Annotated in this window: 50 protein-coding genes (1 of these 50 running past the window's edge); 18 read left to right on the top strand and 32 right to left on the bottom strand. The window is 58.8% G+C overall.

All coding sequences use genetic code 11. The features are described from left to right. The 13 genes from KHU33_RS06165 to epsL form a co-directional block, all read right to left on the bottom strand. Window positions 1-563: the 5' portion of a lipopolysaccharide biosynthesis protein gene (locus KHU33_RS06165; RefSeq protein ID WP_211461626.1), read on the bottom strand. Its footprint begins 919 nt before the window's first position; only the first 563 of its 1,482 coding nucleotides appear in the window; its start codon is at window positions 561-563; the stop codon falls past the left edge of the window. Between the two features lie 117 nt (window positions 564-680). Then, the gene (locus tag KHU33_RS06160; protein WP_230414090.1) at window positions 681-1,517 is read right to left on the bottom strand and encodes a glycosyltransferase family 2 protein; all 837 of its coding nucleotides are present in this window, start codon (window positions 1,515-1,517) and stop codon (window positions 681-683) included. Between the two features lie 17 nt (window positions 1,518-1,534). Next, window positions 1,535-2,617 carry a glycoside hydrolase family 5 protein gene (locus tag KHU33_RS06155; protein WP_230414089.1) on the bottom strand — a complete coding sequence of 361 codons (1,083 nt, stop codon included), beginning with the start codon at window positions 2,615-2,617 and terminating at the stop codon, window positions 1,535-1,537. Beyond that, the gene (locus tag KHU33_RS06150; RefSeq protein WP_211461625.1) at window positions 2,614-3,714 is read right to left on the bottom strand and encodes an acyltransferase family protein; all 1,101 of its coding nucleotides are present in this window, start codon (window positions 3,712-3,714) and stop codon (window positions 2,614-2,616) included. The genes KHU33_RS06155 and KHU33_RS06150 overlap by 4 nt, the downstream gene beginning before the upstream one ends. Before the next feature lie 33 nt (window positions 3,715-3,747). Further along, window positions 3,748-4,869: a glycosyltransferase family 4 protein gene (locus KHU33_RS06145; protein WP_230414088.1), complete on the bottom strand. Its 1,122-nt coding sequence runs from the start codon at window positions 4,867-4,869 to the stop codon at window positions 3,748-3,750. Window positions 4,870-4,894: 25 nt separating this feature from the next. Next, window positions 4,895-6,175 (bottom strand): polysaccharide polymerase, encoded by a 1,281-nt coding sequence (locus KHU33_RS06140; RefSeq protein WP_230414087.1) that lies wholly within the window; start codon window positions 6,173-6,175, stop codon window positions 4,895-4,897. Between the two features lie 49 nt (window positions 6,176-6,224). After that, on the bottom strand, window positions 6,225-7,106 hold the full coding sequence (gene epsG / locus KHU33_RS06135; protein WP_211461624.1) for a chain length determinant protein tyrosine kinase EpsG: 882 nt from the start codon (window positions 7,104-7,106) through the stop codon (window positions 6,225-6,227). A 29-nt stretch (window positions 7,107-7,135) separates the two neighbouring features. Then, the gene (gene epsF, locus KHU33_RS06130) at window positions 7,136-8,527 is read right to left on the bottom strand and encodes a chain length determinant protein EpsF (RefSeq protein WP_211461623.1); all 1,392 of its coding nucleotides are present in this window, start codon (window positions 8,525-8,527) and stop codon (window positions 7,136-7,138) included. 97 nt (window positions 8,528-8,624) lie between these two features. Continuing rightward, window positions 8,625-9,413, bottom strand: a complete 789-nt coding sequence (gene epsE / locus KHU33_RS06125; protein ID WP_211461646.1) for a polysaccharide export protein EpsE — start codon at window positions 9,411-9,413, stop codon at window positions 8,625-8,627. A 50-nt stretch (window positions 9,414-9,463) separates the two neighbouring features. Continuing rightward, window positions 9,464-10,465 carry an EpsD family peptidyl-prolyl cis-trans isomerase gene (locus KHU33_RS06120; protein ID WP_211461622.1) on the bottom strand — a complete coding sequence of 334 codons (1,002 nt, stop codon included), beginning with the start codon at window positions 10,463-10,465 and terminating at the stop codon, window positions 9,464-9,466. A 95-nt stretch (window positions 10,466-10,560) separates the two neighbouring features. Beyond that, window positions 10,561-11,088, bottom strand: coding sequence for a hypothetical protein (locus KHU33_RS06115; protein ID WP_211461621.1), 528 nt, complete (start codon window positions 11,086-11,088; stop codon window positions 10,561-10,563). Between the two features lie 28 nt (window positions 11,089-11,116). Continuing rightward, window positions 11,117-12,499, bottom strand: coding sequence for an undecaprenyl-phosphate glucose phosphotransferase (locus tag KHU33_RS06110; protein WP_211461620.1), 1,383 nt, complete (start codon window positions 12,497-12,499; stop codon window positions 11,117-11,119). Between the two features lie 11 nt (window positions 12,500-12,510). Continuing rightward, window positions 12,511-13,812, bottom strand: coding sequence for an XrtB/PEP-CTERM-associated polysaccharide biosynthesis outer membrane protein EpsL (gene epsL / locus KHU33_RS06105; RefSeq protein ID WP_230414086.1), 1,302 nt, complete (start codon window positions 13,810-13,812; stop codon window positions 12,511-12,513). 1,353 nt (window positions 13,813-15,165) lie between these two features. Between epsL and KHU33_RS06100 the strand changes: the two genes are divergently transcribed. Beyond that, a complete protein-coding gene (locus KHU33_RS06100) occupies window positions 15,166-15,879 on the top strand; it encodes a phosphatase PAP2 family protein (RefSeq protein WP_211461619.1) in 714 nt (237 codons plus the stop codon). A gap of 317 nt (window positions 15,880-16,196) precedes the next feature. Here the strand turns inward: KHU33_RS06100 and KHU33_RS06095 are convergent, their stop codons facing one another. The 3 genes from KHU33_RS06095 to KHU33_RS06085 are packed head-to-tail and all read right to left on the bottom strand — an operon-like array spanning window position 16,197 to window position 18,701. Next, window positions 16,197-16,418 carry a hypothetical protein gene (locus tag KHU33_RS06095; RefSeq protein WP_211461618.1) on the bottom strand — a complete coding sequence of 74 codons (222 nt, stop codon included), beginning with the start codon at window positions 16,416-16,418 and terminating at the stop codon, window positions 16,197-16,199. A gap of 22 nt (window positions 16,419-16,440) precedes the next feature. Continuing rightward, window positions 16,441-18,069 (bottom strand): gamma-glutamyltransferase family protein, encoded by a 1,629-nt coding sequence (locus tag KHU33_RS06090; protein WP_211461617.1) that lies wholly within the window; start codon window positions 18,067-18,069, stop codon window positions 16,441-16,443. A gap of 14 nt (window positions 18,070-18,083) precedes the next feature. Next, window positions 18,084-18,701 (bottom strand): TetR/AcrR family transcriptional regulator, encoded by a 618-nt coding sequence (locus KHU33_RS06085; RefSeq protein ID WP_211461616.1) that lies wholly within the window; start codon window positions 18,699-18,701, stop codon window positions 18,084-18,086. A gap of 72 nt (window positions 18,702-18,773) precedes the next feature. Between KHU33_RS06085 and KHU33_RS06080 the strand changes: the two genes are divergently transcribed. Beyond that, the gene (locus tag KHU33_RS06080; protein WP_211461615.1) at window positions 18,774-19,391 is read left to right on the top strand and encodes a glutathione binding-like protein; all 618 of its coding nucleotides are present in this window, start codon (window positions 18,774-18,776) and stop codon (window positions 19,389-19,391) included. Between the two features lie 227 nt (window positions 19,392-19,618). Here the strand turns inward: KHU33_RS06080 and KHU33_RS06075 are convergent, their stop codons facing one another. The 6 genes from KHU33_RS06075 to KHU33_RS06050 form a co-directional block, all read right to left on the bottom strand. After that, window positions 19,619-20,950 carry a glucoamylase family protein gene (locus tag KHU33_RS06075; RefSeq protein ID WP_211461614.1) on the bottom strand — a complete coding sequence of 444 codons (1,332 nt, stop codon included), beginning with the start codon at window positions 20,948-20,950 and terminating at the stop codon, window positions 19,619-19,621. After that, a complete protein-coding gene (pgm, locus tag KHU33_RS06070) occupies window positions 20,947-22,638 on the bottom strand; it encodes a phosphoglucomutase (alpha-D-glucose-1,6-bisphosphate-dependent) (RefSeq protein WP_211461644.1) in 1,692 nt (563 codons plus the stop codon). The genes KHU33_RS06075 and pgm overlap by 4 nt, the downstream gene beginning before the upstream one ends. 48 nt (window positions 22,639-22,686) lie before the next feature. Next, window positions 22,687-23,715: a phosphogluconate dehydrogenase (NAD(+)-dependent, decarboxylating) gene (gnd, locus tag KHU33_RS06065; protein ID WP_211461613.1), complete on the bottom strand. Its 1,029-nt coding sequence runs from the start codon at window positions 23,713-23,715 to the stop codon at window positions 22,687-22,689. A gap of 87 nt (window positions 23,716-23,802) precedes the next feature. Continuing rightward, window positions 23,803-24,048: a hypothetical protein gene (locus tag KHU33_RS06060; protein ID WP_211461612.1), complete on the bottom strand. Its 246-nt coding sequence runs from the start codon at window positions 24,046-24,048 to the stop codon at window positions 23,803-23,805. Between the two features lie 270 nt (window positions 24,049-24,318). Next, window positions 24,319-24,621: a DUF883 family protein gene (locus KHU33_RS06055; RefSeq protein ID WP_211461611.1), complete on the bottom strand. Its 303-nt coding sequence runs from the start codon at window positions 24,619-24,621 to the stop codon at window positions 24,319-24,321. A gap of 47 nt (window positions 24,622-24,668) precedes the next feature. Continuing rightward, window positions 24,669-25,139 (bottom strand): RcnB family protein, encoded by a 471-nt coding sequence (locus KHU33_RS06050; RefSeq protein WP_211461610.1) that lies wholly within the window; start codon window positions 25,137-25,139, stop codon window positions 24,669-24,671. Window positions 25,140-25,617: 478 nt separating this feature from the next. Here KHU33_RS06050 and KHU33_RS06045 point away from each other — a divergent pair, with 478 nt between their 5' ends. Genes KHU33_RS06045 through KHU33_RS06030 form a run of 4 tightly spaced genes read left to right on the top strand, consistent with a single transcriptional unit; the run spans window position 25,618 to window position 35,911 of the window. Continuing rightward, window positions 25,618-34,416: a GH36-type glycosyl hydrolase domain-containing protein gene (locus KHU33_RS06045; protein WP_211461643.1), complete on the top strand. Its 8,799-nt coding sequence runs from the start codon at window positions 25,618-25,620 to the stop codon at window positions 34,414-34,416. A gap of 44 nt (window positions 34,417-34,460) precedes the next feature. After that, complete coding sequence (locus KHU33_RS06040; RefSeq protein ID WP_211461609.1) at window positions 34,461-34,814, top strand: ArsR/SmtB family transcription factor; 354 nt, start codon at window positions 34,461-34,463, stop codon at window positions 34,812-34,814. Window positions 34,815-34,824: 10 nt separating this feature from the next. Continuing rightward, entirely contained in the window at window positions 34,825-35,238 is a 414-nt protein-coding gene (locus KHU33_RS06035; RefSeq protein ID WP_211461608.1) for an SRPBCC family protein, read from the top strand. Between the two features lie 28 nt (window positions 35,239-35,266). Beyond that, window positions 35,267-35,911 (top strand): glutathione S-transferase family protein, encoded by a 645-nt coding sequence (locus KHU33_RS06030; protein WP_211461607.1) that lies wholly within the window; start codon window positions 35,267-35,269, stop codon window positions 35,909-35,911. A gap of 103 nt (window positions 35,912-36,014) precedes the next feature. Here the strand turns inward: KHU33_RS06030 and KHU33_RS26665 are convergent, their stop codons facing one another. Beyond that, a complete protein-coding gene (locus tag KHU33_RS26665; protein WP_268907113.1) occupies window positions 36,015-36,140 on the bottom strand; it encodes a hypothetical protein in 126 nt (41 codons plus the stop codon). Between the two features lie 215 nt (window positions 36,141-36,355). On the opposite strand from KHU33_RS26665, the gene KHU33_RS06025 reads away from it, so the two are divergent. Continuing rightward, window positions 36,356-37,261 carry a LysR family transcriptional regulator gene (locus KHU33_RS06025; RefSeq protein WP_211461606.1) on the top strand — a complete coding sequence of 302 codons (906 nt, stop codon included), beginning with the start codon at window positions 36,356-36,358 and terminating at the stop codon, window positions 37,259-37,261. On the opposite strand, the gene KHU33_RS06020 is transcribed toward KHU33_RS06025, so the two are convergent. From KHU33_RS06020 to dctP, 5 genes are read right to left on the bottom strand one after another with little or no spacing between them, the layout of a single operon-like run. Continuing rightward, the gene (locus KHU33_RS06020; protein WP_230414085.1) at window positions 37,163-38,092 is read right to left on the bottom strand and encodes an acyltransferase domain-containing protein; all 930 of its coding nucleotides are present in this window, start codon (window positions 38,090-38,092) and stop codon (window positions 37,163-37,165) included. The two genes, KHU33_RS06025 and KHU33_RS06020, sit on opposite strands and share 99 nt — an antisense overlap. Beyond that, on the bottom strand, window positions 38,050-38,190 hold the full coding sequence (locus KHU33_RS06015) for a hypothetical protein (protein ID WP_211461605.1): 141 nt from the start codon (window positions 38,188-38,190) through the stop codon (window positions 38,050-38,052). The genes KHU33_RS06020 and KHU33_RS06015 overlap by 43 nt, the downstream gene beginning before the upstream one ends. Continuing rightward, entirely contained in the window at window positions 38,190-39,539 is a 1,350-nt protein-coding gene (locus KHU33_RS06010) for a TRAP transporter large permease (protein ID WP_211461604.1), read from the bottom strand. Before KHU33_RS06010 ends, KHU33_RS06015 begins: the two co-directional genes overlap by 1 nt. Further along, window positions 39,539-40,126, bottom strand: a complete 588-nt coding sequence (locus tag KHU33_RS06005; RefSeq protein WP_211461603.1) for a TRAP transporter small permease — start codon at window positions 40,124-40,126, stop codon at window positions 39,539-39,541. The genes KHU33_RS06010 and KHU33_RS06005 overlap by 1 nt, the downstream gene beginning before the upstream one ends. After that, window positions 40,123-41,142 carry a TRAP transporter substrate-binding protein DctP gene (dctP, locus tag KHU33_RS06000; RefSeq protein ID WP_211461602.1) on the bottom strand — a complete coding sequence of 340 codons (1,020 nt, stop codon included), beginning with the start codon at window positions 41,140-41,142 and terminating at the stop codon, window positions 40,123-40,125. The genes KHU33_RS06005 and dctP overlap by 4 nt, the downstream gene beginning before the upstream one ends. A 197-nt stretch (window positions 41,143-41,339) precedes the next feature. On the opposite strand from dctP, the gene KHU33_RS05995 reads away from it, so the two are divergent. The 8 genes from KHU33_RS05995 (at window position 41,340) to KHU33_RS05960 (ending at window position 51,114) form a co-directional block, all read left to right on the top strand. Next, a complete protein-coding gene (locus tag KHU33_RS05995) occupies window positions 41,340-42,020 on the top strand; it encodes a GntR family transcriptional regulator (RefSeq protein WP_211461601.1) in 681 nt (226 codons plus the stop codon). Window positions 42,021-42,239: 219 nt separating this feature from the next. Further along, on the top strand, window positions 42,240-43,019 hold the full coding sequence (locus KHU33_RS05990; RefSeq protein ID WP_230414084.1) for a sterol desaturase family protein: 780 nt from the start codon (window positions 42,240-42,242) through the stop codon (window positions 43,017-43,019). Continuing rightward, window positions 43,009-43,884 carry a fatty acid desaturase gene (locus KHU33_RS05985; RefSeq protein ID WP_230414083.1) on the top strand — a complete coding sequence of 292 codons (876 nt, stop codon included), beginning with the start codon at window positions 43,009-43,011 and terminating at the stop codon, window positions 43,882-43,884. The genes KHU33_RS05990 and KHU33_RS05985 overlap by 11 nt, the downstream gene beginning before the upstream one ends. Further along, window positions 43,874-45,760: an iron-containing redox enzyme family protein gene (locus KHU33_RS05980; protein WP_211461599.1), complete on the top strand. Its 1,887-nt coding sequence runs from the start codon at window positions 43,874-43,876 to the stop codon at window positions 45,758-45,760. The genes KHU33_RS05985 and KHU33_RS05980 overlap by 11 nt, the downstream gene beginning before the upstream one ends. Window positions 45,761-45,776: 16 nt before the next feature. Further along, window positions 45,777-46,664 (top strand): DUF6999 family protein, encoded by an 888-nt coding sequence (locus KHU33_RS05975; RefSeq protein WP_211461598.1) that lies wholly within the window; start codon window positions 45,777-45,779, stop codon window positions 46,662-46,664. Window positions 46,665-46,775: 111 nt separating this feature from the next. Then, a complete protein-coding gene (locus tag KHU33_RS05970; protein ID WP_211461597.1) occupies window positions 46,776-47,162 on the top strand; it encodes a DUF2946 domain-containing protein in 387 nt (128 codons plus the stop codon). Between the two features lie 87 nt (window positions 47,163-47,249). Continuing rightward, window positions 47,250-49,625, top strand: coding sequence for a TonB-dependent receptor (locus KHU33_RS05965; RefSeq protein WP_230414082.1), 2,376 nt, complete (start codon window positions 47,250-47,252; stop codon window positions 49,623-49,625). Between the two features lie 58 nt (window positions 49,626-49,683). After that, window positions 49,684-51,114, top strand: a complete 1,431-nt coding sequence (locus KHU33_RS05960) for a PepSY-associated TM helix domain-containing protein (RefSeq protein ID WP_211461596.1) — start codon at window positions 49,684-49,686, stop codon at window positions 51,112-51,114. A gap of 30 nt (window positions 51,115-51,144) precedes the next feature. Here KHU33_RS05960 and selD read toward each other — a convergent pair whose 3' ends face one another. The 3 genes from selD to KHU33_RS05945 are packed head-to-tail and all read right to left on the bottom strand — an operon-like array spanning window position 51,145 to window position 54,000. Continuing rightward, window positions 51,145-52,203 carry a selenide, water dikinase SelD gene (selD, locus tag KHU33_RS05955; RefSeq protein WP_211461595.1) on the bottom strand — a complete coding sequence of 353 codons (1,059 nt, stop codon included), beginning with the start codon at window positions 52,201-52,203 and terminating at the stop codon, window positions 51,145-51,147. 59 nt (window positions 52,204-52,262) lie between these two features. Next, entirely contained in the window at window positions 52,263-53,324 is a 1,062-nt protein-coding gene (mnmH, locus tag KHU33_RS05950; protein ID WP_211461594.1) for a tRNA 2-selenouridine(34) synthase MnmH, read from the bottom strand. Window positions 53,325-53,382: 58 nt separating this feature from the next. Beyond that, window positions 53,383-54,000, bottom strand: a complete 618-nt coding sequence (locus KHU33_RS05945) for a TetR/AcrR family transcriptional regulator (RefSeq protein WP_230414081.1) — start codon at window positions 53,998-54,000, stop codon at window positions 53,383-53,385. 141 nt (window positions 54,001-54,141) lie between these two features. Here KHU33_RS05945 and KHU33_RS26325 point away from each other — a divergent pair, with 141 nt between their 5' ends. From KHU33_RS26325 to KHU33_RS05935, 3 genes are all read left to right on the top strand, one after another. Next, entirely contained in the window at window positions 54,142-54,348 is a 207-nt protein-coding gene (locus KHU33_RS26325; protein ID WP_230414080.1) for a metal-dependent hydrolase, read from the top strand. Next, complete coding sequence (locus KHU33_RS05940) at window positions 54,317-54,805, top strand: metal-dependent hydrolase (RefSeq protein ID WP_230414079.1); 489 nt, start codon at window positions 54,317-54,319, stop codon at window positions 54,803-54,805. Before KHU33_RS26325 ends, KHU33_RS05940 begins: the two co-directional genes overlap by 32 nt. Window positions 54,806-54,914: 109 nt before the next feature. Next, on the top strand, window positions 54,915-55,532 hold the full coding sequence (locus tag KHU33_RS05935; RefSeq protein ID WP_230414078.1) for a DUF2242 domain-containing protein: 618 nt from the start codon (window positions 54,915-54,917) through the stop codon (window positions 55,530-55,532). 65 nt (window positions 55,533-55,597) lie between these two features. Here KHU33_RS05935 and KHU33_RS05930 read toward each other — a convergent pair whose 3' ends face one another. Next, a complete protein-coding gene (locus KHU33_RS05930) occupies window positions 55,598-57,526 on the bottom strand; it encodes an autotransporter outer membrane beta-barrel domain-containing protein (RefSeq protein ID WP_211461592.1) in 1,929 nt (642 codons plus the stop codon). Window positions 57,527-57,671: the final 145 nt, after the last annotated feature.

Genomic DNA, 57,671 nt, shown 5'->3' with positions numbered 1-57,671 from the left:
ACCAAAGCCAGGCCCGACGCCGTTACCTGCTGCACCACCAGCGACATCGCCCCCCAGCCGCTGGCCGCCAGCACGATGCCGATAGCACCGCCGGCGGTTACCGAAAAAATCGAACGGATTGCAAGCTGCCGGAACATCATGTTGCGCACCAGCCGCGCCTCATAAGCCCGCACCAGGCCGAAAAACAGCACTGAGACGCTCATGCCCTGCAACACCGTTTTCAGTTCCGGCGCGCGAAACAGGGACGAAACCGCGCCTGCCGAAAAAAACATCGCTCCGGCCAGCAGCAAGCCAACTACCGTGCAACACGTAAATACCCAGGAATACAGCCTGTCGTCTGGTATGGCGGTACGCACCACGGGCATGGCGATGGCGTCGAACACCACCAGCCGGGTGAACAAAATGAAGAGATGGGCAATCGTCAGCAAGCCGAAGGCGTCCGGCGTCAGAAAGCGCGCCAGAACCGCAAAGACAGCGAATGACAGGACTTGCTGCGCGAGGTTATCCACGATCGACCAGATCGATCCGGACGCCAGGCCGCCGCCGGGGTTGTTCTGACTCATCGGACTCCCGTTTCTGTAAGAATTTCCAGCATGGATGTTCCTTCCCCCGCTCCTTCCGCCATTCCTTCCGCCGCTCTCTCCATCCGCCTCGATTGGGCGGCGCGCAGCATGCCGGCCCTAACCACGCCAGCCCTGCACGCGCGCCAGCACGCTGACGTATTTGAAGCGCGCCTTCGGGAAATCGCCCCTCGCCATCGCGAATAGCATCCCGCAGCAAGTACGCAGGCAGGTACCCGGGAAATACCAGGGCGGATAATCGTTGATCCGCATCACATGGCCGATCCCGGTCTCATATTTCTTTTGCCGGTCGCAGGCGTTGAGATCGAAATCGCTGGTCTTGACCGGATGGTGCAAGGTCATTTCGACCAGGAATTTCAGCTTGAAGCCATGCCGCAGGCTGCGCAGCAGATAATCGGTGCCCTCCGCTGCCCCCCAAGCCGTGCCGGCGCCGACTCCCAGCGATTCGTTGAACCGGCCGACTGCATCGACCACGCGGCGGCGCAGGAAAATACTGAATTCAATCGCGCCGCGCCACACGTTATAGCGATTCAGCAAGACGCTGCTTTCCAGCCAGCGCCCCTCGGTACGGCCTTCGCCATCGGTGAAACGTCCGGTAATTCCATCCAGTTCAGGATGGCTGTTCAATACGGTGGCCGCCTCTTGCAACAAACCGTCCGGATACCAGCAATCGTCGTCGGGAAAGGTAATCACGTCGCCATCGGCGAACTCCAGGCCGGCATTGCGTGCGCGCGACACGCCACGCACGGCCGAGCGCAGATGCCGGACCGGAAACCTCTCGCGATACGCAGCCAGCATCTGCACCAGCCTGTCGTCGTGGTTTTGATCGACCACGATCAATTCGAAATTCCGATAATCCTGAGCGTCCAGCGATGCTAAAAGCCTGGCGACTTCGTCGGAGCGTCCTACCGTAGCTAACACCAATGAAAATTTCATCTAGATTCCTTTTGCTGTTAAGGCGCCATGTAATTTTTCAGAATTGCCATTTGCGGCCTGTCGCCGTTGCTGTCGGGCTGGAGGCTGAATGGATAAGTCCCCAGCCACTTGCCGGCGGCCCAGTAAGTCCAGCCGCCCCAGGCAGAACTGCCTTGCATGCCATCCAGAATTGCGGTCAGGGCCTTTAAGCACTGGTCGTTGACGGCGACACCGAACTCGCCCAGAAACAGGCGCTGCCGGGTCGAGTTGGCCCATAGCGTGAGGTTTGCCATGATCGCGCTCAGGCGTGCGGGGTCGATGCAGGTGTTGGCGGTTCCAGAGAAATCGGCGTCTGCGTATTGATGTACTTCGATCATGTAATTATTCGCAGGATCGTGAAACGCGCGGAATGCATCGGCGTTCGAGACGCCGTTATCTTTCGCATCCCACGAATGGGCGCCGCTCCAGCCGCCGCCGGGAACCAGAATCAGATGTTTCGAGCCGCGCCGGCGCAAGATGTTAAGCGTCTCCTGCGCAATGGAGGCCCAGGTCGCCACCGGCAGTTTGGCCGGTTCATTCATCAGGCCGAACGCCGTGCTGGCGGAGTCCGGGAACGCCGCCAGCAAGCGCCGCCACAAATCGTAGAAAGCCGCGCGCGGCACCTCGGACGAACCGATAGGATTGCCGCGATACTGGCCGAAATTGTGGACATCGAGAACCACGCAGACTCCCAGCGATTGCGCGGAAGCTACGCTGTCCTTTATCCTCTGCAATTCAGCCGCATCAAGTGCGCCGAATAATTGCGGTTGCAGCCGTTCCCACAGGAACGGCAGGCGAAAAGTATTCATGCCCAGCGATTGGAAATGGCGCATGTCGGCAGCATCGGGATAGACGTAATCCTTGAAGATAGTCCCTGGCAATTTATCCGCAGCGAACTCGGCGCCGCTCAGATTGACGCCGGCCATGCGTTTGCCGTCCAGGCAATTGGCGGCCGCCAGATCGCACAACAGGATCGATCCGAGGGCCAGCGCTATGGCTAACGCCCGGCGCCAGATTGGCGGCGGCGGGCAGGCGCTGCCACGCGCCCGATGCGACAACAGATTCGGCAAGAATTTCATCATCTGGTCTCACTTTCAACGGAGAGGGGTTGAGGTTGGGCGCGGGTCGCCAGCGGAAAGAGCGGAATGAATTTTCGTTTGAAGAGATTGCCCATGGATTTGATCAGCCGTGCTCCGGGCCTTTCCACCAGTTGATAGTTGAGCCATGAGAACAGCAGCAGCAGAACCACAAAGGGGATCAGGAAGGCAATCTGAAACAGGGGTGAAGACGACAGCGGAAAAAATTTATGACAGAGATAAATGATCGGCATGTGCAGCAGATAAATCGAGAAGCTGCACTCACCGCATAAAACAATCGCCCGGTTTTCGAAGAAAAATCCGCCCAGCGCGGATGGAAACGAAAAACCGAAGACCAGGAAGGAACCGAAGACGGCGGTCAATATGCTGCTATAAAACTCCTTGTTGCTGGAAAAAGGAAGGGCTATCCACCCGCTCTCCATCAAGACCATCGCGGCCAGCAACAAGCCATGCAGGATGATGAGCGATGTCCGGCCCTGGTTCTCGGCCTTGATTTTCGAACGGATTATTCCGGCGATCACGCCAAACAGAAAATAATGCAGTTTTGCGCCGACAAAGGTGCCTGGAAAGACATCCCGATACGACAAGAGAATCATGCCGCCAAAGGTCAGGAATGCCAGTCCGAGGATATCGAAGCGCGTCAGGTAGCGGCTGGCAGCGGCCCACACCAGGACGAACAGGAAATAGAATTCGACTTCGGGCGTGATACTCCAGAACACCGACACATTGCCCGAAAACAGAATGTGACGAAGGATGTTCTTGCTCGATATGCCATATACGAAATTCGGATCGATGCCGGTGTAGATGAAATAAGAGAACAGGAGGATGACAAGATAGGCCGGCGCAATTCTTGAAAACCTGGAAAACGCGTAATCGGTCACGCTCAGGACCGAAAATTTCTTTCCAAGATACAGATAGGCCATCAGGAAGCCGCTTAATGAAAAGAAAATCATCACGCCGATTTCGCCGGAAAAATTGACTTTCCAGGGCAGGGAAAACCAGTCCACCGAATGGCCGTACACAACCAGCAGCGCCGCCAGCCCGCGCAAGCCTGTGATTGCATCGATTCTTGTTTTATCCATGGCCGCCATCAGATATCTTCAGTTCAGGTGGGTTTAAGCCACCAGCCTCTTGTAAACATCGACATATTTATCCGCTATCCGCCGCCAGTTATAGCGATCCGCGAACTGCTGCACCTGCACCCGTCTGAGCGCATATTCCGCTTGCGTTTCCGCATGCAATTTCAAGAGGCCGGCGATATTGTCTGCGCCGTTTCCTGGCGCCAGCAGCAGTCCGATCCTTGATTGTTCGATCAGATGGCGAAACGGCGGGATGTCGCTCAACACCGGCGTCAGTCCGGCGCTCATCGCTTCAATCGGCGCGATGCCAAAACCTTCATGCCGCGACAGGCAGATGAAATAGCTGGATTGTCCGATCAGCGCCGCCAGTTCGTGATCGGCCGGATTCGGCACTATCTGCACCAGGCCGCCAAGCTGCTGCTGAGCCACCACGGCGCGCAGTTCCTCGGCCGTGTGATCGTATTCGCGGCCGGCGATGATCAGCTTCCAGCCTGCTTCGCGCGTGGCCAGTTGCTTGAATAAGGCCAGTGTTTCCAGCAAACCTTTGTTGACCGACCAGCGGCCGAAATAGATCAGCGTCTGCTTCGGCGCGGACGCCGCCTGGCCGCTGTATTTTTCGACGTTGACGCCGTTTTCAATCACGGCCAGTTTTGGCGGCTTGACGATTTTTTTAAAGATATCGCCATCGTTATCGCTGGTGGCAATGATCTTGTCGTAAGCCATGGACGAAGCGCGGGTTACCGTATTGAAGTAGATTTTTTTCAGATTCGACGCAAACTTCGTATGAAAAAAGCCGCCGTGCGTCGAAGCAACCAAGGGCCGCCGATGTAAGGACTTGGTCAGCGCCAGATAGTCGAAAAAGAAATCGACGCCATGCACATGAATCACATCGGCGTCCGCCACATGCTCCAGCACCTGAGGACAAAGCGGATATCTGCTGCTGCCGTGGAACGGCAGCCGCACCACGCCAACGCCGTTGACCTGCGCTTCAGGAGCGAGAAATTCGGCAGAGTTTCTGAACAGCCGGTTGAGCGTGACGATCTTGGGAATCTGGCCGTGGTGCTCGCGCTGCTGGCGGGCGATATTCTGGACCACGTCTTCCATGCCGCCTATGGACGGCGCATACTGACGCACGATGTGCACGACTTTAATAGACATTTTTGCTTCCTGTTTTGGTTTCATGTTAGATGGCAGACGGTTGTGAGGCGGTTGCGGTTGCAGGCGACGCCGCCAGAACGTCCTTCGGACGGCCGGCGGCGCAGCCGACCAGGAACCACAGAATGCCGGCGGTTTTCAACGCGAACAGAGAAGTGCCGCTGACGCACAGGATCAGAGACATGTACAGCGTGATGTAGGCGCGGAACCGGTCGCCTCTCTCGTCTGCCATCTTCAGCATCCAGAACACGCCCCATAGAAAAATGCATAGCAGCGCGCCGAGCCGCGTGAGCAAAGAGGGATAGCCCATGTCGCCGAAACTGATATTGAATCCGTCGAGGCCGAATATCATGCCCAGATCCAGATTCGACAATGTCTTGCCGCTCACGAAAAGACGGCCCAGGACGCTGTCGCTGTAGTGGCCGCCAAACACCGTCGCGAGCAGCAATAGCAGCGCCACGCTAAGTAAAGGGAGAACGATCATCCAGGCATAGTTTCGGCCCAGCGGCAGGCAGCGCATCACAAGCAGCGCGGCAACCGTGATCATGCCGTAGCGCGAATCGCTCAAGGCAATCATGGTGACGGCGGCCAGCAGGAAAAAAATCATTTCCTTGATCTCGTCGCGCCGCTTCGACAAGCCCCAGGCGGCGACGATGACCGCAAAATTGCCGAGTGAAACGGGCTCCAGAAAGATCGACGAAATCCGGTGGTTGCCAATCAGCGAAGGCAAGATCGTGCGCCCGATTCCTTCGGGCCGCATGCCGTTCAAGCCCAGCACGCTGTCTTTTGCCCAGTTGGATCCGGCAGCCAGGCCGCCCTGGTTGACGTAATAGGAAAAAATATTGAAGACCCGCGAAAACCAGTCGAGGAAGAACAATTCGAAGAATCCGAAAGCCAGCACCACCAAAACCATCAGCTTCAGCAGGCGATCGGTATAGTTGACATCGCCGATTTCCCGTCCGAGCCCATAGAACAGGATAGGAATCATCACATCCCTGAATCCTTTCGGGTCCAGCTGATTGCGCAAGATCGCCATCAGGAGCAGGTAGGCGGCCACCAAGCTTGCAACGGCAACGAATTCAAGCCGGATGCGCTTGATCAGAATGGCGATGCATGCGATGTAGATGAGGGCTTCGGCGAGTCCCACGCCGGCAACGGAAATGGCATGAACATTCGTATGAACCGCACATAAGACCGCCTGATACACCAGCGCGAACATCAGAATCCAGAACGCCATCCGCCCCGCCGGCAAGGGCGAACCGGCTTGGCCAGGGAAAATGAAATTCTTGATGTTTGAATAAAAATTCATACGCTTATGTCCTGATTTATGTTCTGACTCATATCCGTTCACGCTCTCATCAGAAACTCACCATCACCGAGCCGACGACTTCCGTGCCGCTGCGCCGGAACTGATCGCTCAAAGCGGCGAGATCGGCGATGCGGGTATGATCCTTGCGGACCACCAGCAGCACGCCGCCGGCGCGGGCGGCAATGGTCAAGACATCGGCTGCGCTAGAGAACGCCGGCGTGTCATACAGAATGATGTCGAAACGATCGCACAAGGTTTCATTCATAAGGACGAAGCTGGAGCGATTGATCAGTTCCTGAGGATTGGGCACCAGCGATCCGGCCGGCAATAGCGAGAGGTCGATGAACGATTCGGCCATCGCCAGCATGTCCAGGCCGGCGCGCCCGGCCAGGACATCGGCCAGCCCCAGCCCACTCTCGGCGGCCAGATTGAATATCTTGTGCTGACGTGGATGGCGCAAATTCGCATCGACCAGCAGCGTCTGCTCGCCGAGCTGCGAAAACACGACGGCCAGATTTGCCGCCAGCAGGCTGGCGCCGTCCCCCGAGTTAACGCCGGCAATCGCCAGGGTCTTGCGGCCTGGACGGAACCAGCGCAGCATCAACTCGCTGCGCACCGAGCGCAGCATTTCCACTTCCGCGCTGAACGGCTGATAGGCGGCCATCAGCGTCGACGGATAATTGCCGCTGCCCGCCTGCAGATAGGGGTAATCGAATTGACGCGCCAGCACCTGCTGGATATCAGCCTCGCTAACCAGCCCCAGGCGTTGCGCCGCCTCGCCGAAGCGCAGCCCCTCGGCCTTTTGCAGACGGCGCACGCTTTCCACTTCTTCCAGCGTCATCTTGCCCTGCTCGACCAGCATGCGGCCCATGTTGACGTCCCTGCGGGACGCCGCGGCAGCACTGGCGATAGAACTTACCGGATTGCTCATTTTGTCCAACCTTTCCAGCTTGCGCGCGTTCATTGCGATAAAAATAATTTGGAGAATCCGAATCTTCTCGGCTGCTTGCCCCAGGTGATGCTGCCGAGTACCGGCGCCTTCAGGACGTTGACCAGATCGGCGCTGGAGCGCACGCGCCGGTTCGCCAGTTCAGCCAGCACCGCCAAGGCCAGTCCAAGCATGGCGCCGAGCACTACCGACAGCACCACGTTCAACGCCACATTGGGGCTGACCGGAAACATCGGCGCCGCCGCCGGATTGAGCACCGAGACATCGGATTGATTCGACTGTCCTTCGAGTTCGCTCTGCGTCAGGCGCAGATTGGCGGCGTCGTATGCATGCTGCGCACTTTCGACATCCTTGACCATCACCGACAGCTCATCGCGAGCGCGGTTGAGCTGCAGCACCTTGGCCGTCTGGGCGGCCAGCGCGGCGCGCACCTCCGCCTCGCGCTGGCGCAAGATGCGGCCGTTATTCGCAACGCCGTTGTTGGTTGCACTGATATTGCTGTTGAGCTCGGCGCGCAGCCGGTCGACCTCGGCTTTGGCGGCCTGGTACTGCGGATGATTTACGTCCAGATTCTTGGATAGCTGGGCGAATTTTCCTTCCGCCTGCGCCAATGACGATTTCAGATTTTGAATCAGCGTGTTCGATATCACATCCGGCGAGTCCCTGCCGCCGCTGCCCATCGCCTGATTGCCGCGCGACGACGCTTCCGCTGCCTGCCCCTGCGCCTGCACCAGTTGGCTGGACAAATCGTTCAAGCGCGCCGATTCGACGTCGAGACGGTTGTCGGTACTGACCAGGCCATGCTCTTGCTGGTATTTGGATAGCTTGCTTTGCGCCTGTTCCAGGTCGGCGCGCAAGGTCTTGACCTGTTCGGTGAAATACTTGGCGGCCTGCTGCAAAGGTTCAACCTTGATTTGCAGATTGAGTTGCTGGTAAGCCGTCGCAAAGCCGTTGGCAACCGCTGCGACAAATGCCGGATCGCTGCCCTTGGCGGTGATTTCGATCATGCTGCTTTCGCGCGACGGCGATACCTCCACCATCTTCAGCAAGGAATCGGCCAGCCATTCGCGGATCGAGCCATTGCCGTTCGCGAATTTCTGGAAGCGCTGCTTAAAGCCTGGCTGCTGCGCCAGTCCAAGATTGTCGACCGCCTTCAAGGCGACCCGCCGGCTGGTGACGATATCGATCTGGGTCGCCATGTAGCCGGACACCAGCTGCGCCGGCAGGACATGGCCGGACACCGGGTCGGTGCCCTTGTAATTGAGCAGCAGCGTGGTTGAGGTCTTGTAGATTTTTGGCAGCGCAAGGCTGACGGCCGCGGTGGCAGTTATCGTCACCAGCAATGTCAATAAAATGACCTTGTAGCGAGCCCGCAGAATGATTAGAAGCTGAGAAAAAGTCATGGGAGCTCCTCTCCGGTAATGGCATGGAAAAAAGTCAATGCCAAACGCAATTCAAAACGCAATACAGAACGCAAGGCATCAGCCTCAATGAGATAGATCAAAACAAGCTCTCTTTCACATACACAACGTCGTCCGCCTGCAGCGCTTCGTCCTGTTTCGCATCTATCTCCTGCAGGTTGCCCTTGGCGTCGCGGCGCTTGATGCGCATGCCGCGCTGGGTTCCGCGCGGCGTCAGGCCGCCGCCGACCGACAGCGCCTGGATCACGGTCATATTGCGTTCCAGCTTGTAGCCGCCGGGATGCTGCACTTCACCGTAGATATAAAACCTGGGAGCGCGCTCCACGTAAACCACGTCGCCGTTGCTCAGGTCAAGATTCGATTTCATATCGGCCGACTGAATCATTTCAGCCAGATTGACGACCTGCTTGGTGGTTTTTCCATTGCGGGTGCGGACCACAGTAGCGCTATCGCCGCCTTCGGGGCCGACGCCGCCCGCCACCGCCAGCATGTCGGTCACGCTGCGCTTGCCGCTGACCGGATAGCGGCCCGGATGCAGCACCTGGCCGAGCACCGACACCTGCTGGCTTTGCAGCTCGGTGACCATGATGTTGACTTCCGCCTTGCGCAGGAAGCCGCCGCCTGTCAGCAGGCCGGAGATCTTCTTTTCAGCGTCGGCGGTAGACAGGCCGCCGATACTGACATCGCCGATGAGCGGGAATGTAATGCTTCCCGCTTCGCTGACTTTTGTCTCCAGGCTCAAATCGGGATTCCCGAATACGGAAATTTTCAAGGCGTCGCCCGCCCCTAGCGGCGTATCGGCCGCCGCCGCGGAGATCGCGTAAATTGCCAGCAGCGTCGCCAGCAGGCATGCGTAGACTTGTTTCATCATTATCGTCATCCTGTTAAATTATTTTCCCTGCCACATCTTCATCTTGCTCATTTGACTTCCGCCTTGACTTCCGCCATCTCGCGGCCGCGGTTCCGGTTCTCTGCAGCGGCACTTTGCTTGCCGGGCAAACCGGCTGGCGCCGGCGATTCTTCCGCAGCCAGCCCGGCGCTCTTGTCGACGTATTCAAGTTTCGCCAAAGAACGCAAACGCGCGATTTCTGCGGCGGCAACTTCTTGCATCTTCTTGTTCAGCAGATAGCGCTCGATCTGCGCGCTGGCGATATCTCCCGTGACCGGGCTCTCTCTTAATTCAGTCAGTGCACAGAGCAGAGCCTGTTGGCCGTCTTGCATCACAAATAAATGATTCCTGCCCAGCTTCTTGATTTTTCCGATAATCTCCGCCGACAGGTCGGCGCTGGAGTAGGTAAGCTGGGTTTTCACATACGCGACGTTGTGCTGCTCCAGCCAGGCGGCCATTTGATTCAACGACTTTGCCGTGTCCATCTCCGCTTTGAGCGGCTCGCTGAAATCTTGTGCGGCTATGGCTAATTGTTCGATATCCAGAACCTTGCGATGCGCGAATAATTCCGGGTGATCTTGAAAATAAGCGTCGATCTCCGCTTTGGAAGGCTTGGCCAGGCTCTCTCCCTTGGCTTCCAGATACGCCTGCACAATCGCTTGCGTCTTGAAGCGCTCGATAACTTGAAGCAATTTCGGATCGCGATCGAGCTTTTTGCGCAGCGCCTCCTCCAGCAAAACCTGGCGGTCAATCAACGCTTCCAGGACCTGCTTGCGCGCCGGCCGCTGCGTGCCCTTTTCTTCCGCCGCACCGCTCGCATGCTGCAACTCTGCGTCAAGCTGCTGTGCCGTGATTTCATCGCCATTGACTCTGGCCAGTATCTTGCCGGTCTTTTTTTTCTGGTCGCCGCAAGCCGTCAAGCTGATTGCAGCAAGCAGCATCAGGGCGGCCATGCCTTTTCCGCGCAGCACGCCGCTAAACAGGCCGCCCATGACAGGAGGCATATAGTCGAATCGTTCAGAGCAACTCAAGAGTCGACTCCTATCAGTAAATCGGATTTCATAAAACCACTTTCCATGTTTCGAGCCGGTGAGAACTGCTGCCTGGCGAAGCATCAAGCAAGGCATCAAACACTAAGCTGCCCAATAGGTCTCGACCCGGAAAAGAAACCGATAGAGGTCCGCATGGGACGACGGCGTACCTGATACAGCACGAAGCAGAGCCCGACCAGGAGCAATGCCCAGCGCTCGGGCTTTTGCCGCGGCTGGGCCTGGAAATCCTTGAGGAAATAAAACAGCAAGTCGTCCGGATTGCTCAAACTGGAAGTTATTTTTCTAGGCCGGCCGCCGTCATCGGCACTGCGTGAAAAAGTCACTGCAACGGGAACCGCGCCGCGCCATTCATCGCTCGCTTCTCCGCTTGAGCCCGGAACAAGGGAAACGGTCGAAGCAGATCGCACCGGAGGCGTTGCCAATGTGGCTGGCGTCGCCTCGCCCGGATTGGCGCGCCCGGCGCTGGATGGATAAGCATCGATTGCCAGCAGGCGCTGGACGCCGGCCTCGGGCGTATTGATTTGAAAAACCGGAGTTGCCGCCAGTGCTGCATTGCTGGAAACCACTAGTGCGAAGCTCATCAACAACATGGTTCTTTGCATGATATTTCTCCCAAAAAAATCATCGGATTCAATACGCGCTGTCTTTTTTCAACACTTCCTTGATGGTGCGGAAGATGATCCACAGGTCCAGCGCCAACGACCAGTTACGCAAATACTCCAGATCGAATTCAATCCGCGAACGCATTTTGTCCAAGGTATCGGTCTCGCCGCGGTAGCCGTTCACCTGCGCCCATCCGGTAATTCCCGGTTTCACCTTATGCCGCAACATGTAGCCCTGGATCAGCTTGCGATACATCTCGTTGTGGGCGACAGCGTGCGGACGCGGACCGACGATGCTCATGCGGCCTTGCAATACATTGAAAAACTGCGGCAATTCGTCAAGCGATGTGCGGCGCAGAAAGCCGCCGAATTTGGTCACGCGCGCATCGTTCTTTTTTGCCTGATTGACCACGGCGCCGTCCTCGGTGACGGCCATCGAGCGAAATTTATAGACCACGATTTCTTCTCCGTTCAAGCCGTATCGGCGCTGGGCGAAAATGATCCGGCCCGGCGAAGAAAGTTTTACGCCTATCGCAATCACCAGCATGACCGGCAGCAGGATGATCTGGATCAGCAGCGCCAGGACAATATCGCTGCCACGTTTCACCACGCCGCGCAGACCGGTGAATGGGGTTTCGCAGATGCCGATTACCGGGATGCCGCCGACATGATCGAGGCGCGCCTGTATCAGTCCGAAGGTATAGATGTCGGGCACGAAGTACACCGAAGCCGTGGTATCCCGCAATTCGTCCATCAAGGCCAGCACCCTCGGCTGCGCCGACATTGGCAAGCAGATAAAGATGGTCTTGATCTTGTGTTCGCGTACATACGACCCAACTTCTGCGATGGGGCCGAGATAGGGACCGGTCAAGTCAGACGGCCGGCTGGCTTGATCGCGATCATCGAAGAATCCGCGCAAATCGATGCCAGCGTTGCTGCCTGAGGTCAGGCACTTGTGAATATCGGCGCCGGGCTCGTTGGAGCCGACGATCACTGCCGACCGGACTTCAAGTTTTTTCCCAAATCTGAATACCAGCATATGCGCCGTCGAGCGGCTCAGCAGCAGCGCGAAAGGCGCCAGCGCAAACCAGGTCCAGATGACGCCGTCGGAAAACTCATAGCGCAGCCCTGTCACCTGCCCCATCAACATCAGAACGGCGGCGATAATCAGCCAGCCGAAGAAGATATCGCCGGCATACCCGAGCTGCTTGCCGATATGCAAAGTGCGGTACAGGTCAATCTGTTCGTAGATATACGAGGAAATGAAGAAGGCGATAATCATCAGAACCAGGTAATCGCCGGTGAGCACTTCATCCTTTGCCAGAATGACCAGATACAAGGAGCCAAGAATAATGGCCGGATCGAGCAGGCGTTTGAAGAAGGAAACCAGCGGGATGTCATTCTCGGTCATTTTTCCCTACCTCAATATGCAAAGCGCGTGTTCAGCATTACGCCGTTATTCACATACCCGCCTGGCGTGCTGGTTAAGGCGCGCGTGCTGCGGATGCCCGACAACTGGACCTGCCAGCGTAGTGTCGGGTTGTAAATCATCGTCAGCGCCGTGTTGCGCAGCACGTCGTTTTGATTCGGCGAACCGGGCGTGCCGGACGCCATTGACTGGCTGAAATCCCGCTTCTGATATTTGAATTGCGCAACCATGCGGATCTTTTCGGAGTACTGCCAAGCCGACGCAACGCTGGCGCCGTGATTCAGGGAATACACAGTGGACAGATCATCCACGGCGCCGATCTCGCGCCAGCCGGCGACGGTAAGGTCGATTTTTCCGGTGGGCGACCAGTCGGCGGAGACCCGCGAATTTATGCCGCTGAAATCTCTGACAGAAGATGCGTCTTGCTTTCTGCTGACCCAGCCGCCTAAAAAGTGCAGCTTCGTCTTGCCGCTCAACTGCCAGTCAACCTTGCCCTTTATTTCGTCCTGGTTATAACCGTTGAACACCTGCGTACCGGCGTCTATTTCCGGATTCGGAAAATCAGCGCGTGTGTGGCGCAGCTGAACGCCGACGGTGCTGCCGCTGGCGGCCAGATAGTCGAGCCCCACTTCGGTTTGGTTCTGCGAGTTGTCGGCCGGCTGCTGCGACGCCAGGTCATACGACAATTTGCTGTGTACCAGACCGGCGTGTACCCGCCAGCTCGGATGGAACAGCCAGGAGCCGTCAACATAGGCGCTTTCTTGCGTGCGCAGATTTTTTTCCAGCAAATGGAAATCGATGAAAGGGGTAAGCCCCTGCGAATAAGTGACGCCGGCATTGCCCTCTACATGCGGTCCCGCATGCCAGTTCCAATTGGCGGCTAGATTCTTGTCCAGGTGATCGAGTTGCTGGAACCGGTCGTAATCGACCTTGGCGACATTCAAGTTCGCCGTCAGATGCTGTTGGCTGATGCTCTTGTCGACGGCGAGGCCGAACTGCAGCCGGCGCGTGATATCCGAAAGATCGCTGCCGATCCCCATGGCTTGCGCGGCGGCAGAATTTTGCAATTCCAGCAGATTATCGTCGTAGCTGACGCCATAGCCCGCATACGGCTTGACGGAATCGGGCGCTGCCACGATCACATCCGGCGGCGGCATGGTATCCGTAGGCACCAGGTCGTTAGCGCCGGCCAATGCCGGCACGCAGGAACATATCGGTATCAGGAAAATGGCTTTCCATGACAAGCGGAGAAATTCTGCACGGTGTTCCGCGCGCGGTTTTGATCGTCTGTTCATTACACACCTTTTCCAGTGCATCGCTGCACCAAAAATTTATCGATTCAACTTCACCGATCATTTGATAAAGCTCTTTTCCGGCTCAAAAAAAACGGCGGAAACAGTCGTTTAAAAATCAGTTCAGTTCTGTCGGAAGACTGAGAACGGGCGAAGCATCGCTTGATTACAAAAATTTCAAGCAGGCTGCGATTGCAATACGCAAAGTAAACCAATAGATCGCCGGACTCCGTGCGCAAGCACACACACAACACAAACTATTAGCGCCGTCATTTGTCATGGAGGGATTGAAACCGCGTAAAGGCCGTGCATCTACATCTACCCGGCGTCTATCGCATCTATCTCTACATGCGCCAAAGACAACTACAGAAGCAGGAGAAAAAATAATGGATAGGATGCAGAGAGCATTTGCAGCTTATGCAAGAACCCCTGCGCGATGTTTGTCACACAGGCATCGGTTTCGCACTTGCCTTACAGGCAGCTGCAAGCCTCATTGCTCTGACGGAATTGGAATTGAAGTCTGACGCGTGGCGCATCAGGGAGAGGTTTTTTTGCATGATCTTTCCTTCAACAAAATGCTTATCTCACCAGGTACTGGCGGATATCAGGAATCTGAGCAAAGCCGGAACGGACTCCCATGGCCAGCACTTTTTTTAAAAGCGGGGGACGAGAAATTGCTCCGACTTTTCGACATGAAAAGGCGTTATGCGGAAGCTGTGCAACGCATGGTGCAACACAACATAAGCACACCACGTAGGGACTTCAATTTATGTCGTGAGTTCATTCAAGACCCGTTTTTTTACATCTTGTAGCACATCGGTTTTCACATTAACAACTAAGGTGTTGATCGAAAAAGAATGCGGAAAACCAACATTGCTCGCACGGAAAATCTTGAGATCTGACATGCTCGCAAGTAAAAATGTCGAATGCGAACCTTTGCCAAACCCTTACAGAATGGGCATTTCCGGCTGACCATATAATTAAAATAAAAAAAAACAGAATGCGAAATACTATAGAAATGTATGAGATATTATTTATCCGATTTTCATAGGCCAGCATCACTGCATTTCCATTTGGCAATGCACTATCGCGGTTTGCAAGTGATTTAGAAGATCGCTATTAGCCCTTAGTATCGTTCAGATATTTAATTGTGCAAGGCACAAATTCGTAAAATATTCACCCCCGTCAAAAATGATTATCCAAGGCAACAAAATTACGCGCGAAAGCCGCATCTCGGTGGTAAGTTACCCGCAGCAGATGCTGATGAAGAAAAACGAAGTGAACCAACAAGACGGCATATGCTCCGAGTACTGGCGTCTGCAATTCAAACAGTATTACTAAGGGGAACTGGCTATCATGTGGAACAATTATCTGAATCTTTCTGTGATGAATTGGCTGGGGCAATTCACATCGATGTCGGCGCCCTTCAATCAGATCGTTCACTATATTTCCGGATCCGATCTGTTCAAGGGCATACCCTTCATGGCCATACTTTGGTATTTCTGGTTCAGGGATACGGATCCAAAATCGAACACCAGGGAAATCATTATCGCGACCCTGATCGGCTGCGTGGTTGCCGTCTTCATTGCCAGAGCCGCGAACAATATGGGCGCCTATCAGCCGCGTCCCTTTGCCAACGCGGCACTGCCCTCTCACACGTACATCGGGCTGGCGGCGCCGGAGAGCCAGGCTTTGTATATCTGGAATTCTTTCCCTAGCGATCACGCCACTTTGTTTTTCAGTCTCGCTACCGGGATTTTTCTGATTTCAAGGATGAGCGGATCCCTGCTCTATCTCTATACCCTGATCTTTATTGCGCTGCCGCGGGTGTATCTGGGCTTGCATTACCCTACCGATATTCTCGCGGGCGGACTGTTGGGAATAGCGTGTGTCGCACTCAGCACTCGCGCCAGCGTGGTCAAACTCTATGGCCGGCGCTGCGATATGCTGTTGAATCGCTACCCGGCTGCCTTTCAGGCCGCGCTGTTCATCATCACCTTTGAAATAGCTACGATGTTCAGTGACGTTCGCATGCTGCTCGAAGGAATCATCAAATACTTTCCGCGGTAGTAGCGAGGCTTTGCATGCCGAAGCGATGGCCCAGGCGCCCGGTCCATCTCAGTAAATCAGGAATGTGATGCGAGTGAATTTCGCCCGCCCGATCACAATGTCAAACGCCTGTAATAATTTGGCGCTAAGATCTGTTCCAGATTCGTACCTGACTGGCGCGCGGTTGACTGTCGCGCAGTTGACTATCGCGCAATTGACTACCGATATGTGAGTAGATTCATCAATAGCCCTGTCACTTTGCAGATAGCACTGGACGGCTAGAATCTCCTCACATATCGCTAGTCGGACAGCTATGGTGCTCGCCGCCTGCTTGCCATCTATTCACTTATTACTGCATTTGCACGATCGCTCATTTCCCGTTTGACACGAACCGGCTTTGTCAGCACGAAGACCAGCAGGCTACTGATTGCCGCAAGCAGCGCCGCAAAATACAAGACGCTTGAAAAGCCGCTGACAAAAGCTGCCTTAGCGCTTACCGATGCGATCTGACTTGCGGGCGGCGGCAAATTGGAAAATGCGTCCGCGGCATTGCCCGCCACGATTTTTCCAGTCAGGTTGGATTTACCAAGCCGCCACACAACCGTCGGTGCGCGGCTCGGCGCCGCCGCATAACACGCCGTGCCGATCGCGCCAGATGATCTGGCCGCGGCCGAAACCGAGCTGGTTGGCTGACCACGATGCATCATGTCCAAGGCCGCGCAAGCCGCGGAACAGATGCTCGGGGTTGCCATGCTCGATGCTGACATTATTAGCCCCCTCCCATTCCCAGCGCGGGGCGTCCAGCGAGGATTGCGGATTGAGGCCGAAGTCGATCGTGTTCATGACCATCTGCACATGTCCCTGCGGCTGCATGAAACCGCCCATCACGCCGAACGGGCCGACCGCCTTGCCATCCCTGGTCAAAAAGCCCGGAATGATGGTGTGATACGGTCTTTTCCCCGGGGCCAGGCAATTCGGATGGGCGGCGTCGAGCGTGAAATTGTTGCCGCGATTATGCAGGGCGATGCCGGTTCCCGGCACTACCAGCCCGGAGCCGAAACCCATGTAGTTGCTTTGGATGAAGGACACCATATTGCCCTCGTCGTCGGCGGTGCTCAGGTACACCGTGCCGCCGCGCGACGGCTGGCCGGCCAGCGGCAATGCCGCGCGCTTGCCTATCAATTTGCGCCGCTCATCGGCATAAGCATCGGACAGCAAATCCTCGACCGCGACCCGCATATGCCCGCTGTCGGCGATATGCGCCAGGCCGTCGGCGTAAGCCAGCTTGATCGCTTCGATCTGGCGGTGATAGGTCAACAAGGTATCGCGTTCGCTGAAATCGAAGCCCTTCAATATATTCAGGGCCAGCAAGGCCACCAGGCCGTGGCCGTTGGGCGGCATTTCCCAGACATCGACACCGCGATAATTGCTGCTGATCGGCGTCACCCATTGCGGCTGGTACGCCGCCAGGTCGGCGCTATCCAGATAACCCCCGGCGGCGCGCACGCAAGCGGCAATCTGTTGCGCCAGTGCGCCACGATAGAAGCTAGCGCCATTGTCGGCAGCAATCGCGCGCAAGGTATCGGCATGACCCTGCGCATGCCAGACTTCGCCGGCGTGGGGCGCGCGGCCGCCTATTCCATTTATGCCATCCATGCTGAAAGTAGCGAACCAGGCTTGAAAATGGGCATCCTTGAATTCTTGCCGAAATAATTTGTATGCCTGCTGCCAGGCAAACGCCACCGTCGGCGACACCGGATAACCGTCTTGCGCCAGCGCGATGGCGCCGGCCATGGAACGCTGCAGCGGCAGCTTGCCGAAACGCTCTGCCATGCTGGCCCATGCGCCCGGCGCGCCGGGTACGGTAATGGGCAGCGCACCATACTTCGGCATGCTTTGATGGCCGGCGGCGCGCAGCTTGTCTATCGAGATTGCCAGCGGCGCAGCGCCGCTGGCGTTCAAGCCGTGCAATTCGCCCGCATGCCAGATCAGTGCAAAGGCGTCGCCGCCGATGCCGTTGGCAGTCGGTTCGACCACCGTCAGCGCAGCGGCGGTGGCGATCGCCGCATCGATCGCGTTGCCGCCGGCTTGCAGCACCGCCAGCCCGGCTTGCGCCGCCAGCGGCTGCGAAGTGGCGACCATGCCGCGTTTGGCGTATACCGCAGTGCGGCGGGAGGGGTAAGGATAGTGATTGGGATCGAAGCTGAACATGTTTTCTCTATTCTCTAAGCGCCGCAAATCAGCTTGACGCCAGCCGCTGCAGTCGCCTCCAGCGACGCCCGCGTATCGCCTGCTCTCGAACGCAGCGCCAAGGTATGCAAAATCGCCGAGGCCAGCTTCGCCAGCAGCGCCGGTTCCGCGCCGGCCGCCAGTTCGCCCTGCTCCAGCGCCTGTTGCAAGCGTATCTCAAACGCCTGGTCGAAACTGCGCAAGCCATCCCCCAGCCTGTCGCGCACTTCGATATCCGCCACCGCCGGCGTCGCTGCGGTGCCGATCAGCAGGCAACCGCGCGCATCGTCGCCGGACGGCAGATACATCGCCAGCGCCAGGTCGTACACGCGCTGCAAAGCTTGCGCCAAGGGCAGATCGGCGGCCAGGATCTGATCCATCTTCTGGCGGCTGGCCTCGATATAACGATCCAGCGTTTGCAGGTAAAGCGCGTGTTTGTCGCCGAACGCTGCGTATAAGCTGGGCCGGTTCATGCCGGTGGCCGCGCTCAGGTCATCCAGCGAGCTGCCGGCATAACCGGAGCGCCAGAACACATCCCTTGCGCTAGAGAAGGCTTGCTCCGGATCGTAAGCGCGCGGCCGGCCGCGGGCACGTTTGTTTTCTTTTTGTTCCATATAGTATAAAAATAATTGACGAAGGTATTTTTGTACACTATAGTACAAAAACATAACCTATGGGAGTTCCAGATGAATCTATACTTTTCTCCACTCGCCTGTTCGCTGGCGACCCGGATTGCCTTCTATGAGGCGGATGCAAAAGTCGGCTATATCCAGGTCGATCTCAAACAAAAAAAATTACAGGACGGCTCCGATTTTTACGCCATCAATGCGCTCGGGCAAGTACCGGTATTGCGCACCGGCGACGGCTCGCTGCTGACCGAGAACACCGCTATCCTGCCCTACGTCGCAGAACATTTCCCTGAAGCGCAACTAGCACCGACGGACCGGCTGCAACACGCCAGGATGCAGCAATGGCTGGGTTTCATCAGCACCGAACTGCACAGAGCCGTGTTTTCCCCGCTGCTCGATCCGGACGCCTCTGAACCGGTAAAAGCTTACGCACGTGAACAAGTCGCCTTGCGTCTCGACCACTTGCAAGAGCATTTCACGACACACGAATTCCTGCTCGACCGTTTCAGCGTAGCCGACGCCTACCTGTTCGCCGTGCTCAACTGGACACCGCATTGCGCCATCGATCTGGCGCAATGGCCGCAAGTCAAAGACTATTACGCAAGGCAGTTGCAACGTCCCAGCATAGCCAAGGCGCTGGCAGAAGAACTGGCTCTGTATCGCGCAAAATCCTGAGAGCGGCAACAAGCACGCCATGGCCAAATCCGGATAAGCATCTGCAATTGATTTAGAAAAAATAATTTTTTCTATGTTAGTCAGCGAACAGATAAACCCATGGCGATTAGCTACAGTACCCCCCATCTTCCCTACCCGGCCTCCGAAGCCTGGTAGTGCAAGCTTAGCGATAGTAAATATCGGACTACCGGGGCTGGCGGTCGGGAAACATACCAGCACCACTCTCATCAAACTCCCTTGCCATTCTCCGTTCCCAGCCAGCCGCCGCTGAATCCGGCACGGCGCAAACCGGTGACGATATACGGGCAGTTGCGCATCAAGTCCCATAGCATTTCACTGCGATAGTTCTCTATCATCAAAATGATCGGCCCCTGGTCGATGCCGAAATGCCAGGGCGATACCCAGCCGTATGGGTTGGCGCAATTGCATGGATAGCTGGGGTTGAAGGTCGCCTTGAAGCCATAGGGATTGCCGGTTTTCAGGGCGACCTGATGGACGAAATAGGCGATGGTCGGCAACACGATTTCGGGTGCGAATGGCAGCGAGGCCACCACCACCCACGGTGCGATGGTGCCGTCGTCGGGGCCATGCGGCACGCCGCGCGCCACATAGTCGTAAAACTCGCGCTTGACGCCGTTGACCTCAAGTACCGCCGGACCAGGGCCGTCGCTGGCGGTAATGCCCCAGCAATACTCGCCGTAGCCGGCAAAGCCGCCGGGATTGGCTATCGCGTATTGCTGCTGAACCAAGGTGGCGCGGCGGCTGTTCTCGAAATAATCGATGCCTTTGCTGCGCATGGGGCTGTCCTGTATGCCGCGGAAATCCACCCAGATATGCGATAGCTGATGGGTGAACATGGACCCGGAATAGAAATAATCGTAGCCGTAGCTATGCTGCCACTGATAGGCCGCCGTCCAGTCGCAATAACTATCCGCCGGCAGCGGGTGCGACGGCGAACCAAGTCCAAGCAGGTACAACAGCAACGCTTCGTCGTAGCCGTCCCAGCGGTTAGGCAAGAATCCGGACTCCGGCTTCCATCCCATGGATACCGCCTCGCCGCCATTCTGCGCCCACGGCCAGTCGACCCGCAGATACAGCGCTTCAGCCAGCCGCCGCACTTCCGCTTCATCTGCACTGGCAGCACTGGCTGCATCGAAATAGCTGGCCGCAGTGAGCGCGCCGGCCAGGAGAAAAGTAGTGTCGATGGTCGACAGCTCGCATTGCCAGGCGCGGCGGCCGGTTTGCATATTCAGGAAGTGATAATAAAAACCCTTGTAGCCGCTGGCGTCCGGCTGCGGCCCTTGCGCACTGTTCCAGAAAAATTGCAGGGTCCGCAGCACCCGCTTGAGCGCCGCCGCATGTGAGATGAAGCCACGCTCCACCGCCACCGGATACGCCGCCAGCGCCAGGCCCACGGCGGCAATGCTGGCGGGCCATCCAGGCGCGGTTTTATCGATCACCAGGCCGTTGCAGCGATTGGTCTCGTGCATGAAATAACTGAACGATTCGCGCTGCAGCATATCCAGCTCAGCCGGTATCGTCAGCGCTTTCCGGTTCATGTGCTGACGCCCGATGGCGATTGCGGACTGCCTGCCAGCGCCGCATCGACAATTGCTTGCGCCTCCTGCACGATGCGCTGCAAGTGATCTTCGCCGAGAAAACTTTCGGCGTAGATCTTGTAGATGTCTTCCGTGCCCGACGGCCGCGCCGCAAACCAGCCGCTCGCAGTGACCACTTTGACACCGCCAATCGCAGCGCGGTTGCCCGGCGCCTGGCTGAGGATGTCTTGAATTTTTTCACCGGCCAGATCGCTGCACTGTATCTGTTGCGGCGATAGCGCCGCCAGCATTTTTTTCTGCGCCGGCGTGGCGCTGGCCTCGACTCTGGTGCTGACAGGATCACCCAGCCCGGCGGCCAGTTTGCGATAGATTTCGCCCGGATCCCGGCCGCTGCGCGCCGTGATCTCTGCCGCCAGCAGGGCCGGCGCCAAGCCGTCCTTGTCGCTGGTCCAGACCGCGCCGTCATGCCGCAGAAAGCTTGCGCCTGCGCTTTCTTCGCCGCCAAACCCGAGCGAACCATCGTTCAAGCCATCGGCAAACCATTTGAACCCGGCTGGCACCTCGTACAGCTGGCGCTGCAACCTGGCGCAGACACGATCGATGATCTGGCTGCTGACCACCGTCTTGCCGACCTTTGCCGCCTGCGGCCATAACGGCCGCTGCTGGAACAGATAATCGATGGCAACCGCAAGATAATGGTTGGCCGGCAGCAGGCCGGCGCTTTTGGTGACGATGCCGTGGCGGTCGTGATCGGTATCGCAGGCGAAGGCAATATCGTAACGATCCCTCATTCCAAGCAGGCGCTGCATCGCGTAAGACGATGACGGATCCATGCGGATCCGGCCATCCCAATCCAGCGTCATGAAGCGAAAGGCAGGATCGACCTCCTCGCTGACCACACTCAGGTTCAACCGGTAGCGTTCGCCAATCCGCTGCCAGTAATGGACGCCGGCGCCGCCCAGCGGATCGACGCCGAGATGGATGCCGGCGCTGCGAATCGCCGCCATGTCGATGACCTGCTCAAGCTCATTCACGTAGGTACTCAGATAGTCGTAGCGATGGGTGGTGGCCAGCCGCAGCGCCCTCTCCAGCGGCATGCGTTTGACATCCTTGAGAGCGCTTCTCAGATGCTGATTGGCGGCAGTCTCGATCCAGCCGGTGACATCGGTATCGGCGGCGCCGCCGTTAGGCGGGTTGTACTTGAAACCGCCGTCTTGCGGCGGATTGTGCGAAGGCGTGACCACGATGCCGTCGGCCAAGCCGCTGCTACGGTTGCGGTTGCGGTTGCGGTTGCGGTTGTACTTGAGGATGGCGTGCGAGACCGCCGGCGTCGGCGTGTATTCATCGCCCTGTGCCAGCATCACATCGACGCCGTTGGCGGCCAGCACTTCGAGCGCGCTGGCGCAAGCGGGAGTTGACAGCGCATGCGTGTCGACGCCTAGAAATAAAGGGCCGTTGATGCCTTGCTTGCTGCGGTAGGCGCAAATGGCTTGGGTGATCGCCAGTACATGCGCCTCATTAAAACTATGCTCGAAAGAGCAGCCGCGATGGCCCGAGGTTCCGAAAGCTACCCGCTGTTCGGGAAATTCCGGATCGGGAGTATTCGTGTAGTAGGCGCTGACCAGTTTCGGCACATCCACCAGCAACGCCAAAGGCGCCGGCTTGCCAGCCAGGGGGCTTATTTTCATCATGTTTTTCCTCGGCGGTGGAAAGTAATACTTTTATCGCTGCCGCCATCAATCCCCTTGCGGCTTGGCCGGCTTTTCCACATGCCCGCCGAAGCCTTGCCGCATCGCCGACAATACCTTATCGGCAAAATCGCCCTCGCCGCGTGAACTGAAACGTGTAAAAAGCGCGGCGCTCAAAATCGGCGCCGGCACCGCTTCGTCGATGGCGGCGTTGATCGTCCAGCGCCCTTCGCCCGAATCCGAGACGCGGCCGGCGTAATGCTCCAGCTGCGGATCGTTCAAGAGCGCGCCGGCGGTGAGGTCCAGCAGCCATGATCCGATCACGCTGCCGCGCCGCCAAAGTTCGGCGATCTCGGGCAGATCCAATTCGTATTGATAATATTCCGGATGGCGCAGCGGCGTTGTTTCCGCATCCGTATCGCCGTTACGTTTGCCGGCATTGGCGTTGCGCAGAATGTTCAAGCCTTCGGCATAGGCGCCCATGATGCCGTACTCGATGCCGTTGTGCACCATCTTGACGAAATGCCCCGCACCTTGCGGCCCGCAATGCAGATAACCCTGTTCTGCGCTGCTTTCAAGTTTGCTGCGGCCGGGGGTTGCGCTTGCGGCGCCGGCGCCGGGCGCCAGTGTGGAAAAAATCGGCGCCAGATGCTGCACCGCTTCTTTATCGCCGCCGATCATCAGGCAATAACCGCGCTCGAAACCGGCGACGCCGCCGCTGGTGCCGACGTCGACGTAATGGATGTTGTGCGCTTTGAGTTCGTTGCCACGGCGGATGTCGTCGCGGTAATAAGAATTGCCGCCGTCGATCACGATGTCGCCGGCCTCCAGCAAAGGCGTCAGCAGAGCCAGGTTCTGATCCACCACGGCGGCCGGCAGCATCAGCCACAGCACGCGTGGCTTGCTCAGCTTGCCGACCAGATCCGGCAATGAAGAAGCGCCGGTCACGCCAGGCTGCAAAGCCGCCTGGACCGCAGCCGGATGCAAGTCATACACTACGCATTGATGATCGCCCTTGGCCAGGCGCTTCGCCATATTCGCGCCCATGCGCCCCAATCCAATCATTCCTAGCTGCATTGTGCATCCCCTTGCTGAACAATCCCTATCCGGAACCGGCGAAGCCGAGCTGTCATTGCGCGCTGTCATTACGCTTTAGCGTCATTATCAGATCGGTTTTTTTCTTCCTTTTTCTATCAATGAAAGGGCAAATGCACGCGCCTCTGCCGCCGCCTCCTGTTCGCTGGCAAAGACGGCGTCGACCGCAACCCGTTGCGACGGAAAAATATCGTTTCTATGCATGGGATTGGTGGAAGGGGCGTAAATCACCAGGTTGGCAATCCAGTCCCTGCTGTCGGGTAATTGGATTCCGGAGTATTCGATTTCATACTCGCCAATTGTTTCGGTATGCATTGCAGTCTCCAGACGGTGTGCAGATGGGTATGCCGGCATCTACTGGACTTGATACTCTGTCAAAACCAACGCGGCGCTTCCGATCAGAGCATGTTTTGTTCAATACTACTACTGTAAATATCGGCAGCACAATCATGCGTCCGGCAATCCGTCATGCTGCCGGCCTGGCGGCTTTGAGGGCAGTTCGGCAATCATTCAGCAAGAACCCGGCAGCAAGCAAAGCGTGGCGCGATGTGCGCCACGCCGGTTTCCCGGGAAGCCGGGACAACTCTACTTCTTGGTAAGGATCACCCCCACCAAAAATCCCGCGCTGGCTGCTGTCGCCATTGCCTGCCATGGATTTTCTTTTATATAACTCTCGGTTGAATCCGCCATTTCCTTGCCTGCGACTCTGACACCGGCTTGCGCATCCTGGGCTGCAAGCACCGCTTTGTCGAGCAAGCGCATGCCGCGATTGCGCATTTCCTCGGCCTTCTCTCCGCTCAATTCGGCGGCTGCCTGAAATAAGGCTTGCGCATCCTTGATCAGTTTTTTTACGTCATCGTTGACGGCTTTCAAATTTGACTCCAACAAAATAATCTCCTCGAATTATCAGATGCAAGGCGGCAAACGCAGCTTTATCAGTTATTCAGAAAGAGCTGCAAGATGATGCCGTTGGAAATCGCCACCAGTACGTAGTCGCCGCCGACTTGCACCCAATGATAGCCGCGCGGCGGCGGGTTCAGGTGGTGGCCGCGCCAGTCCTCGACCACATATTGGCGGTTGCGATATTCGGGCGGCAGGCGCTGGCCGCGGTAGAACTGATGCTCGGGGCCGGCGCCACGTTCATCATGCCGTTCATCGTTAAACTGCCCGCGATCCCTGCCGTCGCGGCGATCCTGCGGCCGTCTCTGGTCGTCGCGATGATCCTGTTGCCATCTCTGGTTGTCGCGCCGCTCTCCTCGATCGTTGCGTTGTTGCTGGTCATTGCGCTGGTCATTACGCTGATCATTGCGATCGCCATAGTCTTGAGCAAAGGCAGATCCTCCGGTGAGCAAGAGTATCGCCATGACAGCGGACGCAATTGCTTTCAGTTTCGCGTTCTGTTTCATATCAGACTCCATTTGATGAGAAGTACCCTGTTCGTCGCTTGCACTTGGGCGCGGGTCTTGCAGTTATCCGGGCAAGACCTGTTAGCAAGATAGGCTTGGCAAACGATGAATTCTGTACGCCAGCGCACCTAAGCCGCGCGCAGATACCGATGTCAGCGACAGAAATCAGTGTATGCTGATTTCCGTAGGACGGCCCGCAGGAAATCAGTCCGCGGCACATTCGTCGGTATTCCTACGGCCCCAGTCTCTACCGTCCCCTGTCCTGTGTTTGCTGTTGCCGAGCAAGCTGCTTCTGTTGTCGAAACAATACCAGCAATGCCCGACAGGGCCAGAATCAGATCTCTGACACCAGGTTTATGCTGCGCGATCCGGTTCCCCCTGATTCATTGCATAAAAAGAAACCTCGGAATTGAAATCAGACAATAAATCCTTAGGCGATAATTTGCTCGATATCAAGCATGCTTTGCTGCCCGGCAGCATGCGCAACGGTCCGGCAAATGATGAGTTGCCGCTGCGCGCGGAATTATTCAGCGCCTTGCAAATGGAGCAACACGGCCGGGTCCTGGCGAACGCTCACAGGCTCAGCAGCGAACGCTGGCGCGACCAGTTGCTGACGCGCCTGGCCGACAATGAAAATGTCATCATCGACGCCTGCAGCCAGTTGACCGACGCCATCAAGGCCGGGCGCCAGGTAACGCCGGCGGCGGAATGGCTGCTCGACAATTTCTATCTGATCGAAGAACAGATCCGCACCGCCAAGCGCCATCTGCCCAAGAACTACAGCAAGGAACTGCCGCGTCTGCAGCGCGGCAGCTCGGCCGGCCGGCCGCGGGTGTACGACATCGCGCTGGAAACCATTTCGCACGGCGACGGCCGCGTCGATCCTGAAAGCCTGAGCCGTTTTGTCGCCGCCTACCAGCAAGTCACCCCTCTGAAACTGGGCGAGCTGTGGGCGATTCCTATCATGCTGCGGCTGGCGCTGATCGAAAACCTGCGGCGCGTGGCGGCGCATCTGGCGCTCACCCGCCTCAACCGCAACCTGGCCGATTCCTGGGCCGACGCCATGGCGGAAACCGCCGAAAGCGACCCCAGCAACCTGATCCTGCAGGTTGCCGACATGGCGCGCTCCAATCCGCCGCTGGATAGCGCATTCGTAGCCGAACTGGTGCGTCGCCTGCAAGGGCAAAACCCGGCACTGACACTGCCCTTGACCTGGCTCTCGCAACGCCTGTCGGAATCCGGCCATACCATCGAACAACTGGTGCAGATCGAAACCCAGCAGCAAGCTGCGGATCAGGTATCGATCAGCAACAGCATCGGCAGCCTGCGTTTTCTGAGCGCTATGGATTGGCGCGAGTTCGTCGAAACCATGAGCGTGGTCGACCATACCTTGCGCAAGGATCCGGCCGATGTCTACGCCCGCATGGATTTCGCCACCCGCGATCAGTATCGGCATGTCATCGAAAGAATTGCCAGGCACAGCAACTTGTCGGAGTCTGAAATCGCCGAGCACGCAGTCCGGCTTGCAGCCGGGTCTGCAGCCCAGCCCGCAGGCCAGCAGGCAACGCCGAACGGCGTCGACCAACGTAACCAGCGCAGCGCGCATGTCGGCTACTGCCTGATCAGCCAAGGCCTGCTGCAACTGGAACAGGCGGCGGCATACAAGGCGCCGCCGATAGAGGCGCTAAAACGCGCAGGCAGGGCCGCCCCCTTGAGCGTCTACCTGAGCGGCATACTGCTGATCACGTTGGCCGTCACTGGCGCCATCGTCGCCCAAGCCTATGCCGGCGGCGCTGCCGATTGGCTGCTGGCGCTGATCGCCGCGCCGGCCCTGATCGCCGGCAGCCAGCTGGGGCACGCCATGGTCAATTGGCTGATTACCTTGATCGCCACACCGCGCCCGCTGCCGCGCATGGATTTTTCGAAAGGCATTCCGGCCGCATCGCGGACTCTGGTGGCGGTGCCGACGATACTCTCGGCGCAGCAGAATATCGACAGCCTGACAGAAGCCCTGGAAGTCCGCTACCTTGCCAATCGCGACCTCAATCTGCGCTTTTGCCTGCTCACCGACTTCGCCGACGCAGAGACTGCAGCAATGCCCGCGGACGACGGCTTGCTGCGGCACATCGAACACAACATCCGGGAACTGAACAAGAAATATCAGCAGGATCAAGACGCTGGCTTCCTGCTGCTGCACCGCCCGCGGCGCTGGAACCCGCAAGAGAAAATCTGGATGGGCTACGAGCGCAAGCGCGGTAAACTGGCCGATCTCAACGCCTTCCTGCGCGGCGGCGCGGCGGACGCCTTTTCGCTCATCGTCGGCAGTACGGAGGGGCTGGGCAACGTCCGCTACGTGATCACGCTCGATACCGATACCGAACTGCCGCGCGACGCCGCCAGGCAGTTCGTGGCGACCATGGCCCATCCGCTGAACCGGGCTTTGTATGACGCCGGCCTCCAGCGCGTGGTCGAAGGTTACGGCATCCTGCAACCGCGCGTCGCGGTCAGCCTGCCCAGCGCCGACGCCTCGCGCTATGAACTGCTGTGCGGCGGCGAAGCCGGCATCGATCCCTACACCCGCACCGTATCCGATGTCTACCAGGACCTGTTCGCCGAAGGTTCTTTCGTCGGCAAAGGCATCTACGATGTCGACGTCTTCGAACAGACATTGAAGGACCGCATGCCGGAAAACCGCGTGCTCAGCCATGACTTGCTGGAAGGCTGTTATGCCCGCGCCGGCTTGCTCAGCGATGTCCAGCTGTACGAACAATATCCCTCCAGCTACAGTGCCGACATCAGCCGCCGTCATCGCTGGATACGCGGCGACTGGCAGATAGCTTCCTGGCTGCTGCCCAGCGTGCCCGCCGCACGCGACGCCGCCAGCGGCAAGATCGGCCGCCAGCGCAATCCGCTGTCGACCTTGTCGCGCTGGAAGCTGTTCGACAATCTGCGCCGCAGCCTGGCGCCGCCGGCGTTGACGGCCTTGCTGCTAACCGGCTGGATCGCTCTGCCTGCGGCCTGGTTCTGGACCGGCGCCGCGCTCGGCATCTTGCTGACCCCCTCCATCTGCGCCAGCATCCTGAGCCTGCTGCGCAAGCCGGAAGATGTGCTGTTGCGCCAGCATTTCTCGGCGTCGTTGCGCACCGCTACCCAGCATTTCTCGCATGCGGCGCTGAGCTTGATTTTTCTGCCGTATGAAACTGCGCTCAATCTCGACGCCATCGTCCGCACCCAGTGGCGGATACTGGTCTCGCATCGCAAACTGCTGGAATGGAAACAGTTCAGCGAGGTCAACCGGCAGACCGCCAACGGCTTGCTGTCCTACTACCGCTTGATGTGGATCGCACCGGCTGTTGCGCTGGCGACTACCGCCGGGCTGGCGGTCAAAAATCCGTTTGCCCTGGGCGCGGCTGCGCCGATTCTGCTGCTGTGGTGGTTGTCGCCCTTGATTGCGTATTGGATCAGCCGGCCGATTGCGCGCCGCCCGGCGCAGCTGTCGCATGAGCAGACGCGGTTCCTGAAATCGCTGTCGCGCAAGATGTGGCTGTTTTTCGAAACCTATGTCGGCCCTGAAGATAACTGGCTGCCGCTCGACAATGTGCAGGAACACCCGGTTGCGGTGGTGGCGCGCCGCACCTCGCCCACCAACATCGGCCTGTCTCTGCTGGCCAATCTGGCAGCCTATGATTTCGGCTACATCCCGGCAGGACAATTGCTGGAGCGGACCCAGAACACGTTCCAGAGCATGGCCTCGCTGGAGCGTTACCAGGGGCATTTCTATAACTGGTACGACACCCAGTATCTGAAACCGCTGCACCCGATTTATGTCTCGGCGGTGGATAGCGGCAATCTGGCCGGCCATTTGCTGACGCTGCGGCCGGGCTTGAGCGATCTGCTCGACACGCCGATATTCGGCGCCAAGGTCTTCTCCGGCATCCGCGACACTTATGAAATCCTGCGCGACACGGCCGGCGGCGGGCCGCTGGCGAAACTGATCCAGTTCGAAAAAGACCTGGAAGCCACCTGCGAATCGGCGCCGGCCACCCTGACCGTGGCCCACGATTGCCTGCAAAGCCTCAGCCACTGCGCGGCCGGCTTCGTTGCCGGCCTCGACACCGTACCGGATACCCAGCTCAACGTCTGGGCGCGCGCCCTGGCCAGCCAATGCCGCGAAGCCTTGAACGAACTGAATCTGCTGGCGCCGTGGGTATCCGTGCTGGCGCCGGCAGATTGGGTAAGCAGGTTCCCGCAACTCGACCAAATTCCGACGCTACGCCAGCTGGCGCGCACCCATACCGATCTGGCGCCGCGGCTTGAACCGGACTCAGACAGTCTCGGTCAACCCGACCATCATAGCGATCAGCGCCAGGCCGACGCGCCGTCGGCTCTCAATCAGTTGGTCTCCGAAGGCAGCCGGCGCGCCGCCGAACGCATGCTATTGATCGAACAGCTGGTGACGCAAGCCGCCGAGTTCGGCCGCATGGAATACGGTTTTCTATACGACCCGGCCACCCATCTGCTGGCCATCGGCTACAACGTCAGCGAGCGCCGGCGCGACCTCAGTTTCTACGATCTGCTGGCCTCCGAGGCCAGGCTCGCCACCTTCGTCGCCATCGCCCAGGGCCAGCTGCCGCAGGAAAGCTGGTTCGCACTGGGACGCCAGCTCACCATCGCCGGCGGCGATCCGATTCTGCTGTCGTGGAGCGGCTCGATGTTCGAATACCTGATGCCTTTGCTGGTGATGCCGAACTTTGACAACACCCTGCTTGGCCAGACTTATGCATCGGCGGTAAAACGGCAAATCGAATACGGCGTGCAACGCGGCGTGCCATGGGGCATGTCGGAATCGGGTTATCACACTTTCGACGCCAGCCTGAATTATCAGTATCGTGCCTTCGGCGTGCCCGGGCTCGGCTTCAAGCGCGGTCTCGGCGACGACCTGGTGATCGCCCCCTATGCATCGATGATGGCCCTGATGGTGGCGCCGGAGGAAGCCTGCCGCAATCTGCAGCAATTGTCGGCCGAAGGTTTCGAGGGCGGCTACGGCTTCTTCGAGGCGATCGATTACACGCCGTCGCGCCTGCCGCGCGGCCAAAGCAGCGTTGTCATCCGTTCCTTCATGGCGCACCACCAGGGCATGGGTTTCCTGTCGCTGGCGTATCTGCTGCTTGAGCGCCCGATGCAAAAGCGCTTCGAATCCGACCCCATGTTCCAGGCCACCATGTCGCTGCTGCACGAGCGCGTGCCAAAAGCCAGCGCAACGTATTCCAACACCACCGAACTGGCCGACATACGCACCGCCGGAGCCGACCAGGGCATGCAGATGCGGGTGCTGCAACGCGCCGATCCGCGTACCCCGGAAGTGCAGCTGCTGTCGAATGGCCGCTATCACGTGATGATCACCAGCGCCGGCGGCAGCCGCAGCCGCTGGAACGATCTGGCCGTCAGCCGCTGGCAGGAAGACAGCACGCGCGACAACTGGGGCATGTTCTGTTACGTGCGCGAATTGATCGGCGGCGAACCTGGTAATTTCTGGTCGACCGCATTGCAGCCGACCCTGACACAACCTGACAGCTACGAAGTGATCTTCTCCGAAGGCCGCGCCGAATTCCGCCGGCGCGACAACAATTTCGACATGCACACCGAAATCGTCGTCTCGCAGGAAGACGATATCGAGCTGCGCCGCACCCGCATCGTCAACCGTTCGCGCAGCCGCCGCACCATCGACGTCACCAGCTACGCTGAAGTGGTGCTGGCGCCGGCCGCCGCCGACGCCACCCACCCGGCCTTCAGCAACCTGTTTGTGCAAACCGAAATCGTGGCGCCGCAACGCGCCATCCTGTGCACCCGCCGGCCGCGTTCGATGCATGAAAAAGTGCCATGGATGTTCCATCTGATGGCTCTGCATGGCGCCGATATCGGCGCGGTATCGTATGAAACCGATCGCATGCGGTTCATCGGCCGCGGCAACACCGTCGCCGCGCCGCAAGCGATGCGCGAAGCGGGGCCGCTGGCAGGCACCGCCGGTCCGGTGCTCGATCCGATCGTCGCCATCCGTTACCGGATCACGCTGGATGCAGAGCAAACCGCCACCATCGACATGGTGACCGGCATCGGCGATTCACGCGAAATCTGTCTCGGCCTGATCGAGAAATATCAGGACAGGCATCTGGCCGACCGCGTAGTCGAATTATCCTGGCCGCACAGCCAGGTGGTGCTGCGCCAGCTCAACGCCAGCGAAGCCGACGCCCAGCTATATAGCCGGCTGGCCAATTCGGTGATTTACGTCAATCCGCTGCTGCGCGCCGACGCCAGCATCCTGATCCGCAATCACCGTGGACAATCAGGCTTGTGGGGCTACGCCATTTCCGGCGATCTGCCGATCGTGCTGGTCCGCCTCAAGAGCCAGGAACACATCGAGCTGGTGCGCCAGCTGGTGCAAGCGCACGCCTACTGGCGCTCGAAAGGACTGGCGGTCGATCTGGTGATCTGGAACGAGGATCACGCCGGCTATCGGCAATTACTGCAGGAACAGATCCTGGGATTGATTTCATCGGTCACCGGCGCCCACCAAATCGACCGCCCGGGCGGCATATTCGTGCGGCTGGCGGATCAGATTTCCGACGAAGACCGGGTGCTGTTCCAGTCGGTGGCGCGGGTCATCCTGAGCGATAGCCGCGGCACGCTGGCGGAACAGATCAGCCGGCGCGACCTGATGGAGATCCGCGTGCCGCGCCTGATGCCGGCATTGACGTCCTCATTCACTTCGTCATTCACGTCCTCATTCACGCCGTCGTCAAGACCAGCGTCGCCGGCAATCGCCCAGGAAATCAAGCTGCCCGGCCACGATCTGCAACTGGCCAACGGCATCGGCGGCTTCACGCTGGATGGACGGGAATATGTCATCACCACCTCCAGCGCCCAGCTCACGCCTGCGCCCTGGGTCAATGTCATCGCCAATCCGCAGTTCGGCTGCGTCGTATCGGAAAGCGGGCAAGCCTACACCTGGGGCGAGAACGCCCATGAATTCCGTCTCACGCCATGGGCCAACGATCCGGTCAGCGACCTCGGCGGCGAAGTGTTCTATCTGCGCGACGAAGAAAGCGGTCGCTACTGGTCGCCTGCCCCGCTGCCGCGGCGCGGCAACGGCGACTATGTGACCCGGCACGGCTTCGGCTACAGCGTGTTCGAGCACGTCGAAGATGGCATTGTGTCCGAGCTGACGGTGTACGTGGCGCTGGATGCAGCGGTCAAATATTCGGTGCTGCGGGTGCGCAACGAATCCGACGGCGTGCGCAAATTGTCCGCCACCGGCTATGTCGAATGGGTGCTCGGCGATCTGCGCCCGAAAACCGCCATGCATGTCGTCACAGAAACCGATCCGGCCACCGGCGCGCTGTTTGCGCGCAATCCCTACAACACCGAATTCCCCGAGCGCACCGCGTTCTTCGATGTCGACACCAGCGCCCGCAGCGTCAGCGGCGACCGCAACGAATTCATCGGCCGCAACGGCTCTTTGCAAAAACCTGCGGCGATGGAACGGCTGCGCCTGTCAGGCAAGGTCGGCGCCGGCCTCGACCCCTGCGCCGCGCTCCAGATGCAATTCGAGCTGAACCAGGGCCAGCAACGCGAAATCGTCTTCATCCTCGGCATGGCCGACACCCGCCAGACCAATCCCAGCAACCTGGTGCAGCGCTACCGCGGCGCAGCGGCCGCCCAGGAAGCCCTGCAAGCGGTGCATGCGTACTGGCAGCGCACGCTGGGCGCAGTCCGGGTCGAAACCCCGGACCAGGAATTGAATCTGCTCGCCAACGGCTGGCTGATGTACCAGGTTCTCGCTTGCCGCATGTGGGCTCGCAGCGGCTATTACCAGTCCGGCGGCGCTTTCGGTTTCCGCGACCAGTTGCAAGATGCGATGGCGATGGTGCACTGCCAGCCGCAGTTGCTGCGCGCCCATCTGCTGCTGTGCGCTGCGCATCAGTTCGTGGAAGGCGATGTCCAGCATTGGTGGCATCCGCCTAGCGATCGCGGCGTGCGCACCCATTGCTCCGACGATTACCTGTGGCTGCCGCTGGCGGTCCATCGGTATATCAGCAGCACCGGCGACGGCACCGTGCTGGATGAGAGCGCGCACTTCCTGGAAGGTCGCGCGCTCAACCCGGACGAGGATTCTTACTACGATCTGCCGAACCGTTCGAACCAGGCGGCGACACTCTACGAACATTGCGTACGCGCCATCGAAAGAGGTTTGCAATTTGGCGTGCACGGCTTGTCGCTGATGGGATCGTGCGACTGGAACGACGGCATGGACAAGGTCGGCGACAAAGGCAAAGGCGAAAGTATCTGGCTCAGCTTTTTCCTGTACGAAGTGCTGACCGGCTTTGCCGAAATCGCCGCCGGCCACAAGGACCAGGTTTTCGCCGGTCGTTGCCGTGCCGAAGCGGATCAGCTGAAACAGAATATCGACAAGAACGGCTGGGACGGCGGCTGGTACCGGCGCGCCTATTTCGACGACGGCACGCCGCTTGGCTCTGCCCAGAACGCCGAATGCCAGATCGATTCGATTTCGCAAAGCTGGGCGGTCTTGTCCGGCGCCGGCGATCCGCAACGGGCACGGACCGCTATGCTGGCGGTCGACCAGCACCTGGTGCGGCGCAACGAGAGCATCATCCAGCTGCTGGACCCGCCGTTCGACAAATCAGATCAAGACCCCGGCTATATCCGCGGCTATGTTCCCGGCGTGCGCGAAAACGGCGGCCAGTACACCCATGCCGCGATCTGGACCGTGATGGCGTTCGCCAAGCTCGGCGACCAGCAGCGAGCCTGGGAATTGATGCGGCTGATCAATCCGGTCAACCATGGCAAGACCGCCAGGAGAATTGCTACTTACAAGGTCGAGCCTTATGTTGTCGCGGCCGACGTTTATGCCGGCGCGCCGCACATCGGCCGCGGCGGCTGGACCTGGTATACCGGATCGGCCGGATGGATGTACCGCCTGATCGTGGAATCGCTGCTGGGCCTGAAACTGGAAGTCGACAAATTGCATGTCACGCCATGCCTGCCGCATTACTGGGATAGCTATCGCATGGATTACCGTTATCGCGACACCCTGTACAAGATCGTGGTGAAACAAAGCGCAGTCGATGGCGCAAACATTCAAGTCGCCGTAGATGGAATCGCACAGGCGGACACGGTGATTGTGCTGCGGGATGACAAGCATGAGCATGCGGTGGAAATATTGCTGCCGAAATCATTAAACCAAATGGTTGACAATTGAATTCGAGCGAACTAATATTCAACATATCAGTTGAATATTACACGATGAGTCAAACACCACCTCAAGAAAACCTCGACAACCTGGACCAGGTTTTCATGGCGCTGGCCGATCCCACGCGGCGCCAGCTGGTGCGCATGCTGGCAGAGCACGATTGCACGGTGAGCCAACTGGCCCAACCGTTCGACATGTCGCTTGCCGCCGTCAGCAAGCACATCAAGGTGCTCGAAGCGGCTGGCGTGGTTGCGCGCCGCGTCGACGGCCGCGTGCACACCCTGACGCTGCGCCCGGAGTCGCTTACCGGCGCGTTGGACTGGATCACGATTTACCGCAACTTCTGGCAACGCCGGCTGGCTGCGCTGGACGATCTTTTCAGTACGGGCGGCAGCCCGGAACCATAAGGAGAGTGAAATGTTCGAACTGACCATGAACAAGCGCTGCAAGGGACCGGTAGAACGGGTTTTTGCGGCGTGGGGAACGGCGGATCAGGTCAAGCGCTGGTTCGCGCCTGGCGACATGAGCGTGTCGCAAGCCGAGATAGATTTCCGTGTCGGCGGCAGTTACCGCATCGTGATTCAGCGGCCGGACGGCCAGACCCACATCGTGGGCGGCATTTACCGCGAAATCGTGACCAATGAGCGCCTGTCTTTCACCTGGTCGTGGGAAGGCAGCGGCGTCACCAGCGAAGTTGAGCTGAGCTTCCGGCCTGTTGGCGCGCAAACCGACCTGACCCTGGTTCATCGCCAGATCCCGACTGCAGAATCGCTCGACTCGCACCAACATGGCTGGGAAAGTTGCCTCGACAAGTTGGTTGCGCTCGATTGATCCGCGTTCATTCATCAAGGAGCATGCCATGAAACTCTACTACAACCCGCTCTCGACTTATTCACAAAAAACGCTGATCGCCTTCTATGAAAAAGAAGTCGCATTCAAACCCGAATTGGTCGATCTGAGCTCGCCGGAAGGCAAGGCGGCATATGCCAAGATCTATCCGATCGGCAAGGTCCCGCTGTTCAAGCCGAGCGACGACCACATGATCCCCGAATCGACCATCATCATCGAATACCTGGAAAGCCATCATGCAAGCGGCACTCGCTTGATCCCCGACGGCGCGGACGCGGCGCGCCAGGTGCGTTTCATGGATCGCATGAGCGACTTGTACCTGAACAATCCGGCCGTCACCTTGCTTTTCGAACGCTTGGGTTTCAGCAAGCATAGCGAAGAGGAGCTGGCCAAGGCCAGCAAATATCTGCATATCACGTTCGACCATTTCAACCAGCGCCTGGCAAATCAGGATTGGCTGTGCGGGGCGTTCTCGATGGCGGATTGCGCAGCCATCCCGGCGCTTTTCTATTGCCAGGTGGTGGCGCCGTTTACCGACTATCCGAACATCGTGCGCTACCACGAGCGCGCCAGGCAGCGTCCAAGCTACGCCAAGGTCATGGCGGAATTCGTGCCGATCTGGGAAGGCAGGCTGGCGCAAGGCAACGTCTCCTGAACTAAGGCCTGCCTTGCGTGCCGATGGGTGTACCGCATCCTCATCACGCGTCCGCGCGATGAGGACGCGGCTTAGACGGAATCGACGTTAACCACCGCGCTAGTCAAGGATCGCGGCGCGTTTCAGCATCCGTAACAGATATACCGCTGCGCCGCGCAAAGACAAACTTGGCGACAATGCTGATCGCCATGCCGATGATAGCAACGATAATTAATAGAAATTCCAACATCACTCCCCCACGAGTTTTCTGCAAACGGTCACGCAGTCGACCCTGCAACTATTTGATTGACCGCAAGAAAAAGCCAAGGTAAAACAGCGTCTGGCAATGCTTGATCCAGCGCTTTCCGGCGCCCTAGCATGCCCCCATGTCAGCACTGTAGCGCTACAGCAGCGGCCAGCGCCAATACCGAATATGGCGCACATCTATCTCGAAACGGCATAGCAATGATTTCACTCAGACAGCTGAAGTATTTCGTCGAAATTGTCGACGCCGGCAACTACACGCGGGCCGCCGAACGCCTGTATATCGCGCAGTCGGCGCTGAGCCGGCAGATGAAGGAACTGGAGAGCGACATGCAGGTATGCCTGCTGCAGCGCGACTCACGGCATATCGAACTGACCCAGGCCGGACAACTGTTTTATGAGAGAAGCAAACGGATTCTGGAAGATCTGGAGGACGCCATCGTGCAGACGCATCAGGTCGGCAAAGGCGAGCAGGGGCGGATTCGCGTACTGCATTCGAGCTCGGTCACCTTATCCTCTGCTATCGGCGCTGTCTTCAATACACTGCTGCTCCGGTTTCCCGGGGTATCGCTGGATTTGTCCATGGCGCCGTCCGAGCATCAAGCGCCGGACGTCGATGAAGGCCGTGCCGATTTCGGCCTGGTGCGCCTGCCGATCCTGCGCAAGTTTCCGAATATCCAGGTGAAAAAGGTGTTTGATGAAAAGCTGGTGGTGGCGGTATCGCGTCAACATCCGCTGGCGCAAAAGAGCGAGATAGAGATTGCCGGATTACGCGACGAACATTTCGTTTCATTCCCGCACAAGGATCGTGGCGGCCTCAGTTACTTGGTGGCGGAACTCTGCATGCGGCATGGCTTTTTTCCGAAGGCGGCGCGCGCCACCTCGCGCAAATCGTCGCAGCTGAATCTGATTGAAGCCAATATGGGGATTGCGATCGTGCCGCAATGCATGCGCGAGGTAGCGCCAGCCGGCGTTCATTTCCTGCGCCTGCCGGAACCGGACGCCCACTCAGTCGTGGCGCTGATTTACCGGCGCGATGCGCCAGCGATGACGGCCAATTTCATCGAAGCGTTTTTGCAGCTGATGCCGGATGCGGAGAAATTCTGACGGCCGCCGAACACAGCATGACCCACATCGCAAGCGGTGCAACCAGCTGTGCACGCCTTGCAGCGAGCGAAACTCGCTCAGCGAGCGGCAAGCGATCTGCGGGTGACGCTCTCGCAGCATGCGCGACAGTGCCGCCCCCGGGCCCAGCTCCAGCGCTGCCGTGACACCCTGCTCGGCGCAGGCGTCCATACATGCGTCCCAGTGGATGGTTTGCACCATCTGCCGGGACAGCACGGTGATCGCTTGTTCTTTTTTTATCAGCGCCTGCCCGTTCAAGCCCGACAGCACCGGCAGTTGTGGGTTTGCTGAAAATTCCCGGCGCAGCTGCTGCGAAAACGGCAGCACGGCGCCATCCATCAAAGGCGTGTGAGAAGCCACCGTCACCGGCAACACGCGGATTCTGCCGCCCAGATGGACGATCTCGCTTGCCGCCAGAACCATGTCTTGAACAAGACCGCCCGCGATGCAGCTATCGGCGTCGGTTTCGATCGCCACATACAGGCGATGCCGCGCGAGCAAGGCGGCTAATGCGCGGACCGCGACGCCGCTCACCGCGAACAAAACCTGCGGCGACGCCGCTTGCAAACAAGCGTCCATCAAGGCCGCGCGCGAGGCTCCAAGCCGGATCGCCTGCGGCGCAGAAATGGCGCCGGCAATATGATAGGCGGCGATCTCGCCTACGCTATAACCGGCCGCCAATACCGGAGTTGGCAACAGCGGCTGCAACGCCGACCAGGCCGCTGCGGTCGCCGCCACGATCAGCGGCTGCGCCAGCCGGTTGGAAAACATCAGGGCATCGTCAGCCAGTATCTGCTGCAGCGGCTGGCCCAAACCAGTTTGCCTTTGCAGGCGCTGCCAAGGATGCCGGCGGCGCGCTGCAAGCGCTGTTCGCGATTGGCGTTGCGCAAATCCCAGCGCCGGCTATCCATCACCTGGCTCCCATCAACATATCGGGCACCCCGGTCACAATGCCGGGGAACAGGCACAGCAGGATGATCGCCAGGAACATCAGCAGCAGGAACGGCAGCGTACCCTTGATCACATCCGATAGAGCAATGTCAGGCGCGATATTCTTGATGACAAACAGGTTCAAGCCCACCGGCGGATGGATCAGGCCCATCTCCATCACCACCGTCATCACCACCCCGAACCAGATCAAGTCAAACCCTGCCTCGCGCAGCGGCGGCAAGATGATAGGCGCGGTCATCAAGATGATCGACACCGGCGGCAGGAAGAAACCAAGCACGATCACCATCAGCAGAATCACCGCCAGCAGCAGCCATTTCGACAGATGCAGCGCCACCACCCATTGCGCCGCCGACTGGCTGATGTGCAAGTAACTCATCACATACGAATACAGCAGCGACATGCCGATGATCAGCAGCAGCATGCAGGATTCCTTGATGGTCGAATTCAGGAACGGCGCCAGGTCGCGCGGCCGCCACATGCGATACACCAGCGCGATCAGCACGATCGCCAGCAATGCGCCCAGGCCGGCGGTTTCGGAGGGCGTCGCAAAACCGCCGTACAAGGCAATCATCACGCCGATCAGCAAAATCAGGAAAGGCAGCACCCGCGGCAGCATCTCGACTTTTTGCGCAAGGGTGAAATGCTCGTCATCCAGATAGGCGGACTTGACGCCGCCCTGGCGATAGATCTCGTGCGCAATCCGGTATTCCTTGCGGGCGCGGTACACCGCGTAGCCGGCAAACAGGATCACCAGCAGCACGCCGGGACCGACTCCCGCCAGGAACAGCCGGCCCAGCGATTGCTCCGACGCCACCGCATACAAGATCATGGTGATCGAAGGCGGCAGCAAGATGCCCAGCGTACCGCCGGCGGCGATGATGCCGGCCGCGAAGCCCGGCGAATAACCGCGCCGCCGCATTTCCGGAATGCCGGCGGAACCGATGGCTGAGCAAGTCGCCGGCGAGGAACCGGCCATCGCTGCAAACAAGGCGCAGGCAAAGACGTTGGCAATGCCGAGGCCGCCCGGCACCCGGTTCAACCAGGCATGGATCGCCGAATACAGATCGCGCCCGGCCGGTGATTTGCCGATGGCCGCCCCTTTCAAAATGAACAGGGGAATCGAGAGCAAGGTGACCGAGGCGATTTCTTCGTAGACGTTTTGCGTGATCGTATCGAGCGAGGACGCCGGCATGAAGAAGTACATGAAGCTGGTTGCGACCACGCCGAGCGCAAACGCAATCGGCATGCCGGAACACATCACGACAATGGTGACGATGCCGTACAAAGCACCCAAGGCAAGCGGACTCATCACTCTCCCGAAACGGTTTGTGGATTAGCAGGCGCGCTGCGGTCCGTCAGGCGCGCCAGCACTTGCACCAGCAACTGCAAAGTCAGCGCCGTCATGCCAAGCGCCATCAGCGCATAGGGAATCCACAATGGCGGCGCAAAAGTGGATGAGGTGGTCTGTCCTTCCGACCATGCTTCATGGAACAGCGCCCACGATTTCCATGAGAAGAAGCCGCAGAATACGAACGAGACCAAATCGACCAGCAGCAAACGCACCGCGTTCACCGCCGCCGGCAAGATCGAAGCCAAGGCTTCGATGCCGATATGGCCGCGATACGACTGGGCGTAACCGGCGCACAGGAAGATCACGCCGACCAGCATGAATACCGTGGCGTCGTCCTGCCAGTCGGTAGGAACATGGAAGAAATAGCGCGCCACCACCGAATAGGTCATGATCAGCGCCGTCGACATCAGCGCCGCCATGGACAGATACAAAGCCAGCTGATTGAAGCGTTCGAGGATGCCGGCCAAGACTGCCACTGCCGGATTGTCCGGGACGGCTGGCAAGACAGGCCCGGCGTTTGGCTTCGCATCGAAGCCGTGGCTCATAGCAGTTTCTCAGCCAGTTTCAATAATTTGGCGCAGTTGTCGTTTTTTGCAGCGTAATCCTTCCACGCTGTAGTACGGGCGATGTCCTGCCACTTCTTGACAGTCGCCGCGTTCAAGTCGACCACCTTGGCGCCGGCTTTCTGATATACCGCAGCCACACCGGAATCGTCGAGCCGCGCCGCGTTCAGGGCAAACTTCTCCATATCGGCGCCGACTGCCATCACCGCTGCCTGCTGTTCCTTGGTGAGGCGGTCGTAAGTCGCCTTGGATATCATCAAGGGTTCCAACATATACCAATAGGCTTTATCGCGGCCGCTGGTCAGGCTCTTCGATACTTCTTCCAGACGGAAGGAAATCAGCGAGGTCGACGAGGTCATGGCGGCGTCCATCGCGCCGGTCTGCATCGCTGCATAGATTTCATTGGAAGGCAGGGTCACCACTGCAGCGCCGGCTTCTTTCAGGATCATATCCATTTCACGCGAACCGCCGCGCACCTTCAGCCCCTTGGCATCGGCCGGATCGACGATCGGCTTGCTGCGCGAGGCGACACCGCCGGCCTGCCAGATCCAGCTGACGATGATGACGCCCTTTTCCAGCAGGATGCGCGACAATTCCTTGCCGACTTCCGCATTCTTCCAGGCCGCGCCTTGCTCATACGAAGTCACCAGCCCGGGCATCAGGCCGATGTTTACCTCCGGCACTTCGCCGCCGGCGTAATTGAGCGGCACCAGGGAGAAATCCAGGGCGCCTTTGCGCAGTGCAGAAAATTGGGAATTGGTCTTCATCAAGGAAGAACCGGGGTAGATTTCGAATTTCAAACTGCCGTTGGTGCGCTTGCTGACTTCAGCGGCGAACATGCGGGTCAGGCGATCACGGAAGTCGCCTTCGCTGATGGTGCCGCCGGGAAATTGGTGGGAAATTTTCAAGGCGCTGGACTGCGCCCAGGCTGACGGCATAGACCAGAACGGTGTGCTTGCGAGCGCGCCCAGCACGGTCCTTCTGCTGATTGAAGACATATCCCCTCTCCTGTTATGGGAAAACTACCGCTTTGGTTTTAGCTACTTTTCAAGCCGTTATTGCCGAAGATAGATGTTATGTATTCTTTTTATGTTTCCTTGTATACACAATATTCCATAAAACATTTTCATGTCAACGAATAAATACGCCTTACAATCAAATCTCGAATACACATAATCCCAGAAACGGACCAATTATGCTCACGACAAAAAATCGCTCGGAATCGCTACGCGAAACCATCGAAGAAATGATCGCAGTTGGTGAGTTCCGCCCGGGCCAGCATCTTGACGAGACCGACTTGGCAATCAAATTCGGCGTATCCCGCACTCCCATACGGGAAGCATTGATTCAGCTGGCTTCGATGGGCATCGTAGTAACCCGGCCGCGACGCGGCACCGTGGTCGCCGAAATCGGCCCGCGCCAGTTGGTGGAGATGTTCGAGGTGATGGCGGAATTCGAAGCCATGTGCGGCCGTCTGGCGGCGCGCAGGATGTCGGGCGAGGAACACGCCGGCCTGCTGGCGGCGCACCAGGCATGCATGGAAGCGCGCGACGCGCACGATCCCGACGCCTATTTCTACAAGAACGAAGCCTTCCATGACGCCATCTATGAAGGCAGCCATAACGCCTTCCTGGCGACCCAGGCTCGGTCGCTGCATCGCCGGCTGCGGCCTTACCGGCGGCTGCAGCTGCGGGTGCGCGACCGCCTGAAAGTGTCATACCAGGAGCACGACGGCGTGGTGCAAGGCATCATCGCCGGCGACAGCGAACTGGCGGCCGACCTGCTGCGCCAGCACGTCACGGTCCAGGGGCAGCGCTTTGTCGACCTGATCGCGTCGCTGCAGCAACTGGAAGCCAGGCCACCGGTCGACATGTAAGGCCAGGCCAGGGCCGCTCCATCCGCTGGCGAAATGCGGTTCCCGGCCAAGCGGCCGGCGCCGGCATTTCGATGAAATTTATTGTTCTTTCCCAACCTTTTTCTATTACCAATATGATATCATCGCAAAATTCTGGCGTGCGTCGAGGCGGCATCGGAAATGCATTCATGAAGACCGGTCAAAGAACCGGCCCGCCACTTTAAAGGCAGCCTCAATCCCATGCGCGATTTCATCCTGACTTGCCAGTGGCACACCATCATGGGCGTTGGCATCGTATTTTTTGCCTGCCTGTATTTTGTTTTCGGAAGCATCAACTGGCTGTTCAGCCGCTGCATCCTGCCCGCTTTCGGCTATGGCCGGGTGCTCGATCCGCGGCCGCTGGCGCCGCGGCAGCTGCGGCGCGAACTGGGCGAATCCGCCGTCACCATATTCCTGTTCGGCACCGGCATGGTATTCCCCTGGGGCTTGCTGCAGCTCGGCTGGGCCAGGCTGGCCGAGCAAGCATCAGGCTGGCAGATCGCGCTGGAAATCCTGTTCATGGTGGTGTGGAATGAAGTGCATTTTTACCTCAGCCACAGGCTGCTGCATGTTTCGTGGCTGAAGCGTTTTCACCTGCCGCATCACCGTTCAGTGGTCACCACGCCATGGACTTGCTACAGCTTCACGCCGCTGGAAGCCATGATGCTGGGCAATGTACTGCTGCTGCCCATGCTGCTGCACGATTTCAGCATTTATTCGCTGGCCTTCGTGCCGGTTTTCAGCATCGTGTTCAACAACATCGGCCATTCCAACTACGATTACCTGCCCGACGCCGACCGCGACCGCTGGTGGCTCAACGGCGCGCGCCGCCATCATTTGCACCACGCCTGCTACCACGGCAATTACGGCTTCATGTTCCCGTTCATGGACCGGCTGTTTGCCACCGAACTGGCGCCCGATGCGGCGGAAGCCAGGATTGCCCGCGGTGCGAAACCGGACGAGAAGCAGAATGCTGCGTAACCGCCGCGACTGGCAAAGCCTGGCGTATCTCATTGCCTTGCCGCTGCTGGCAGCCTATCTTTGGCGCCATCCGGAACTGTCGCTGCTGAACGCGCTGCTGTACGGCTTGCTGCTATTCCTGACCTTAGGCACAGGCGTGATCCATCACAACCACGCCCATTTGCGCATGTGGAACGGGCGGCAACTCAACCGCCTCACCGATTTCTGGATCACCCTGCTGCAAGGCCATCCCACTTTCGTCTTCTATCCGGCGCACAACGGCAACCATCACCGCAACCGCCACGGCCCGCTGGACGTGGCGCGCACTTACCGTTTCGGCGGCGACACCAACCATCTGCTCGGTTACCTGCTGCATCCGGTGCAGGCCGCGCTTGCCCTGTATCCCCTGATATGGCGCTGGCTGCTGCGCATGCGCAGGCGCCATGCCGGCGTATTCCGTTACTTCCTGCGTCAATACCTCGCAGTGGCTTTGCTGTGGATGCTGCTGGCCTGGCTCGACTGGCACAAATTCCTGCTGCTGGTGCTGCTGCCTCAGCTGCACGGCTTGCACTGGCTGCTGGCCACCAACTATCTGCAGCATGCGCATGCGGACGGCGATTCGCCGACCGACTTCGCCCGCAATTTCGAGGGCCTGGTCAATCCGCTGCTATTCAATATCGGCTTGCATACGGCGCACCATCGCCATCCGCGTGCGCACTGGACGCAATTGTCCGCCCTGCACCAGCGCTACCGCCACCTGGTGCATCCGCAACTGAATGCAGGACCGTTACTGCCTTATATGTTCCGTACTTTCATTTTGAGTCTGCTGCTGCCGCACCGGGCCAGCCGCAGCCTTATGCAGCCAGGGAAGAAAAATGCCAACTGAGTTCAACCGCGTATATCTCGCCGCCGCAGGATTCCACCTGCCCGGCGCACCCGTCGGCAACGACGACATGGATCGCTATATCGCTCCGATCAACCGCATCTCTGCCCGCATCAAGCAGCGCATCCTGGCCGAGAATGGCATACGGACGCGACACTATGCCATCGACGCCGATGGCAATACCGGGCAAAGCCACGCCCAGCTGGCGGCCGGCGCCATCCGCGACTGCCTGCGGCAGATCGATACCACGCTAGACCAGGTTTCCTTGCTGAGCGTAGGATCTTCCGGCGGCGACGCCCTGATGCCAGGCTTTGCCAACATGATCCAGGGCGAACTGGGCGCACCGCCCATGCAAACCCTGTCCAGCCAAGGCGTGTGCGCGGCCGGCGTCAGCGCCATAGAATTTGCCGCGCAGGCGATAGAACTCGGCACTCACCAGCTGGCGCTGGCGGTCGCCGCCGAAATGCCGTCGCGCATGTTCAAGCGCAGCCGCTTTGCTCCGCGCGGCTACCAGAGCGATTTCGACGCGCACTTCTTGCGCTGGATGCTATCTGACGGCGCCGGAGCGATGCTGTTCAGCCGCCAGCCGCGGTCGCGCAACGGCCTGCGCATCAAGCTCAAATGGGTGCACCAGAAAAGCTTTTCCGGGGACTATCCGGTCTGCATGCAGCTCGGCCTGACGGAAGACCGCAGCAAATCATTCCTGGACTTTGCCTCTTCTGGCGAAGCTGAAGCCGCAGGCGCACTGTCGCTGCGCCAGGATATCCGCCTGCTGCCGCATCTGTTCGATGTCTGCATCCACGAGTACGTCAAGCTGGTGGAAGCAGGATGGATCAAGTCTGAAGAGGTTGACCATTTCCTGTGTCACTACTCTTCCGCCAAATTCATGCCGGTGGTGGAAGAGTTGCTGGCCAAAGCAGGGCTCACCATCCCGCCTGAACGCTGGTACAGCAACCTGGCTACCCGCGGCAATACCGGCGCGGCGTCGATTTTCATCATGCTGGCGGAATTCCTGCAGGAAAAGACGCTGCACGCCGGCGAAAAGATTTTCTGCTTCATACCGGAATCGGGCCGCATCACTGCCGCCTACATGCTGTTTGAGGTGGAAGATGCGAACGCGCCTGAATCCGTGCAGTCTGCCGCGGCGGCGGGCGACAGTCCCGGCGCCAGCGCCGCCACGCCGGCGATCGCCGCCCCGCATCAGCCCGAGGCTGCGCCGCTGCCGCTGCAGCCTCTGCTGACGCGCCTTGCCAGCCTGTGGCAAGACTACCGTTCGCAAGCCTGGCGCACCCCCGTGATCCATCGCCTGGTCAGCGGCCGTTTCGACGTCGCCGCCTACCGCAACTGGACCGCGCAGTGGGTGCCGCAAGTGAAGGAAGGCAGTTTGTGGATGCGCGAAGCCGTGACCTCGCTCAACGGCGAGTTTGCCGCGCTCGGCCAGCTCATCACTACCCATGCCGGCGAAGAGCAGAACGATTTCCAGATCCTATACCAGGACTACCAGGCGGCCGGCGGTGAACTGCCGCTGGAGGCGCTCAAGCGCAATCCCGGCGGCGAAGCGCTCAACAGCTATCTGCACGCCTTGGCCTCTAACTCCAACCCGGTCGGGCTGCTGGGCGCCATCTACATTATCGAAGGCACCGGACAACGGATCGTGCCGGCGCTGCTGCCCTTGCTGCGCCAGCAGGTGGCATTGCCGCCGCAGGCATTCCGTTTCCTGGAATACCACGGCGCCAACGATGAACATCACCTGGCGCGCTGGCTAACCGCGGTGGAGATCACCCTGGCCCTGGATCCAAAGGCGGCTGAGGCAATCTACGCCACCGCCAAGCGCACCGCGCAGCTGTACCTGATGCAGCTGGAACATATACAAGATTAATTACCGGGCCGAAACCATGCAAAGCGACGATTTCCTGCAGCGCGCGCACGATCCGCGCGATCCCAATCCCTGGCTGGCGCTCTACCTGGATGGCAGCACGCCGCTGCCGGATCCGGTCAAGAGCGCCTGGCTGCACGACCTGGCGTCGCCATCGCGCCAGTACCTGCTGCCGTTCGTACGGCCGCTGGCGCGGCTGATGATCATCCTGATCCAGATCCTGAAGACGATCCTGCCGAAGCGCTGGTCGGCCTCGAAAACACTGCACCGCCTGCTGGTATGGGGCTTGAAAGGATTCGTCTCGCCCGAGGCCAACTGGCTGATACTGCGCCACTTCCACGTTGGCGCGCAGATCATCGAATTCATCGAGCGCAACGCGCCGGTCGGCGTCGCCCTGACGCCGCTGACGCCGTTGACGATCGACGACCTGGGCGACGAGCTGTTTTTGAAACATGACCTGAACCTGTTCAATTTCGTGATCCGGCTCAACCAGCAGCTGCGCTCCGAAGGCAAGGCCCTGGCGGCGGTGCAAGAGGTCGACTTCAGCATGATCAGCGAGCCGCCGCTGGCGCTGGCGGCCATGCCGCAGCGCGCTCTCAACTTCATCGACCTGCAGACCGCGATCGAGATTTTTACGCCGGTCTACCAGCTGTTCCTGACCGATAACGATTTCTGGCGCGCCGCCAATTCGCTGCAACTGGATGAAACCATGGCAGTGTATGCGGCCACCATCCTCAACTCTCCCCAGCACCTGCTGCTGTTGAACAACAAGCATCCGCTGGTGCCGATGTCCACCCTCGGCGCCGGCTACCGCCTTGTATTGCACGGGCTGTCGAGCGAGATGCTGCACTGCCTGCTGAGCGAGATGAAGCAAGCGCAGTTGGCAGCCGGCAAAACGGCCGCATGAAAAATTGACAAAAAAATGCCGTCCGGCGTGACAGGTCTGTGCGGCAATCATCATCTATAATTGGCCCGTTTCATCCTGTCTGCGCAATGCTTGCGTCCCTGTAAGTCATCCATGTCACGTATCCGCCGTCAAAAACTTGTGGTCTGGGCCTGCCTGTTTGCCATCTGGCTGGATATCCTCATGCCGACGGTTTCCCAGTCTCTCAAGGCGGCGGGAACGATACAGATCTACAACGACATCTGCACCTCGGCCGGACTGATCCATGCCGATCCAGCCGACAGCGGCAAGTCTTCTGCGCCGAAGGCCGATCATTGGAATGCATGCGGCTACTGTACGTTGCTGGCCAACAGCCCGCCGCCGCCAGCTTCTTTCGGCGTACTGCAGGCGATTGCTGCGAGTTTCGCGCACGCCAGCCTTGCGCTGTACGACTACATCCCGCCACGCCCGTTTCGCGGGCAGACTCATCCGCTCGACCCGCCTCCCCTGACGCTTTCCTGATTTCCGTTGCCGGCGCCTGAGGCGCCGCCTGTCCCCGATTGCGCCTGCAATCCGGGGACGCTTATCGTTTAAAGTCCAGGGGAATTTATGCTTGCTTTGCTCGCGCAAACCGAGAGTGTTTCAGCGCGCCGCTACTTGTCGTCACCACATTTGTTACGTCAGTCATCCGGATTATCCGCGGTGCTGCTGCCGCTGCCGTTCTTCCTTATGCTCGCCTTGCCCATGCTATCGCAAAGCGCATGGGCGGCAGAAGAGGACACGCACGCGGTGCCGGAAGTGTTAGTCACCGGCGCCAGGGAAAAGCGGGTGCTTGATCCCAACCTGCCCGCCAGCAGCGAACGGATCACGGCTGCGCAACTAGAGAATCTCAACGTCATCAATACTGAAGACGCCTTGAAGTACATGCCCAACATGGCGATTCGTAAACGTTTTATCGGCGATGAAAACGCCACCATATCGGTGCGCGGCAACGGCAACTCCCAGACCGCACGCGGCCTAGTGTATGCCGACGGCCTGTTGCTCAGCAATTTTCTCGGCAATACGTTTAGCTTCCCACCGCGCTGGTCTATGGTTTCCCCGGAAGATATTGCACAGGTGGATGTGATCTACGGCCCCTTTTCCGCGCTATACCCGGGCAATTCGATGGGGGCGACAGTTGCGATCACCACCAAGATGCCGACCAGACTGGAAGCAATGGCCAAGGCGCAGGTATTCAGCCAGCAATTCCGCCTGTTCGGCGTCGAAGGTCATTTCGACGGTAACAAAAGCACCGCGGCCATCGGCAACAAGATCGGCGACCTGTCCTTCCTGCTTGGCATAGACCACCTTAGCAATGCCGGCCAGCCTCTTGTGTATGCCAATCAGCTGCGCTCTACCCAGATTGCAACTGCGGCCGCGATTCCGGTCAGCGGCGCCTACCAATACACCAATCCTAACGGTGCTCCAGCCACCATCTTCGGCGTCAATGCCGAGGGCGCCGAGCGGGCGGTGCAGGATCAGTTCAAGTTCAAGGCCGTCTACGACATAACGCCCGCCGTGCAAGCCGGCTTCACTTTCGGCTACTGGCGCCAGCAGGTGAGCAACAGCACCCAGACTTTCTTGCGCGACGCCAAAGGTAATCCCGTGTATTCGGGCCTGGTCAATATCGGCGGTTATCAGTACAAGCTGCCAGACAATTTCTTTGCGCCGGCGGCCAGCGAAAGCGAGAACCAGCTGTACGGCTTGACGCTGAAAACCCGTCACGCCAGCGGTTGGAACTACGCTGCGATTGCATCGTATTTCGACATTTCAAAGAGCATTGCCAGATCCGCCAGCAGCAGGCTGGCCGGCAATACCAGCGGCGTAGCCACCTATGGCGACGGCTCGGGCTGGAAAACGCTGGACCTGGCGGCAGACTACAAACCGGCAACCATCAACGCCGGCAGCCATTGGCCGACCTTCGGCTATCACTACGATAATTATTTCCTGGAAAATACTACCGTCAACCTGAGCAACTGGCGCAGCGACGGCGGTGGTTTCAACAATGCCTTTGCCGGCAAGACCAAAACCCAGGCGCTGTTTGCGCAGGACGCGTGGCAAGTGAGCCAGCTCTGGAAACTGACCTACGGTGTGCGCTATGAAAACTGGCGCGCCTACGACGGCGCTCGCGCCACAGGCACTTCCGCGCAACGCTATGACAGCCGTTACGACAACCGCAGCCTGTCCTACTGGTCGCCCAAGGCGGCGCTGTCCTATAAGGCTTCCTCTGACCTGACAATCCGCTTTTCCACCGGTCGCGCCTACCGCTTCCCGACCGTCAGCGAACTATTCCAGGGTAGCCTGACCGGTTCCACGCTGGTCAACAACGACCCGAATCTCAAGCCGGAAAACGATCTGGCGAAAGAGCTGAGCGCCGAATGGTCGCAATTGAAGGGCATGCTGCGCATGTCCTTGTTTGAGGATGATGTGAAGAACACCTTATTCAGCCAGACCAACACGACGGTATTTCCCAATGTGACCAATATCCAGAACATAGACCGGGTACGCTCGCGCGGGATAGAACTCAGCTACTCCGCCGAAGACGTCTTCCTGCGCGGGCTGGACCTGAGCGCCAGCGTCGGCTACACCAGATCGATCATCCTGGAAAACAGCAAGAATCCGGCGACCGTCAGCAAGAATTTCTATCGCATCCCTTTGTGGCGCAGCAACCTGGTCGGCAGCTATCGCATCAACGACCAGGTCACCGTGATGCTGGCCGGGCGCTATTCCGGGCGGCAATACAACACGCTGACCAATACCGACAGCAACCCGAATACTTTCGGCGGCACCAGTTCTTTCCTGGTGTTCGACACCAAACTGACGCTCAAGCCGACCAAAAATACCGAGCTGGGAATCGGCATCGACAACCTGACCAATCGGCGCTACTACGTCTACTACCCCTACCCGGGCCGGACTTTCTATCTGGAAGCCAAAGTCAGTCTATGACGGGCTCAAGCAGATTCAGACAGCAAGCCGCGTACAACATTTTTAGCAAGGAACAGTCATGCAGACAGTCTTTCAGCAAGCAGCGCCGGACGAGAGCAGCTCAGTCTCATCGCGCAATTACCGCATCTTGTGGCGCTGGCATTTTTATGCCGGTTTATTCGTGATGCCCTTTTTAATCGTGCTGGCGATTACCGGGTCCATCTATGTATTCAAACCGCAAATAGAAAGCGTTCTTTACGGCGACAAATTATTTGTACCTGTCAGCACGCAGACAAGGCTTGGTTACGACAAGCTGCTCGGCATCGCCGCTGCCGCATTGCCGGCGGATGCAAAAGCAAGCGCGATTGCCGTCAGCCAGGACCCGCGACGCAGCACCGAAGCGGTATTCCGTCTGGCGTCCGGCGACAGCAGCAGCGTGTATGTGAATCCGTACACAGGCCAGGTGCTGGGCACGCTCAGCGTGGAACACAGGTTGATGAAGCAGGTGCGGCAAATCCATCGCGATCTGCTGCTGGGGAAATGGGGCGGCTGGCTGATGGAACTGGCGGCTTGCTGGACCTTGATCATGCTCGGCACCGGCATCGCCTTGTGGTGGCCGCGCAAGCAGTTTTCCGTGTGGGGCACCTTGCTGCCCCGCCTTAACCTGAGCGGGCGGGCTATCTGGCGCGAGCTGCATCTGGTGGTTGGCGTCTGGGTCTCGATCGGCGCGCTGTTTTTCATCATGAGCGGCTTGCCGTGGTCCAGCTTCTGGGGCAAGAATTTCCAGGCTGTCGTGACCTGGGCCGGCTCGCCGCGGCCACAGGCAGCGGCGCAAAGCGAGCACATCCACGGAACAGATGCGCCGGCTGACGCTCATCATTCGATGCCGAATATGCCAATGAAGATGCAGGACCTGCCGCTTGCCGACATCCCGTGGGCAGTCGGCGCAACCACGGTACCGATGTCGCAGGACATGCCGCGCCAATCCCTGAGCATCGATCAGGTGGCGGCGATCGCGGCGCGCAACGGCATGCAAACCTATCAACTCGCGCTGCCTGGCAAAAGTTCGGATGTATTTACCGCAGCCTATGCGCCGGGCGCTGGCGAGTTCTTGCGCTCCGACCTCGATCGGCAACGCACGCTGCATATCGACCAATACAGCGGCAAGATCATGAAAGACCTGCGCTTTACCGACTACAACCCAGTCTCCAAGCTGGTTACGCTGGGAGTTGCCTTGCATATGGGTGAATACTTCGGCTTGACGAACCAGCTGATTTGCGCGGCTATTTCATTAACCTTGCTGGCAATGGCTGTCACCGGCTTCGTGATGTGGTGGCAGCGCCGCCCGCAGAATTCCCTGGGTGCGCCGAAACGCGTGCTGCAAGCGCCGCCGTCGATCAGGCGCTGGAAAAGTTATATGGCGATCCTCGGCATCCTGTTTCCATTGATGGGGGTGTCGATGATTGCGGTATGGCTGGGCGATACGCTGTTTTTCAGAAACCGGGCTTGAGGTTTCTGAATCGTTTGCATCCCAACCTTTTCAGGCCAGAACTTCTGCGGCGATGCTGCCTGCTGTCATTTCACCGATGACAGCAGCTTCGGCAAACCCTTCGCGCCGGAACAATTCAAGTACCTGCGCCACCGCAGCCGCATCGCAGGAAACCAGCAAGCCGCCCGAGGTTTGCGGATCGGTCAGCAAGCTGCGTTGTACCGATGTGATGTTTTCTGCCAAAACCACATCCTGCGCGTAGCCGTTCCAGTTGCGGCCGGAGGCGCCGGTGATGTATCCCTGTTCGGCCAGTGGCTGCACCTGCGGTAACAAGGGGATCAATCCCATTTCAAGCCTGGCCGACAACTTCGCGGCCCGCGCCAGCTCCAGCAGATGTCCCAGCAATCCAAACCCGGTGACATCGGTCAGTGCGTTAACCCCGGCCAGTTCCGACAGCAGACGGCCCGGCGTGTTCAGTTTGGTTGTGTTGCTGATGAGCGCGGCATAACCTGCGCTATCCAGCGCGCCTTTTTTCAGCGCTGCCGACAGAATGCCGACACCGATCGGCTTGCCCAGGATGAGTTTATCGCCTGCCTTGGCGCCGGCATTGCGCTTGACTTTGGAGGGATGGACCAGGCCCAGCACCACCAGGCCATAGATCGGCTCAACCGAATCGATGGTATGGCCGCCGGCAATCGGAATGCCGGCCTCGGCGCAGATGGCCGCGCCGCCTTCGAGGATTTTGCCGATGACTTCCAGCGGCAGTTTATCGATAGGCATGCCAACCAGGGCCAGCGCCATGATCGGCGTGCCGCCCATGGCGTACACATCGGAAATCGCATTGGTGGCGGCGATACGGCCGAAGTCATAGGGATCGTCGACTATGGGCATGAAAAAATCGGTGGTGGCAATCAGCGCCTGTTCGTCGTTCAGCTTGTAGACGGCGGCGTCGTCGGCGGTTTCAATCCCGACCATCAATTCTTTCGGCACAGGAAAGCCACTCGAATTCTTGAGAATTTCCGCCAGCACGCCGGGCGCGATCTTGCAGCCGCAACCGCCGCCGTGCGAAAAGGAAGTCAGTTTGATGTTTGCTTGAGCGAGATCGGGCATACGGGTCCTCGGGTGGATATGGGTAAGAGATAGGATGCAAGCATACGCTCGATCCGGACTTATTTATTTTGATGCAGCAGTCTTGCCGCACGCTGGAAAGTAGCGTCTGAAATATCCGGAAGATCAAGTATCTGCGCCTCGGAAAACTGATCGAAATTTCTCTTGATCGATTGCGCATAAGCCGGATCATAGTGTTTCAGCAATAGCTCATCCACCAGTTCCTCGATGCGGCCGGACAAATTCAGCTGCTGCCAATAGGCGACCTTCTCGCGGCCGTGAACATACGTCAGGCAAGCCAGCTGGGTATTCAGCAAGGCCGGGGCGGCGATGAAATGCGCATAATCTTCCAACAGCAGCCGCACGCGGTCCGGGCGCGCAAGCGCGACCGCAAAACAGGGCGAGCTGCGCATGCGTTCCATCAGCATGTCGGGCACCCGCAGATTGCCGACCTTCTTGCTTTCGGATTCGATGAATACCGGCTGCTGCGGATCGAAATGCCGCAACGCTTCCCAGATACGGCTCTCGAAGGTTTTTTGCGAAGGTTGAGGTTCGGCCGGCAGATTGCCCAGCACCGAGCCGCGATGCGCCGCCATCTGTTCCAGATCCAGCACCTGTGCGCCCTGCTGCGCCAGCACTTGCAGCAGACGGCTCTTGCCGCTGCCGGTAGGGCCGCAAATCACCTTGAAGCTGAAGCGCTGCGGCAGTTCGGCCAGGCTGGCGCTGACGTATCTGCGGTATTCCCGGTAGCCGCCGTCGAGCTGCGCTACCGGCCAGCCGATTTTCGCCATGATGTGCGCCATCGAACCGCTGCGGTTGCCGCCGCGCCAGCAGTAAATCAAGGGTGTCCATTCACGCGGCTTGCTGAGAAACAGGGTCTCGATATGGGATGCAATATTGTGGGCGACCAGCACCGCGCCGAGTTTCTTCGCTTCAAACGCATTGACTTGCTTGTACATGGTGCCGATCTGCACCCGTTGCGCATCGTCCAGCACCGGGCAGTTGATGGCGCCGGGAATGTGGTCTTCGGCAAATTCAGACTGGCTGCGGGCATCGATGATGGCGTCGAATTGCCGGAGTTGCGGAAGGACTTCTTCAAAAGAAAGCAATGCTGGGTATTTCATGCGCGTTTTCTGTCAGGCGGATTGATCATTATAAGCATTTGCCATGTTGCTCTAGCCATCAGAAATCATCCGGCTGCGACAACGTGCCCCAGGCCAGCCGCACCAGCTCGTCTTCAAATTCAACGCTGCCCAGCAGCGGCGACTTTTCCAGCGAAGCGCTGCGGATGGCGCCGATGACGGCGCGGGTAACCACGAACATCATGGCTGGCGTCGGCGGCCGCAGCTTGGGGTGATGAATTCTCTGCATGCTGATGGCGATCCGCTCCGCCGTTTCGCGCAGGGCCTGGGTGATGTCTTCGTGATGATCGTGCTGCCAGGCAAAGCGGATCATCGCGCGCTTGGCGCTTCTGCCGCTGCCGAGACCTTCGATATTGATGCGGATGAACTGGCGCAGGAGGGAAATCGGATCGAGCTGGTCTACCTGGTTCTCGGCGCTTTCCATCAAGGCGTCGAGCTCATCCATTACGCGCCGCCGCTCGCGGGCGATGAGCGCCGTCAGTATCGCGTCCTTGCTGGGGAAATACTGATACAAGGTGCCTATCGAAAAGCCGGCCTTTTCGGCCACTTTATTGGTGGTCAGGCCGGCTTCGCCTTCGCTCTCCACAATCTGAGCAGTAGTCTGGAAAATGGTCTCTATGGTGCGCTGCGCACGTTCCTGGGTGGGTAGTTTTCGCATTACTTCAGAGGAGGAAGCGGGATTACGCCTGGTCATATCGACACCTGTCAAAAACTGAGCAACTTGCGAGTTTAAAACTGAATAAAGCTCAGTATAGTGCTTCTATCGTTATTGCATAACGTCATTCCGCAAAGGCAATCCGTGAACACATCCAATCCCCTGATGGTAAGAAAACTACTGGTCGATCTGTCGCAGGGCTTTCCGCGCCACTGGCTGGCTGGCAAAGCCTTCCGCACGCAATTTTTCAATGCCTTGTCGATGAGCTTTCCGGTCGGCGAACAAGACTTAACTGGGACGCCAGCGCAATATCCCGGCCTTGAGCAGGCTGGCCGTTACTGCCGCCTTTGAACACGCCACCGCAGTGCTGGCCGATCGGACCTTGCGCCACCCCGAAGTGATGGCGGGATCGGAGCCGATGCTGCAGACGCTGTGGAACTGGCATGCGGTGGAAGAAACCGAACACAAGGCAGTTGCCTTCGACCTGTATCGCACACTGGGCGGCAGCTACAAGACGCGGGTGCGCTGCTACGGTTTTGCCATGCTGCGCTTTAGCGTGATGGCAACCAGGCAAACCATCAACAATCTCTGGCATGACCGGGTTTTGTTCAAACCCAGCACCTGGATTGATGCGGCGCGTTTCTTTTTTGGCCGCTACGGCCTGGTCTGGCTCACGGTCGGTCCTCTGCTCAGTTACCTGAAACGCGACTTTCATCCATGGCAGCATGACAACCGGGAGCTGGCCGAACGGTGGCTTGCCAGCAATTCAGCCCGGTACGCGATCGTGCGCGGGCCAAAAGCAGCTTGATCGGCTGCAACGAAACTCCTGAACTTCTGTCGAATCGACTGAATATTGCGGGCGCATAGTCTAAAATGCAGCCGCCGTTTGAAATTAGTCGAATCAAGGAGTTTCGTTTATGTCCAGGATGTACAGCTTTTCTCGCGCCTCGCTGCCGGCTTTCGTGATTGCGTTGATGGCGGGCGCCCTTGGCGCCTGCTCGACCACCAAGCCGGCGGTCTATCAAGGCGAGGAATTCAGCGAAACCAGCACTTTTTCCCATGACTTTGCCACCTCCGCTCCTGCCACCTGCGAAGCGGCGCGCCGCACCTTGCTGAGCCAGGGTTACATCATCAAGCAAGCCAAGGCCGATATGGTCGATGGCCACAAGCACTTCCAGCCGGAAAGCGATGTCCACGTCGAGATCGAATTCCATGTGGTGTGCGCCCCCAACGACGGCCAAGGCAAAAGCACCACGCTGTTTGTCAGCGCCACCCAGGATCGGTACGCGCTCAAGAAAACCAACAACTCTGCCAGCGTCGGCCTGAGCGTGCTGGGTTCGGTCTCGATGCCCATCGGCAGCACCTCCGATTCGCTGGTCAAGGTTGCCAGTGAAACCATTCCAGCCGGGCAATTCTATGATCGTTTCTTCGGCCTGATTGAACATTACCTGGGTCTCGACACCGGCTTGCCTGCGGTGGATCTCGACGACAAGCCGGCGTTGCCGGTCAAGCCGTCGGCCAAAGCGCCCGAATAAACGCTGTGCAAGAAAAAGGCCGCTAGTGCAGCCTGCAAGCTCTGTTCCGCGTTTCAGGATGTCGCTTAAAACGCTTTTTTCAAGCCGATCTGGAAGGAATTGCTCTTGTTGCCGCCGGCGAACTGGCCGCTGTAACTGGCGTAAGCACTGAAGTCCGTCGCCAGTGCAATGCTGGCGCCGAGATCCAGACGGGCGCTGTTGGAAGGCCCCTGGTATGCAGGCAAACCGAAGCTGCCGGCCATGCCGACCACATTGGCGCGCACATCGCGCTCGCTGTTGTCATACTCCTTTTCCCATGCCAGCTTGGCAAACGGCTGCACCGTATATGTGCCCAGCACCAGCTTGCTGCTGACTTGCGCCCCCAGGCTGGAGACCAGCGAGTTGCGCCGTTGCGACTGGAAATTCATGGCTGTGCTGTCATTGCCGTTTTCCATGTAGCCGCCGACATGGACCTGTTGCCAGGTTAGGTTGGCGACCGGGCTCAGCACCATTGCGCCAAGGTTGAAGTCATACTGGCCGCCGATGCGCAACAGGAACTGATGGCCATTGGTGCTGCCAGTCTCGCTGCGGGTAGCCGCGCCCAAGGCGACGTTGCGGCTAACGTCCTTGTACTGCAGCGAGCCGATCATCCCCAGCGCGTTGAGAGCCCAGGCGCCGTCGCGGTATTGGGTGTAGGCCGAGAGCATGGCCTGGTCCAGCTTGAAGCCGCCGGTATTGGCGCCAAAATGCGCCCGGTTATGGGCGAAACCGAAAGCGCCGCCGACCGTGACATTCTGATTGAGCGCATAGTCGGCGCCAACCGACAAGCTGTTGGAGGAACCGTCCAGGCCGGGATTATTGCCGTTGTGATCCAGGCTTTGATGCGTATTATCATAGGCCGCATAGGCTTCGACCTGCCCCGCCCGCGGCGTCAGGCGCATGCGATCGTCGATCACCCGAGTGAAGCTCTGGGCGCTGGCCAGCGGCGCTTCCGCCAGCATGCCGATCTGGCCGGGAGCCTGCAATACCGAGACGATATATTGCGCCAGGATGGCATGGCCGGCGCCGGTTGGATGAACGCCGTCGGCAAACAAATAGGTTTTATTGGCATTCGGCGCCACCAGGGTCGACGTGGTGCAGGTCGAAGAAGAACTGGTGGTGCAAGCCGGCGCGGTGACGTTGGTGAAGCCGTACAAACCGGGATTGGCAATCGCTTCACGCAGCAGGCCAAAGGCGTTGAGGGCGACGATATTGCCTCCAAGGCCGCTCAAGCCGCTGTTCAGATTGGCGTTGAAACTGGTTGAAGCCGCCGTCCACAAGGAACCCAAGGCCGGATTCGACGATCCCTGCGGGGTGCGACCGATATCCGGCAAATTGATCACGATCACAGTGCCGGCGCCGGCTTGCTGCAATTGCTTGACCAGGCCGACCACATTGCCGGCCTCGCCGGTTACTTGTTGAATCACCTGCGCCGCGGTGGCAGTCTGCGTCGCCGGATTCAGCAAACCGGCGAGATTCGACAGGGTATAGCCGAACACATCGTTGGCGCCAGCCCAGACAGCATACAAGCCCTTGCTGTCCAGTTTCGGATTGGCGGCCAGATAACCCTGGACCTGGCTGGTGACGGTCGGTATCAAGGGCGCTGTGGCAGCGTCGGGGAAACCGTTCTGGTTGGTGACACGGGCGCCGGCGACAGCAAAGTCGGTACCGCCGGCAGCCTGTACGCCGGTCGGCGTCAGCACCGCGGCGGGATTGGCAGCAGTGCCGTATTTGTGTGCCAGGATTTGTGCCCAGACCGGATCAGGGTTAGTGGTAGCCGAAGGCTGCTTGCCGACGCCGGTAAAATATCCGCTATCGGTCAACGAGTCGCCGAAAATCACCGCCTGGGAAAAATTCGCGGCGCTTGCCGGCGCGCAAATCACAAACCCTGCGCCGAATACTGCCACGGTGCGCGTCACCACCGTCAATGCGTGAACCATAGGGCGCAGGCGGAATTTGGATAAAGATAGTTGCAATTGTGTCTCCTTCTTCTATTTATAGATGTTGTGCCGTCAACATATTCCACGCCGACACCATTGTCAATTAAACTGCATAGACAGAACCTTCGAAATTCGGCGGCGTCGCGTACTTATCACCAAGCATCACCAAACGCATTGCTAA

The sequence above is a fragment of the Collimonas silvisoli genome, from assembly GCF_018305005.1.
GTDB lineage: Bacteria > Pseudomonadota > Gammaproteobacteria > Burkholderiales > Burkholderiaceae_D > Collimonas > Collimonas silvisoli.
This window is presented reverse-complemented; position numbering and strand designations above follow the sequence as displayed.

Bases quoted from the DNA above. Each gene is read 5' to 3' on its own strand.
- KHU33_RS06160 (WP_230414090.1), bottom strand. From the start codon at position 1,517: ATGAAATTTTCATTGGTGTTAGCTACGGTAGGACGCTCCGACGAAGTC.
- KHU33_RS06155 (WP_230414089.1), bottom strand. From the start codon at position 2,617: ATGATGAAATTCTTGCCGAATCTGTTGTCGCATCGGGCGCGTGGCAGC.
- KHU33_RS06150 (WP_211461625.1), bottom strand. From the start codon at position 3,714: ATGGATAAAACAAGAATCGATGCAATCACAGGCTTGCGCGGGCTGGCG.
- KHU33_RS06145 (WP_230414088.1), bottom strand. From the start codon at position 4,869: ATGTCTATTAAAGTCGTGCACATCGTGCGTCAGTATGCGCCGTCCATA.
- KHU33_RS06140 (WP_230414087.1), bottom strand. From the start codon at position 6,175: ATGAATTTTTATTCAAACATCAAGAATTTCATTTTCCCTGGCCAAGCC.
- epsG (WP_211461624.1), bottom strand. From the start codon at position 7,106: ATGAGCAATCCGGTAAGTTCTATCGCCAGTGCTGCCGCGGCGTCCCGC.
- epsF (WP_211461623.1), bottom strand. From the start codon at position 8,527: ATGACTTTTTCTCAGCTTCTAATCATTCTGCGGGCTCGCTACAAGGTC.
- epsE (WP_211461646.1), bottom strand. From the start codon at position 9,413: ATGAAACAAGTCTACGCATGCCTGCTGGCGACGCTGCTGGCAATTTAC.
- KHU33_RS06115 (WP_211461621.1), bottom strand. From the start codon at position 11,088: ATGCAAAGAACCATGTTGTTGATGAGCTTCGCACTAGTGGTTTCCAGC.
- KHU33_RS06110 (WP_211461620.1), bottom strand. From the start codon at position 12,499: ATGACCGAGAATGACATCCCGCTGGTTTCCTTCTTCAAACGCCTGCTC.
- epsL (WP_230414086.1), bottom strand. From the start codon at position 13,812: ATGAACAGACGATCAAAACCGCGCGCGGAACACCGTGCAGAATTTCTC.
- KHU33_RS06100 (WP_211461619.1), top strand. From the start codon at position 15,166: ATGTGGAACAATTATCTGAATCTTTCTGTGATGAATTGGCTGGGGCAA.
- KHU33_RS06090 (WP_211461617.1), bottom strand. From the start codon at position 18,069: ATGTTCAGCTTCGATCCCAATCACTATCCTTACCCCTCCCGCCGCACT.
- KHU33_RS06085 (WP_211461616.1), bottom strand. From the start codon at position 18,701: ATGGAACAAAAAGAAAACAAACGTGCCCGCGGCCGGCCGCGCGCTTAC.
- KHU33_RS06080 (WP_211461615.1), top strand. From the start codon at position 18,774: ATGAATCTATACTTTTCTCCACTCGCCTGTTCGCTGGCGACCCGGATT.
- KHU33_RS06075 (WP_211461614.1), bottom strand. From the start codon at position 20,950: ATGAACCGGAAAGCGCTGACGATACCGGCTGAGCTGGATATGCTGCAG.
- pgm (WP_211461644.1), bottom strand. From the start codon at position 22,638: ATGAAAATAAGCCCCCTGGCTGGCAAGCCGGCGCCTTTGGCGTTGCTG.
- gnd (WP_211461613.1), bottom strand. From the start codon at position 23,715: ATGCAGCTAGGAATGATTGGATTGGGGCGCATGGGCGCGAATATGGCG.
- KHU33_RS06060 (WP_211461612.1), bottom strand. From the start codon at position 24,048: ATGCATACCGAAACAATTGGCGAGTATGAAATCGAATACTCCGGAATC.
- KHU33_RS06050 (WP_211461610.1), bottom strand. From the start codon at position 25,139: ATGAAACAGAACGCGAAACTGAAAGCAATTGCGTCCGCTGTCATGGCG.
- KHU33_RS06045 (WP_211461643.1), top strand. From the start codon at position 25,618: ATGCGCAACGGTCCGGCAAATGATGAGTTGCCGCTGCGCGCGGAATTA.
- KHU33_RS06040 (WP_211461609.1), top strand. From the start codon at position 34,461: ATGAGTCAAACACCACCTCAAGAAAACCTCGACAACCTGGACCAGGTT.
- KHU33_RS06035 (WP_211461608.1), top strand. From the start codon at position 34,825: ATGTTCGAACTGACCATGAACAAGCGCTGCAAGGGACCGGTAGAACGG.
- KHU33_RS06030 (WP_211461607.1), top strand. From the start codon at position 35,267: ATGAAACTCTACTACAACCCGCTCTCGACTTATTCACAAAAAACGCTG.
- KHU33_RS26665 (WP_268907113.1), bottom strand. From the start codon at position 36,140: ATGTTGGAATTTCTATTAATTATCGTTGCTATCATCGGCATGGCGATC.
- KHU33_RS06025 (WP_211461606.1), top strand. From the start codon at position 36,356: ATGATTTCACTCAGACAGCTGAAGTATTTCGTCGAAATTGTCGACGCC.
- KHU33_RS06015 (WP_211461605.1), bottom strand. From the start codon at position 38,190: ATGGATAGCCGGCGCTGGGATTTGCGCAACGCCAATCGCGAACAGCGC.
- KHU33_RS06010 (WP_211461604.1), bottom strand. From the start codon at position 39,539: ATGAGTCCGCTTGCCTTGGGTGCTTTGTACGGCATCGTCACCATTGTC.
- KHU33_RS06005 (WP_211461603.1), bottom strand. From the start codon at position 40,126: ATGAGCCACGGCTTCGATGCGAAGCCAAACGCCGGGCCTGTCTTGCCA.
- dctP (WP_211461602.1), bottom strand. From the start codon at position 41,142: ATGTCTTCAATCAGCAGAAGGACCGTGCTGGGCGCGCTCGCAAGCACA.
- KHU33_RS05995 (WP_211461601.1), top strand. From the start codon at position 41,340: ATGCTCACGACAAAAAATCGCTCGGAATCGCTACGCGAAACCATCGAA.
- KHU33_RS05990 (WP_230414084.1), top strand. From the start codon at position 42,240: ATGCGCGATTTCATCCTGACTTGCCAGTGGCACACCATCATGGGCGTT.
- KHU33_RS05985 (WP_230414083.1), top strand. From the start codon at position 43,009: ATGCTGCGTAACCGCCGCGACTGGCAAAGCCTGGCGTATCTCATTGCC.
- KHU33_RS05980 (WP_211461599.1), top strand. From the start codon at position 43,874: ATGCCAACTGAGTTCAACCGCGTATATCTCGCCGCCGCAGGATTCCAC.
- KHU33_RS05975 (WP_211461598.1), top strand. From the start codon at position 45,777: ATGCAAAGCGACGATTTCCTGCAGCGCGCGCACGATCCGCGCGATCCC.
- KHU33_RS05970 (WP_211461597.1), top strand. From the start codon at position 46,776: ATGTCACGTATCCGCCGTCAAAAACTTGTGGTCTGGGCCTGCCTGTTT.
- KHU33_RS05965 (WP_230414082.1), top strand. From the start codon at position 47,250: ATGCTTGCTTTGCTCGCGCAAACCGAGAGTGTTTCAGCGCGCCGCTAC.
- KHU33_RS05960 (WP_211461596.1), top strand. From the start codon at position 49,684: ATGCAGACAGTCTTTCAGCAAGCAGCGCCGGACGAGAGCAGCTCAGTC.
- selD (WP_211461595.1), bottom strand. From the start codon at position 52,203: ATGCCCGATCTCGCTCAAGCAAACATCAAACTGACTTCCTTTTCGCAC.
- mnmH (WP_211461594.1), bottom strand. From the start codon at position 53,324: ATGAAATACCCAGCATTGCTTTCTTTTGAAGAAGTCCTTCCGCAACTC.
- KHU33_RS05945 (WP_230414081.1), bottom strand. From the start codon at position 54,000: ATGCGAAAACTACCCACCCAGGAACGTGCGCAGCGCACCATAGAGACC.
- KHU33_RS05935 (WP_230414078.1), top strand. From the start codon at position 54,915: ATGTCCAGGATGTACAGCTTTTCTCGCGCCTCGCTGCCGGCTTTCGTG.